This window comes from Shewanella hafniensis, from assembly GCF_019655335.1.
GTDB classification, from domain to species: Bacteria; Pseudomonadota; Gammaproteobacteria; order Enterobacterales; family Shewanellaceae; genus Shewanella; species Shewanella hafniensis.
This window is the reverse complement of sequence record NZ_BPFD01000007.1, coordinates 1-57,671: the sequence shown is the minus strand read 5'-3', so window position 1 is coordinate 57,671 and position 57,671 is coordinate 1. Positions and strand designations below refer to the sequence as shown.

The 57,671-nt window shown below is 46.0% G+C and carries 43 protein-coding genes, 11 tRNA genes and 3 pseudogenes (1 of these 57 running past the window's edge); 16 read left to right on the top strand and 41 right to left on the bottom strand.

The genetic code is table 11. The features are described from left to right. A pseudogene (locus K5Q99_RS03875) lies at positions 1 to 1,190 on the top strand (diguanylate cyclase) (it extends 1,044 nt beyond the left edge of the window). 98 nt (positions 1,191 to 1,288) lie between these two features. Here K5Q99_RS03875 and K5Q99_RS03870 read toward each other — a convergent pair. Continuing rightward, positions 1,289 to 2,764: an alpha/beta hydrolase gene (locus tag K5Q99_RS03870; protein ID WP_220776102.1), complete on the bottom strand. Its 1,476-nt coding sequence runs from the start codon at positions 2,762 to 2,764 to the stop codon at positions 1,289 to 1,291. 185 nt (positions 2,765 to 2,949) lie between these two features. Between K5Q99_RS03870 and K5Q99_RS03865 the strand changes: the two genes are divergently transcribed. After that, positions 2,950 to 3,432: a DUF6942 family protein gene (locus K5Q99_RS03865; protein ID WP_220776118.1), complete on the top strand. Its 483-nt coding sequence runs from the start codon at positions 2,950 to 2,952 to the stop codon at positions 3,430 to 3,432. 261 nt (positions 3,433 to 3,693) lie between these two features. Here K5Q99_RS03865 and nadE read toward each other — a convergent pair whose 3' ends face one another. The 10 genes from nadE to dapA form a co-directional block, all read right to left on the bottom strand. Then, entirely contained in the window at positions 3,694 to 4,524 is an 831-nt protein-coding gene (nadE, locus tag K5Q99_RS03860; RefSeq protein ID WP_220776101.1) for an NAD(+) synthase, read from the bottom strand. A gap of 201 nt (positions 4,525 to 4,725) precedes the next feature. Beyond that, entirely contained in the window at positions 4,726 to 6,030 is a 1,305-nt protein-coding gene (locus tag K5Q99_RS03855) for an inosine/guanosine kinase (RefSeq protein ID WP_028759658.1), read from the bottom strand. Between the two features lie 477 nt (positions 6,031 to 6,507). Next, on the bottom strand, positions 6,508 to 7,527 hold the full coding sequence (gene hemH, locus K5Q99_RS03850) for a ferrochelatase (protein WP_220776100.1): 1,020 nt from the start codon (positions 7,525 to 7,527) through the stop codon (positions 6,508 to 6,510). 111 nt (positions 7,528 to 7,638) lie between these two features. Then, positions 7,639 to 8,283, bottom strand: coding sequence for an adenylate kinase (adk, locus tag K5Q99_RS03845; protein WP_006082054.1), 645 nt, complete (start codon positions 8,281 to 8,283; stop codon positions 7,639 to 7,641). A gap of 140 nt (positions 8,284 to 8,423) precedes the next feature. Then, the gene (locus K5Q99_RS03840; RefSeq protein WP_220776099.1) at positions 8,424 to 9,287 is read right to left on the bottom strand and encodes a co-chaperone YbbN; all 864 of its coding nucleotides are present in this window, start codon (positions 9,285 to 9,287) and stop codon (positions 8,424 to 8,426) included. Positions 9,288 to 9,589: 302 nt separating this feature from the next. After that, complete coding sequence (gene htpG, locus K5Q99_RS03835; RefSeq protein WP_220776098.1) at positions 9,590 to 11,503, bottom strand: molecular chaperone HtpG; 1,914 nt, start codon at positions 11,501 to 11,503, stop codon at positions 9,590 to 9,592. Positions 11,504 to 11,684: 181 nt separating this feature from the next. Then, on the bottom strand, positions 11,685 to 14,780 hold the full coding sequence (locus K5Q99_RS03830) for an efflux RND transporter permease subunit (protein ID WP_220776097.1): 3,096 nt from the start codon (positions 14,778 to 14,780) through the stop codon (positions 11,685 to 11,687). Beyond that, the gene (locus K5Q99_RS03825; protein WP_220776096.1) at positions 14,777 to 15,859 is read right to left on the bottom strand and encodes an efflux RND transporter periplasmic adaptor subunit; all 1,083 of its coding nucleotides are present in this window, start codon (positions 15,857 to 15,859) and stop codon (positions 14,777 to 14,779) included. Before K5Q99_RS03825 ends, K5Q99_RS03830 begins: the two co-directional genes overlap by 4 nt. A gap of 386 nt (positions 15,860 to 16,245) precedes the next feature. After that, complete coding sequence (bamC, locus tag K5Q99_RS03820) at positions 16,246 to 17,343, bottom strand: NlpB/DapX family lipoprotein (RefSeq protein ID WP_220590492.1); 1,098 nt, start codon at positions 17,341 to 17,343, stop codon at positions 16,246 to 16,248. A 3-nt stretch (positions 17,344 to 17,346) separates the two neighbouring features. Beyond that, the gene (dapA, locus tag K5Q99_RS03815) at positions 17,347 to 18,231 is read right to left on the bottom strand and encodes a 4-hydroxy-tetrahydrodipicolinate synthase (RefSeq protein WP_107947968.1); all 885 of its coding nucleotides are present in this window, start codon (positions 18,229 to 18,231) and stop codon (positions 17,347 to 17,349) included. Positions 18,232 to 18,403: 172 nt separating this feature from the next. Here dapA and K5Q99_RS03810 point away from each other — a divergent pair, with 172 nt between their 5' ends. Together K5Q99_RS03810 and bcp are read left to right on the top strand one after the other, a co-directional pair. Beyond that, complete coding sequence (locus K5Q99_RS03810; protein ID WP_012089477.1) at positions 18,404 to 18,955, top strand: glycine cleavage system transcriptional repressor; 552 nt, start codon at positions 18,404 to 18,406, stop codon at positions 18,953 to 18,955. A 3-nt stretch (positions 18,956 to 18,958) separates the two neighbouring features. Further along, positions 18,959 to 19,426, top strand: a complete 468-nt coding sequence (gene bcp, locus K5Q99_RS03805) for a thioredoxin-dependent thiol peroxidase (protein WP_012197276.1) — start codon at positions 18,959 to 18,961, stop codon at positions 19,424 to 19,426. A gap of 244 nt (positions 19,427 to 19,670) precedes the next feature. Here the strand turns inward: bcp and K5Q99_RS03800 are convergent, their stop codons facing one another. Then, positions 19,671 to 20,288: a LysE/ArgO family amino acid transporter gene (locus K5Q99_RS03800; RefSeq protein ID WP_106650801.1), complete on the bottom strand. Its 618-nt coding sequence runs from the start codon at positions 20,286 to 20,288 to the stop codon at positions 19,671 to 19,673. A gap of 125 nt (positions 20,289 to 20,413) precedes the next feature. Between K5Q99_RS03800 and K5Q99_RS03795 the strand changes: the two genes are divergently transcribed. Beyond that, positions 20,414 to 21,349: a LysR family transcriptional regulator ArgP gene (locus K5Q99_RS03795; RefSeq protein ID WP_220776095.1), complete on the top strand. Its 936-nt coding sequence runs from the start codon at positions 20,414 to 20,416 to the stop codon at positions 21,347 to 21,349. Positions 21,350 to 21,578: 229 nt separating this feature from the next. On the opposite strand, the gene htpX is transcribed toward K5Q99_RS03795, so the two are convergent. Next, a complete protein-coding gene (gene htpX, locus K5Q99_RS03790; protein ID WP_006082065.1) occupies positions 21,579 to 22,442 on the bottom strand; it encodes a protease HtpX in 864 nt (287 codons plus the stop codon). 285 nt (positions 22,443 to 22,727) lie between these two features. On the opposite strand from htpX, the gene pepE reads away from it, so the two are divergent. After that, on the top strand, positions 22,728 to 23,447 hold the full coding sequence (pepE, locus tag K5Q99_RS03785) for a dipeptidase PepE (RefSeq protein ID WP_220776094.1): 720 nt from the start codon (positions 22,728 to 22,730) through the stop codon (positions 23,445 to 23,447). A 425-nt stretch (positions 23,448 to 23,872) separates the two neighbouring features. Continuing rightward, positions 23,873 to 25,456 (top strand): glucan biosynthesis protein G, encoded by a 1,584-nt coding sequence (locus K5Q99_RS03780; protein WP_246604381.1) that lies wholly within the window; start codon positions 23,873 to 23,875, stop codon positions 25,454 to 25,456. Positions 25,457 to 25,678: 222 nt separating this feature from the next. On the opposite strand, the gene K5Q99_RS22700 is transcribed toward K5Q99_RS03780, so the two are convergent. The 11 genes from K5Q99_RS22700 to K5Q99_RS03730 form a co-directional block, all read right to left on the bottom strand. Then, a complete protein-coding gene (locus K5Q99_RS22700) occupies positions 25,679 to 25,801 on the bottom strand; it encodes a hypothetical protein (protein WP_281422422.1) in 123 nt (40 codons plus the stop codon). A gap of 548 nt (positions 25,802 to 26,349) precedes the next feature. Further along, a tRNA-Leu gene (locus tag K5Q99_RS03775) sits at positions 26,350 to 26,436 on the bottom strand. Between the two features lie 49 nt (positions 26,437 to 26,485). After that, positions 26,486 to 26,559: transfer RNA gene (locus K5Q99_RS03770), tRNA-Cys, on the bottom strand. 44 nt (positions 26,560 to 26,603) lie between these two features. Further along, a tRNA-Gly gene (locus K5Q99_RS03765) sits at positions 26,604 to 26,679 on the bottom strand. A gap of 220 nt (positions 26,680 to 26,899) precedes the next feature. Further along, the gene (pgsA, locus tag K5Q99_RS03760; RefSeq protein ID WP_006082068.1) at positions 26,900 to 27,448 is read right to left on the bottom strand and encodes a CDP-diacylglycerol--glycerol-3-phosphate 3-phosphatidyltransferase; all 549 of its coding nucleotides are present in this window, start codon (positions 27,446 to 27,448) and stop codon (positions 26,900 to 26,902) included. A gap of 47 nt (positions 27,449 to 27,495) precedes the next feature. Then, positions 27,496 to 29,325 carry an excinuclease ABC subunit UvrC gene (gene uvrC, locus K5Q99_RS03755; protein WP_220776092.1) on the bottom strand — a complete coding sequence of 610 codons (1,830 nt, stop codon included), beginning with the start codon at positions 29,323 to 29,325 and terminating at the stop codon, positions 27,496 to 27,498. A 103-nt stretch (positions 29,326 to 29,428) separates the two neighbouring features. Beyond that, positions 29,429 to 30,073 carry a UvrY/SirA/GacA family response regulator transcription factor gene (uvrY, locus tag K5Q99_RS03750; protein WP_006082070.1) on the bottom strand — a complete coding sequence of 215 codons (645 nt, stop codon included), beginning with the start codon at positions 30,071 to 30,073 and terminating at the stop codon, positions 29,429 to 29,431. A gap of 387 nt (positions 30,074 to 30,460) precedes the next feature. Continuing rightward, positions 30,461 to 30,551: transfer RNA gene (locus K5Q99_RS03745), tRNA-Ser, on the bottom strand. A gap of 391 nt (positions 30,552 to 30,942) precedes the next feature. Then, positions 30,943 to 31,033 (bottom strand) — tRNA-Ser (locus K5Q99_RS03740). A 190-nt stretch (positions 31,034 to 31,223) separates the two neighbouring features. Next, positions 31,224 to 33,221 carry a methyl-accepting chemotaxis protein gene (locus tag K5Q99_RS03735; protein WP_220776091.1) on the bottom strand — a complete coding sequence of 666 codons (1,998 nt, stop codon included), beginning with the start codon at positions 33,219 to 33,221 and terminating at the stop codon, positions 31,224 to 31,226. A 646-nt stretch (positions 33,222 to 33,867) separates the two neighbouring features. Continuing rightward, positions 33,868 to 33,958, bottom strand: a tRNA-Ser gene (locus K5Q99_RS03730). Between the two features lie 221 nt (positions 33,959 to 34,179). On the opposite strand from K5Q99_RS03730, the gene K5Q99_RS03725 reads away from it, so the two are divergent. Beyond that, a complete protein-coding gene (locus K5Q99_RS03725) occupies positions 34,180 to 35,913 on the top strand; it encodes an AAA family ATPase (RefSeq protein WP_220776090.1) in 1,734 nt (577 codons plus the stop codon). 74 nt (positions 35,914 to 35,987) lie between these two features. Next, complete coding sequence (gene fabA / locus K5Q99_RS03720) at positions 35,988 to 36,503, top strand: bifunctional 3-hydroxydecanoyl-ACP dehydratase/trans-2-decenoyl-ACP isomerase (RefSeq protein WP_028759638.1); 516 nt, start codon at positions 35,988 to 35,990, stop codon at positions 36,501 to 36,503. A 118-nt stretch (positions 36,504 to 36,621) separates the two neighbouring features. Here the strand turns inward: fabA and rmf are convergent, their stop codons facing one another. The 5 genes from rmf to rlmKL all read right to left on the bottom strand — a co-directional run bounded on the left by rmf (position 36,622) and on the right by rlmKL (position 43,160). Continuing rightward, positions 36,622 to 36,798 carry a ribosome modulation factor gene (gene rmf / locus K5Q99_RS03715; protein ID WP_006082074.1) on the bottom strand — a complete coding sequence of 59 codons (177 nt, stop codon included), beginning with the start codon at positions 36,796 to 36,798 and terminating at the stop codon, positions 36,622 to 36,624. Between the two features lie 188 nt (positions 36,799 to 36,986). Next, on the bottom strand, positions 36,987 to 38,828 hold the full coding sequence (locus K5Q99_RS03710; RefSeq protein ID WP_220776089.1) for a DUF3466 family protein: 1,842 nt from the start codon (positions 38,826 to 38,828) through the stop codon (positions 36,987 to 36,989). Between the two features lie 28 nt (positions 38,829 to 38,856). Continuing rightward, positions 38,857 to 40,782: an ABC transporter ATP-binding protein gene (locus tag K5Q99_RS03705; protein WP_220776088.1), complete on the bottom strand. Its 1,926-nt coding sequence runs from the start codon at positions 40,780 to 40,782 to the stop codon at positions 38,857 to 38,859. Position 40,783: 1 nt separating this feature from the next. Continuing rightward, positions 40,784 to 41,038, bottom strand: coding sequence for a glutaredoxin family protein (locus tag K5Q99_RS03700; RefSeq protein ID WP_220776087.1), 255 nt, complete (start codon positions 41,036 to 41,038; stop codon positions 40,784 to 40,786). Beyond that, positions 41,031 to 43,160, bottom strand: a complete 2,130-nt coding sequence (gene rlmKL, locus K5Q99_RS03695) for a bifunctional 23S rRNA (guanine(2069)-N(7))-methyltransferase RlmK/23S rRNA (guanine(2445)-N(2))-methyltransferase RlmL (protein ID WP_220776086.1) — start codon at positions 43,158 to 43,160, stop codon at positions 41,031 to 41,033. The genes K5Q99_RS03700 and rlmKL overlap by 8 nt, the downstream gene beginning before the upstream one ends. Before the next feature lie 257 nt (positions 43,161 to 43,417). On the opposite strand from rlmKL, the gene K5Q99_RS03690 reads away from it, so the two are divergent. From K5Q99_RS03690 to K5Q99_RS03670, 5 genes are all read left to right on the top strand, one after another. Then, a tRNA-Met gene (locus K5Q99_RS03690) sits at positions 43,418 to 43,494 on the top strand. Between the two features lie 41 nt (positions 43,495 to 43,535). Beyond that, a tRNA-Met gene (locus tag K5Q99_RS03685) sits at positions 43,536 to 43,612 on the top strand. Between the two features lie 144 nt (positions 43,613 to 43,756). Continuing rightward, a tRNA-Met gene (locus tag K5Q99_RS03680) sits at positions 43,757 to 43,833 on the top strand. Positions 43,834 to 43,989: 156 nt separating this feature from the next. Next, a tRNA-Met gene (locus K5Q99_RS03675) sits at positions 43,990 to 44,066 on the top strand. Between the two features lie 151 nt (positions 44,067 to 44,217). Continuing rightward, positions 44,218 to 44,294 (top strand) — tRNA-Met (locus K5Q99_RS03670). Between the two features lie 204 nt (positions 44,295 to 44,498). Here the strand turns inward: K5Q99_RS03670 and K5Q99_RS03665 are convergent. The 10 genes from K5Q99_RS03665 to K5Q99_RS03620 all read right to left on the bottom strand — a co-directional run bounded on the left by K5Q99_RS03665 (position 44,499) and on the right by K5Q99_RS03620 (position 54,285). Next, positions 44,499 to 44,912: a hypothetical protein gene (locus tag K5Q99_RS03665; protein WP_220776085.1), complete on the bottom strand. Its 414-nt coding sequence runs from the start codon at positions 44,910 to 44,912 to the stop codon at positions 44,499 to 44,501. 205 nt (positions 44,913 to 45,117) lie between these two features. Continuing rightward, positions 45,118 to 45,609, bottom strand: a complete 492-nt coding sequence (locus K5Q99_RS03660; protein WP_220776084.1) for a GNAT family N-acetyltransferase — start codon at positions 45,607 to 45,609, stop codon at positions 45,118 to 45,120. Between the two features lie 455 nt (positions 45,610 to 46,064). Then, the gene (recR, locus tag K5Q99_RS03655) at positions 46,065 to 46,664 is read right to left on the bottom strand and encodes a recombination mediator RecR (RefSeq protein WP_220776083.1); all 600 of its coding nucleotides are present in this window, start codon (positions 46,662 to 46,664) and stop codon (positions 46,065 to 46,067) included. Between the two features lie 12 nt (positions 46,665 to 46,676). Continuing rightward, positions 46,677 to 47,006, bottom strand: a complete 330-nt coding sequence (locus tag K5Q99_RS03650) for a YbaB/EbfC family nucleoid-associated protein (RefSeq protein ID WP_028759630.1) — start codon at positions 47,004 to 47,006, stop codon at positions 46,677 to 46,679. Positions 47,007 to 47,236: 230 nt separating this feature from the next. Next, on the bottom strand, positions 47,237 to 50,473 hold the full coding sequence (gene dnaX / locus K5Q99_RS03645; RefSeq protein ID WP_373317004.1) for a DNA polymerase III subunit gamma/tau: 3,237 nt from the start codon (positions 50,471 to 50,473) through the stop codon (positions 47,237 to 47,239). A 118-nt stretch (positions 50,474 to 50,591) separates the two neighbouring features. Continuing rightward, positions 50,592 to 51,143: an adenine phosphoribosyltransferase gene (gene apt / locus K5Q99_RS03640; protein ID WP_086010671.1), complete on the bottom strand. Its 552-nt coding sequence runs from the start codon at positions 51,141 to 51,143 to the stop codon at positions 50,592 to 50,594. A 264-nt stretch (positions 51,144 to 51,407) separates the two neighbouring features. After that, positions 51,408 to 51,776, bottom strand: a complete 369-nt coding sequence (locus tag K5Q99_RS03635; RefSeq protein ID WP_220776081.1) for a YbaN family protein — start codon at positions 51,774 to 51,776, stop codon at positions 51,408 to 51,410. Positions 51,777 to 52,130: 354 nt separating this feature from the next. Next, a complete protein-coding gene (locus tag K5Q99_RS03630) occupies positions 52,131 to 52,877 on the bottom strand; it encodes an HvfC family RiPP maturation protein (RefSeq protein ID WP_220776080.1) in 747 nt (248 codons plus the stop codon). Then, the gene (locus tag K5Q99_RS03625) at positions 52,877 to 53,743 is read right to left on the bottom strand and encodes an HvfB family MNIO-type RiPP peptide maturase (protein ID WP_220776079.1); all 867 of its coding nucleotides are present in this window, start codon (positions 53,741 to 53,743) and stop codon (positions 52,877 to 52,879) included. The genes K5Q99_RS03630 and K5Q99_RS03625 overlap by 1 nt, the downstream gene beginning before the upstream one ends. A 116-nt stretch (positions 53,744 to 53,859) precedes the next feature. Beyond that, the gene (locus K5Q99_RS03620; protein WP_220776078.1) at positions 53,860 to 54,285 is read right to left on the bottom strand and encodes an HvfA family oxazolone/thioamide-modified RiPP metallophore; all 426 of its coding nucleotides are present in this window, start codon (positions 54,283 to 54,285) and stop codon (positions 53,860 to 53,862) included. 268 nt (positions 54,286 to 54,553) lie between these two features. Here K5Q99_RS03620 and K5Q99_RS03615 point away from each other — a divergent pair, with 268 nt between their 5' ends. Both K5Q99_RS03615 and K5Q99_RS03610 read left to right on the top strand, forming a co-directional pair. Then, positions 54,554 to 55,501, top strand: coding sequence for a tRNA-dihydrouridine synthase (locus K5Q99_RS03615; RefSeq protein WP_106650821.1), 948 nt, complete (start codon positions 54,554 to 54,556; stop codon positions 55,499 to 55,501). 251 nt (positions 55,502 to 55,752) lie between these two features. Continuing rightward, complete coding sequence (locus K5Q99_RS03610) at positions 55,753 to 56,112, top strand: TraR/DksA C4-type zinc finger protein (RefSeq protein WP_106650822.1); 360 nt, start codon at positions 55,753 to 55,755, stop codon at positions 56,110 to 56,112. Between the two features lie 102 nt (positions 56,113 to 56,214). Here the strand turns inward: K5Q99_RS03610 and K5Q99_RS03605 are convergent. Together K5Q99_RS03605 and K5Q99_RS03600 are read right to left on the bottom strand one after the other, a co-directional pair. Further along, positions 56,215 to 57,522: pseudogene (locus K5Q99_RS03605) on the bottom strand (TonB-dependent receptor domain-containing protein); the annotation flags it as partial. A gap of 23 nt (positions 57,523 to 57,545) precedes the next feature. Beyond that, positions 57,546 to 57,671 (bottom strand): annotated as a pseudogene (locus K5Q99_RS03600) (ISAs1-like element ISSba1 family transposase); the annotation flags it as partial.

Genomic DNA, 57,671 nt, shown 5'->3' with positions numbered 1-57,671 from the left:
GTGCCCCCATTTTTAGTCCAAATGCTCCCAATCAAGCCAGAGGGATAGTCGAAGGCAGCTTAGATTTACGCTATTTTTCCAGCATAGATAAACAAAACCTGCACCATGAGCAGCAATCTATTTTACTGACCGATGAGAACAATAATCTGATTTATGCCTCAGAAGGATTAGGACTCGCACCGTTCACCCCCTTGTCATTCAGCAAAGGCAGCGAGATATATCGCGCCCGGCTTCAACTGATGAACCTGCATAATCTAGATTCAAATACCCCTGAGTACATCTATGCCCAGCATAAGTTAAGCAATGGTTGGCAACTCTATGTTTTAGAACCTTTTGTGCCGCTTTTAAAACTGGCTGAACGCCAATATGTCAACACGGTAATTTTGCTGTTTTGCTCCTTAGTCGGCGCCTTTTTTATTACTAAAGCCATCAGTAAGTTACTGACCGAACCTCTGTCGCTTTTAGCGCAGCATTTCGGTCCCGCTAAGCAAGAAAAAGTCAGTGACGAGAAGTTTGAACATGATCTACTCGATAAAAGTACCCCTAAAGAGATCTATAGCTTGTATGAAAGTTTAGCCTCAAACCAACAAGCCTTACTCGAACACCAACAAGAACTTGAACAAAAAGTACAGCAGCGCACCCAAGATTTAGAGGCCGCTAATGTGAAATTAAAGGATTTAGCCGAGCGCGATCCGCTGACGAATCTCTATAATCGCCGCTATACCGAACACCAATTCCCGCTCATCCAACAGATGTGCGAACGGGGTCAAGATGCCATGACACTTGCCATAATGGACTTAGACCACTTCAAACAAATCAATGATACTTATGGTCATTTGGGCGGCGACGAGTGTTTAAAAGTGGTTGCTAAACTCTTAACGTTACTCTTCAAACGGGATATTGATTTAATCTCGCGCTATGGCGGCGAAGAGTTTCTACTGATTTTGCCTATGTGTAATGCCCTGAAAGTCGAAGCACATCTTAATGAATTTAAACAGCAACTCGCTGATACTATGATAATCAATCCGCAAGATAATCGAAGCTTCAATGTCACGGCGAGTATTGGCGCTGTGATTGCCAATGCCACCTATAGCGACTCTTTAGAGCACTGGCTTAAGCAAGCCGACAATAACTTGTATCTTGCAAAGGAACAGGGGCGTGATCGGGTTGTTTGCAGCCTGATTGTTTAACTGGCGCTTGTTTAGGAGAAAGCTGTCGAAGAGGCAGTCGTTCAAAGGTAAAGAAGGTTTAGGCCAGATTAGCTGAGCGGTTAATCAAGCACAAAATCCTAGTGCATATGCGCGAGTCGATACTCATCCATGCGCTCGAGTAGATATGGGAAAAAGGGATTCCATTTCTGGCGCAACATTTCCGATGCCGACACGCTATATAAACCGCGCTCCCCCCGCGAAGCTGAGGCACCAATTTGTATCCGATGTAAATCAGGCTGAATAACAGCGCCATAGAGGCCATCATCCACACCAAAGGGGAGCGCAACATGGGACAAGGAATACACGCCAGCGGGCCAATACAAATCTAATGCGCGCACTTCCTTACCTTCTGTGACCACGTTACCTAGCGCATCTAAACCAAAGCTGCGCGCTTGAACTTGCGTGGTTTCATTACTGATATTTTCCACCACAGTGCCACGATAATGCTGCGCAGGGCTATTGATGCTCGACAGCAAGCCTGCTAACGGATCATTGGACACCATTTTGGTATTCACATCGAGTCGGTTCATATCGAACAGCACGAGCTCATGGCCTTTTTCTGGTAACGTTTGATACAGATTATTCACCACCGCCGAAGTTGAAACGGTTGCATCCACGACCGACTGAAAAGTAAGTATCGATGGAACTTGCGCCCTTTGCGGCAAAGTTAATTCAGCCAATAAACCTTGATTGCGTAGAGCTAACTGATATACCACATCCCCCGCATTGACCGCAAAAGAGGTGTATTTAAAGGGATCGTACTCCACTTGAATGCTGTTCCATTGCAGCTTATCCAGCTCCAGTAATCGGCCAATCCAACTCTGCCAGCGTGCGGCCGCTGCCGATGGCGTTAACCCTATCGCAGGCGAGATAAAAATCATCCCAGCATAATCTGGGGTTTTATCTTGACTGATACGCTCTAACTCATGGTTTAGTGCTATGGCGGCACCGGTCGAAAAACCCACAACAAATAGCGGTTTACCTTTCAGTGTTTGCCGCATATGCGCTGTGGCTAGATTTACCGCGGCGACAAGATCTTGCCAATACACCTCTGTTAAGCCACTCGGAATGGTGCCATGCCCTGGCAATCTTAAGCCCAGAACATGGGCTTTACCTTTAAAATGCGCTGCCACATTGGATAAGGCATAGGGCGAGTCTGACATGCCGTGGAGCAGCAATATCCCAAACTCGGCATCGGCTTTGGGCCATTCATAACTGCGATTCCAATTTTGGGGCCAATGGGCAGGATCGGATAAGCTATTTCTGACATAGCGGTTCACGGGAGAAAATTCATTGGCAGGAATTTTTTGGACGACTTTGCGCTCAACTTCGGCGAATAAGCGCTCTTCTAGCGCTAAGTACTCATTAAAACTAGCGAGTTTAGTATTGTAATGGAACTCATTATCTAGCTCGACCGTATGCCATAGCGACAATTCAGGTCGCGCATTAAGGAAGTAAATCCCTGTCGCGAGTAACGCCACCGCAATACCAATACTCGCATACGCTGCGGCTAAGAATAGGTGTTTTGTCGAACCTATGATAATGGCCTTCATGGCGATTCCTAGAAAAAAATAAGATAAAATGAGCAAGCCAATTATACGGTTAGATAAAAACATCCTTCAAATTTTTTACCGTGATAACATCCTCCGCCATAAGCCGCGCCATTTTATTAACTGCATAAGCCCTAATTGGGTTAGGAACGAAAGTGTCTTATTCCAACGAAACTTATACGATCTCGATGATTATCGGTAATCCAGACGCTACATTTGCCTACTATCTTCCTACCGCGCCGCTGATACCTGACGGCTGGCATTACACTCAACCAGACGCAGTCGGGGCACTCATTACTCTAAATGGCAATCATTGGCGTAAGATCTTCACTATTATGGCAAAAATCAGCGCGGTTGGAGAAGATTGGCGCAGCTATCGTGACCAAATGTTACTCAAGCAAAATGAACTGCTCTGCATAGGCGGCACTGAATTGATGGCAAACGCGAAGATCCATCTTGTCGCGGGGCAAGTGGCTGCAAAGTGTTTAGGATTCACCATCTCTGCAAACGATATCCATGCAAAGCATTTAACCGCCCAAAATAAATCCATAACCGCGATGACGCTTCCATCTTCCCAAGGGCAGCATTTTTTGCTCACGCCCTATTTGGATTATCGCCAGTACCCAAACCAGCTGATCGCCCTGACACGGCAACACTTAGTCGTGCCATAATCCCTACAACAAGATGCCGTGGCTAAATGTTGCGACCAGATGCCACTGTCACAGGTCTCAGCAATATTCCTCTGCAACATCCCCCAGTGAGTTGCCCCTGCAGGATAGCCAGCTTCAATGAATAATCGCAGCCAGTCTCCTCGTTGCAGCGACGCCAACAGCTGTAAAGGCTGCCACGAGCTCAGCAACTAGGTAAAAAGACATAAAAAAAGCACTCGCGAATTGAGTTCAAACGAGTGCTTATTCGAGGACGATTCAGCGTTAGTCGTAGATGGTTGGGATAGGCTGACGTTTATGCTGCGTTGCCTTATAAATACCAATCAATTTGTCTTCAACTGCCTTGCCAACGTCTTTACCCTCAAGGAAATCATCGATTTGCGCATAGGTTAGCCCAAGTGCCACTTCATCTTCGAGTAGCGGTTTATTGTCTTCTAGATCAGCAGTCGGCGCTTTATGCACTAAAGACTCTGGCGCACCAAGATACGCGGCAAGTTGACGAACTTGGCGCTTATTAAGACCAAATAACGGCGCTAAATCGCAGGCACCATCGCCCCACTTGGTATAAAAACCTGTGATATTTTCGGCGCTGTGATCTGTCCCAACCACAAGCCCGCCCACGAGTCCGGCGAGTTCGTATTGCGCTACCATGCGCATACGGGCTTTAACGTTACCCTTCACAAAATCCACTTTGGCTACATCGGGTAAAGGCAATCCGGCTTCGGCTAACGCAGCAACGGTAGCGCTGTGCACACCATCAACCCCTTGATGCACATTCACTGTGACCAATTTAGAAGGTTGAATAAACTGACAGGCTAATTGCGCCTCATGCTCATCTTTTTGGATCTGATAGGGTAAGCGCACCGCGATAAACTGGTAACCGCCTTGGCTATTTTCGTGGTTTAGACTGTCCACCGCCAACTGACACAAACGCCCAGCAGTAGAAGAATCCACCCCACCGCTGATCCCTAATACCAATGCCTTGCTGCGCGCTTCTTTTAGTTTAGTTTTAATAAACGCGACCCGACGTTGCACTTCGAACTCAGGCTCTATGGCCGTGAGTACTTTCATTTCTCTTAAGATTTGCGCTTTCACCGAAAATTCCACCTTAAATTATCGCTGTATTTGGACTACCTGAACCCAACTAACGTTAACATTTATTCGCAACTGCCTGTAGTTAAAATTAATGCTTAGTTAATTGATTATTGATAAACGCTATAAAAATAAGGGCAACAACGGTTTGCCGTTATTGCCCTAGCGTAAATCAGTCAGCTTAATACCAATACAGCTACCGACTTATCTTTCCCAGTAGGATTCTTCTAAGCTATCTTCGCGCTCAGGTAAACCACGGGATAAACGCGGACTATGCTGGGCTAAGACTTCATAGGCGACGCGGTTAGCGTACTTACACACTTGCGAAAACGAGGAATAACACAGGCCATCGCGCTTATGTTTACTCGAACCCGGTACGTTCGTCTTATGAAAAGTATTAGCCGCCAGATCGTGCAATAACGCCGATAAGGCGCCATCGCCAGCGCCATTAGTGTTACCGATTTTTTCTGGGCCGCCCATGTAAGGTGAAATGTGGGCAAACACTTTGATTGGTGTTTCACAGTCACTTTTAAGCTTTGGACGGGAGAATTCGTAGCGGTTAAATTCAGGGATAGCACCCGGCAACAAGGTGTGCGTCGTTTCGCGTTTTTCAGAATCTTCGGTATAACCCGCAGTATAAAGCCCGATAGGCCCCGCCGTGGTTAATACCATGTCGCACCATTCCAAGGCTTTTTCACTGGCAAGCAGAGGATCCCGTGAACCCGTTAAGGCTTCACCTTCGTCTTCATTCATCGCCAAAATGGTGACATGTTCTTTGATGAAGTTTTGCCACCATTGTGGATCTTCTTCAATCAAGAAACGCGTGCCTAAGGTTAATACCACGGGAACTTCGGCGGCTTTTGCATATTCGATAGCGCACATGGCCGCATCGGTAATACGGTCGCCATCGCTGGCGCGCATTAAGTATGCAGTCAACACTAAGGCTGAACTGCCCTGCACTACGTCTTTATCGATAAATTCAGGCGTGAGTTTATCCATCGCCCCTTTGCTAATCGCAAATGTCCGCTCGCCACACTCAGAAATCAGGGTAAAACAGCGACCGATAGGGCCATCTACAGGTTGTAGAAAGTTAAGGTCGACTTTAGAAGAGGTATTACATAAATAGCGGTAGGCGTAACTGCCTACTTCGATATTCTGGCTCATTACCCCAAACAGCACTGAACGGTCATCGGCCAGAATAGAATAATTGTGCACTGTGTTACCAATAGTGCCACCAGCAAATTCATCGCTAATCAAACCATGAATTTTTAACTCAGTGTAGAGTCTGTGGGCCTGTTCATCATTGATCAGGGTAGAATTGCCTTTGGGCAAGCCATAACGGCTCAGCAATTCGTCTTCCACTTTCGCTTCGATATCCACTAAGGTTTGATCAATACCGCTGATATAGGTCGCAAACGGCTGAGGCTGTTGAGTCAGCTGTTCAAGCAGCGGATCTCGGGTTTTAACCGGAAAATAATGTTTTGATTTACGCTGACCGGGAAACTTCATAGTGGCTCTCTTTTCCTGGCATCCATGCTAATTGGCGTCTGCCGAGGCGGTCAAGCCAAGCAGCATCCTAAAAATATTGAGTCTAGGCTAGCGAGACAAAAAAACCACCCCTTAGCCGGAAGGGCGCAGATTCTATCACAAAATCAGTTCGAAGCCAGTGCTCCAATACCCAAACAACCTGAAGATGTAGGATTCAGCGGGAATTTAACGGAATGGTTCAGACAAGGCCATTTATTGCTCCTGCATAAATGGCATTCACGCCATCCATGGCGATTGCGGCTATTTGCAGACCTAGTGGGCTAAGTTAAAAATAGTCAACACAGTATAAAGTGCGTTACCCCGTGTTTAACATCAGCCGCCGGGACGGAGCGCCTAGGGCACTTCACTTCCGTGTTGCATCAATTCAAAAGGTGGCCGACATTCTGTCATTGATGCGCCTTGAATTGAAGCACCCTAGGCGCTCTGAAACTCGACTCTTCAGGTGGCTTGGGTATGGGCCCAAGATACCGCTTGTTCTTGGATTAATTGCCGTAATAATTCAATGTGTAACTCATCGTCGTTCAAACAAGGGATAAACCGATAGTCGCTGCCACCCGCATGTAAAAAGGTTTCCTTAGCGCCGATGGAGATTTCTTCTAAGGTTTCGAGGCAATCGGTCGCAAAAGCTGGGCAAATCACATCGACACTTTTGATCCCTTGCGCAGGTAACTCGGCCAATAGTTTATCGGCGTAGGGCGTGAGCCATTCTTCGCGGCCAAAGCGCGATTGGAAGCACACTTGCCACTGCGACTCGCTCAGCTCAAGTTTTTGCGCCAACAGTTTAGCCGTGACAAAACACTGCTCGCGGTAAGGATCGCCCTCTTTCACATAACGCAATGGAATACCATGAAATGACAAGAGCAACTTGTCGGCCTGCCCATGGGTTTTCCAGTGGCGCGTCACACTGTGTGCCAGCGCAGCAATATAAGCGCTATGGTCAAAATAGTCTTTATTAAAGCGAACCTGCGGTATGTCACGCACGGTTTTAAGATAGCTGGCAACGGCATCGAACACGCTGGCCACAGTCGAGCAGGAATATTGGGGATACAAAGGCAGCACAATAATGCGCTCTGCTCCTTGGGCTTTCAGGCGTTCAAATCCCGCATCGATGGAGGGATTGCCGTAACTCATGCCCAGTTCAACCGGGATGGTCTGGTTAAACGTGGCGCTTAAGTCCACCGCCAACTTTTGTGCTTGGCGTACACTTATCACCATCAAGGGCGAGCCTTCTGGCGTCCACACGCTTTGGTAGAGTTTGGCGACTTTAGTCGGACGGGTGTTGAGGATAATGCCGTTCAGCAGCGGTTGCCAAATCCACGGTGATAAATCGACGACACGGGGATCACTTAAAAACTGCCTTAAAAATCGTTTTACGGCCTTAGGGCTAGGTTCATCAGGCGTGCCGAGGTTAACCAATAACACACCAAAAGCAGGGGAAGGATTCAACGTTAGGCTCATGGTTAATGAAGTTCACTTGGAGGCTAACATTCAGATGCCCATAAAAAAAGCCTGCATCGGCAGGCTTTTTTCTAATATGAGAACTCGTTCTCGTAAATTAAGCTTTTTCGGTTATTTCAACACGCTGGCAAGCTGCTCACTCACGGCCGCAACCGATTGAGTACCGTCAAACTTGTTGTATTGAGTTTGGCCTGCAGCAGCCACTTTACCGTAGTATTCAACCAGCGGCTTAGTTTGCTCGTGGTAAATCGCGAGGCGTTTACGCACTGTGCTTTCTTCGTCATCTGGACGAATAGCTAAATCTTCGCCAGTTACGTCGTCTTTACCTTCCACTTTAGGTGGATTGAAAACCACATGGTAAACGCGGCCAGAACCTGGGTGAACACGGCGACCGCTCATGCGCTTAACGATTTCTTCGTCTGGCACGTCGATTTCAATCACGTGATCAATGCTAATACCGTTTGCCGCCATCGCATCCGCTTGTGGAATAGTACGTGGGAAACCGTCTAACAAGAAACCTTTAACACAGTCTTCCTGTGCGATACGCTCTTTAACCAGACCGATGATCAGATCATCAGAAACCAGTTGACCAGCATCCATCACTTTCTTCGCTTCCAAACCCAGTGGAGTACCGGCTTTTACCGCGGCACGTAACATATCACCAGTGGAAATTTGTGGGATACCATACTGTTCCATAATGAACTGGGCCTGGGTACCTTTACCGGCACCTGGGGCGCCCAATAGGATAATGCGCATCTCAAGAGTCCTCTTTTCGCATTGATATTCTTCTTAGGGCGGCGATCTTCGCACATCTGGCCGCCATTGAGAAGGCTTTTAGCTTCGACTTTAGCCTCAGAAACCGCAAATAAACTGCCGTTCCTTAGGCATTTTCATCATTAATAGAGCAAGGTATAGAGTTTACGGCGGTATTGATTAGCTATGGGATTACCTTGGCCAAGTGCCGTTAATACTTCCATAAATACTTGTTTTACTGTGCCATTTTCAGCACCTAAATCTTTACTGAGCACACCGAATAACAGATCTAATGCTTCATCATCGCGGTGGGCGGCATGCAATGCCTTACTCAGTTCGAGTAATAACACTAAATCTATTGGATTTTGCTCAAACTTTTGCTGCAAATCGCGAATTTCAGGGGTATCCGCCGCATCAAGGGCAAGTGCGAGCTTGGCTTTTAAACTCTGGTAGTAACCGTCTTGGTCGGCAAGCCCGACTTTCTCAAGCATGGCTTGCGCTAACACTAATTCGCCCTGCATAAGATACACATCGGCGAGCACTAAACTCACCTCACCCGCTTGATTTGAGCCTGCATGCGCGTCTTTAAGCAACACGGCAGCAGTGGCAAGATCCTCTGCGCTCACTTGACTAAGTGCGAGTAATGCTTTGGCCTGTGCCAACTGTAACTGCCACATTGGCGGTAAATGTTTATCCAGCATGGCTGTGACTTGCGCCGCATCTTGCAGGCCAGCAAAACCATCGACAGGCTGACCTTTATCCAATACTAACGTGGTCGGTAGACTTTGAATGCGAAAGTAATTGGCAATTTCTAATTCTGCTTCACAGTCAACTTTAGCGAGCACGAATCGACCCGCATTTTGCTCGGCAATTTGCTCTAAGGTGTGCAGCATAGCCACACTTTGTTCCTGCGGCTGTGCCCAAAATGCTAACACCACGATCTGCTGCATCGAGGCGTCAACGACTTGCTGAATATTGTCTTTAGTCAGGCTGAGGATATTGTCCATAGTATTCCCTTAACGTTTAAGGCCTCAAACATAGGAGGCCTTATGCTTTTAAAACTAAGTGTTAGCACTCAGTTTCAACGCGCTATTTTAAAATCGTTGTCTTAACAGCTTGTATACCCAAGCAACCTGAAGAGTCGAGTTTCAGAGCGCCTAGGGTGCTTCAATTCAAGGCGCATCAATGTCAGAATGTCGACCACCTTTTGAATTGATGCAACACGGAAGTGGAGTGCTCTAGGCACAAACCACTCTTCCTGCACTAGAAACAATATCGGGGCCGTTCAAAGAAAGGCCCCGATAGTCATTTACTTCATGTTAGCCAGTAACATTTGGTTCATCAGCTTGATAAAGGCCGATGGATCCGCAAGGCTACCTTTTTCAGACAATTGCGCCTGTTGCAGCAGCAGATTCGACCAATCCGCGAAGGCTGCTTCATCTTGAAGATCATTTAAACGCGACACTAATGGGTGCGCTGGGTTGATCTCAAATGTCGGCTTCACTTCTGGCACTGGTTGACCGGCAGCTTGCATCAGCTTGATCATCTGAGTCGACATTTCGCCTTCACCCGCCACGACACAGGCTGGGGTGTCGGTTAAGCGTGACGTGACTTTCACATCCGCAACAGTCGAGCCTAATGCCGCTTTAATGCGTTCAACTAAAGCTACCGATTCTTGCTCAAGCTTTTCTTGCGCTTCTTTTTCAGCTGCATCTTCCAGCTCGCCAAGTTCTAAATCACCGCGGGTCACTGAGTGCAGTTGTTTCTCTTTGTACTCAGTTAAGTGGTTGATTAGCCACTCGTCGATACGCTCTGACATCAGTAAGACTTCGATGTCTTTCTTACGTAACAACTCTAAATGTGGGCTGTTAGCGGCGGCTTCATGGCTGTCGGCAACAATGTAATAAATCTTAGTTTGGCCTTCTTTCATGCGGCTGATGTAGTCATCGAGTGACACAGTCGGCGCAGCACTGCCCGTGTGGGTCGAGGCAAAACGCAATAAGCCAGCAATACGCTCACGGTTGGCGAAATCTTCCGCAGGCCCTTCTTTCAGCACTTGACCAAATTCAGCCCAGAACTGTTGATATTTTTCCGCATCGTCTTTCGCCAGTTTTTCCAGCATGCCAAGCACACGTTTGGTGATACCAGTACGCATCGCTTTGGTCACGTGGTTATCCTGCAGAATTTCGCGGGATACGTTCAGCGGCAGATCGTTTGAGTCAATTAAGCCCTGCACGAAGCGCAGATAAGATGGCATAAATTGCTCGGCGTCATCCATGATGAACACACGTTGCACAAACAGTTTTAGGCCGTGTTTACGGTCGCGATTCCACATATCCCAAGGCGCTTTTGCAGGAATATACAATAGGTTAGTGTATTCTTGCTTACCTTCTACCCGATTATGACTCCACAGTAGTGCATCGGTATAATCGTGGGAAATGTGTTTGTAAAACTCTTGATACTCTTCGTCACTGATGTCAGCTTTATTGCGCATCCACAAAGCCGTGGCTTTGTTCATGACTTTCCATTGGCCTTCGGTCGCAGGAATTTTTTCGCCATCAGGACCATCACGCTCTGGCGAGCCTTCTTGCCACATTTCAACTGGCACAGAGATATGATCTGAGTATTTAGTGATGATCGAACGCAGGCGCCAATCATCGGCAAATTCTTTTTCTTCATCACGCAGGTGCAGCGTAATTTCAGTACCACGGCTCGCCTTAGTAATGGTATCAACGGTGAAGTTACCCTCGCCTTCTGATTCCCACAATACGGCTTCATCGGCCTTATGACCGGCAGCACGGGTGCGAACGGTGACTTTTTTCGCCACGATAAAAGCCGAATAGAAACCGACACCGAACTGACCGATTAGCTGGGAATCCTTTGAGGATTCGCCCGATAGATTCTTAAAGAAATCAGCGGTGCCCGACTTAGCGATTGTGCCTAAATGCTCAATTACGCCGTCACGGGTCATACCCACGCCGTTGTCTTCGATGGTCACAGTGCCTTTTTCTTTATCGGCACTGATACGGACTCGCAGTTCACCGTCGCCTTCATAGAGTGCGTCATTGGTCAACGCCAGATAACGCAGCTTGTCCGCCGCATCCGCAGCGTTGGAGACCAGTTCACGCAAGAAAATTTCTTTGTTGGAATACAAAGAATGGATCATCAAATGCAACAGCTGTTTGACTTCTGTTTGAAAACCATGAGTTTCTTGTTGTGACATGAAATTTTCCTTTATTTGTTACGCAATTTGGTAAAAGTAACGCTTAGTGTTTACTAAATGGGGCTCCAAATTTGCTTTTCAAGGGCAAGGGCTAAAACGAGGTTCGAATGGCTAAAAATAAGGCGCTTGATGAATACCAAGCGCCTTATATGTGTGCTTTGAACATCAGCCGATGTAGGCGTTAGTCTTGGGCTAGTTCTTTTTCTAACTGTTGGGCTATGGCTTCGGGCGATCCACTGTTACGGGCAAAGAGTCCATAAGCGGCTGGGATCACGAAAATAGTGAATAGGGTTGCCAGTAAAATCCCCGACAACACAACCACACCAATCACAAAACGGGTTTCAGCGCCCGCGCCTGCGGCCATGACCAAAGGTACGGCGCCAGCGGCGGTGGTGATGCCAGTCATCAGAATAGGTCGTAGACGCTGCGCCGAGGCTTGGATAATCGCCTTATCAAAATCAACGCCTTTATCCCGCAATTGGTTCGCAAACTCAACAATCAAGATACCGTTTTTGGCCGCCAACCCGACCAGCATAATAATGCCTATCTGACTGTAAATATTAAGACTCTGCCCCGTGAGCCACAAACCAATTAAGGCGCCCACGGTCGCCAGCGGCACAGTCAGCATGATGACCATAGGGTGAATGTAACTCTCGAACTGCGCCGCCAGCACGAGGAATACAATTCCCAGCGCGAGCAAGAACACGAAGTACATAGAGCTACCCGACTCTTGATAATCGAGGGATTGGCCCTTATAGCTAATTACCGCCTCTGCTGGCAAATAAGCACGCGCCAATTGATTCATATAATCAAGGGCTTCACCTAGGCTATAACCATCTTCTAAACTGGCTTCTATGGTGATAGCGCGCATGCGGTTGTAACGGTTAAGCGAACTGGCGTCGGCAAACTCTTCCACCGTCACTAAGTTCGACAGCGGGATAAGTTCTTGAGTCCGCTCGGAACGTACATAGATGTTTTGCAGATCTGCTGCGGTATTTTGATTACCGCGCTCGCCTTCAACGATCACATCGTATTCTTCACCGTCACGCATAAAGGTCGTGACTAAGCGTGAGCCCAACATGGATTCCAACGTACGACCAATATTTGAAATCGACACCCCAAGGCTCGCCGCTCTGTCTCTGTCGATGACGACGCGAAGCTGCGGCTTAGTCTCTTTATAGTCGTGATCTAAACCGAGTAATTTAGGATTCTGTGCCGCCTTTTGCATCATAATATCGCGCCAGCGGGCCAGCTCTTCGTAGCTTGGGCCGCCAATCACAAACTGCACGGGTTTACCGACGCCACGGCCAAAAGCTTGGCGCATTACAGGAAACGCTTGCACCCCAGCGAGATCGGCAAGCCGTTTGTTAATGTCTGCAATCACTTCTTTAACGGGGCGACGTTTGCCCCAATCTTCCAGCACGACGATGGCCATACCATTAGAGAAATCCGCAGCGCGGCCAAAACCACGGGGGGCACGAATGAGCAGACGTTTGATATCACCCGTGTCAACCAATGGCATCAAGCGGTTTTCCACTTCATTCATGTAGGATTCTATGTATTCGTAACTCGCGCCTTGCGGTCCGTTAACCATCAAGAATAACGAGCCTCGGTCTTCCTGCGGCGCAAATTCCTGCGGCACTTTTTGAGCTAAATAGGCACTTGAGCCCAAGGCTATCAACACCAAAATCGACATCAATAACGGGTGGGCCATGGCAGACTTTAACGATAATTGATAACGTTTTGACACTTTGGTCATGATGCCGTCAACCTTACGCACCAACCAAGAATCCTGCGAGCTAGGCTTGAGCAACTTAGAACACATCATAGGTGTGAGCGTTAAAGCCACTAGGCTAGAGAACAGCACGGCCGCACTCATGGTCACAGCAAACTCTTTGAATAGTTTACCTAAGTCGCCTTCAAGGAAAGTGATTGGCATAAACACGGCGACCAAGACTAAGGTGGTTGCGATGACCGCAAAGGCCACTTCACGTGCACCGAGGAAGGCCGCTTTTAAGGGCGAATCTCCTTCTTCAATACGGCGGTGAATGTTTTCCAGCATCACAATCGCATCGTCCACCACCATGCCGATGGCGAGGATCATCGCCAACAAGGTCAAAAGGTTGATGGTATAACCAAGCGCATACAGCACAATAAAGGTGCCAAGCAAGGACACAGGCACAGTGATCGCGGGGATCAACATGGCGCGCACACTGCCAAGGAACAGATAAATCACGATAATCACTAGGACCATCGCAGTGAACAGGGTTTGGTACACTTCTTTAATCGAGGCTTCGATAAACACTGAGCTATCGTAGCTGCGCTTAATGGACATGCCCGCTGGCAAAGTTGGATTGATTTTGTCGACCAGCGCATTCACCGCACGCGCCACTTCCAAGGTATTGGCGGTTGACTGCTTAGACACGCCTAAACCTATCATCGCCTCTTTGTTGCCACGGAACATAATCCGCTCTTCTTCAGAGCCGATTTCCACCCGCGCGACATCCCCCAGTTTAACTAAGTAACCATCTTCCCCTTGGGTGATCACTAGATTTGCGAAATCTTCGGCGGTGCGATAACCCCGCTCGAGCCTCACCGTAAAATGCCGCTCCTTGGATTCAATCGAACCTGCGGGTAACTCGACGTTCTCGGCTCTAAGCGCTGACTCCACATCGGCAACCGTTAAACTGCGCGATGCCAAGGCTTGTCTGTCGAGCCATATCCGCATCGCATACACTTTGCCGCCGCCAATACGCATCCGCGCCACACCATCGACCACTGAAAAACGGTCGGCTAAATAACGATTAGTGTAATCGGTCAATTCGAGGGTAGTCATTTGATCCGACACCAAATTGAGCCACATGATCACTTCATCGCCGCCATTGGCTTTTTGCACTTCTGGGGGATCAGCTTCCTCGGGTAAATTGTCGAGTAAGCCAGAAATGCGGTCGCGCACATCGTTAGCCGCATCTTCAATATTGCGGCTAATATCAAACTCTAAGGTGACGGATGAGCGGCCATCACTGCTCGATGAACTTACGTGCCGAATGCCTTCGACACCGCTGATCCTGTCCTCAATCAATTGGGTAATGCGGCTTTCCACCACGGCGGCACTGGCGCCACGGTAGTTAGTGTCGATAGACACCACGGGCGGATCGATGTTTGGGTATTCACGCAGGGGTAATTTATCAAAGGAGACAAGCCCGAAGGCGACCAGCAGCAAGCTGATCACTGAGGCAAATACGGGACGTTTTACCGAGAGATCAGTGAGGATCATACACTTGGCTCCGCGCTCGTATCCGCAAGATAACTAAACTTTTCCGCGAACTCAGTTTGCACTTTATCCCCAGGATGGACTTTCAATAAACCACGGATCACCACGTTTTCGCCCAAGGCTAAACCGTCTAAGATCTCAACCCAACCACGGGTACGAATCCCGATAGTGACTTGTTTACGCTCAATCACATTGTCGGCATTAACACTGTAAACATAGTGATCATTTTGGATTGGGATAATGGCAGATTCTGGCAACATCAAGGCTTCGCGGCTACGTTTGATGAGTTTGACCTTCATTAACATCCCCGGTAATAAGCGCAGCTCAGGATTGGGAATTTCGGCGCGGACGATCACAGTGCGCGTCGTTGGGTTTACGCGGCTATCAATCGAAGTCACTACGCCTTTGAAGGTAAAATCAGGGAAGGCCACGGCTTTGGCTTCAACTTTCTTGCCCGGCGCTAAATCTTGAATAAAACGCTCAGGTACTGAAAAATCGAGTTTAATCTTAGAGATATCATCGAGCGTGGTAATTTCAGTGCCGGGCGACACTAAACTGCCGACACTGATTTGACGTAAACCTAAACGGCCATTAAAAGGCGCAAGAATACTGCGATCATTGAGTGATGCTTGCGCCTGTTCAAGCTCTGCGCGGGTGGTATCGATAAGGGTTTGTAATCTGTCGCGTTCTAACTCTGCCACAGTGCGGCTGGTGACTAACGAACTGATACGGTTGAATTCACGTTGATTATCACTGACTTTAACTTGCGCGGCTTTTACCTTAGCAATCTGTTCCGCATTTTGCAGTTGGACTAACAAGTCCCCCTTCTTAACTATGTTACCATCATCAAACTTAATCGCTGTCACTATGTCGGTGACTTTAGGGGTTATAGTCACTGATTCTGCGGCTTTGTTGGTGCCGATGGCTTCCACTTCATCGCGAATAGGTGCCATCGCGGCGGTGGCAATCACCACGTTGGGCATAAGGTTAACTTGCGCTTTGGCAATCTCTTGCGGTTGCATGGCTTGATATCCAAACCATGCCGCAGCCAATAGGGCGATTATTAGAATAATTTTTTTCATCGGGCTTCCAAGGGATGACTCGCATTAATAACGGCTAGTTTACTCACTCACATCATCGCATCAATACGTTTTACTTTTTCTTACAAATTACGCTGATAGCGCAAAAATAGGTGTAATTAAGTGTCTTTGGCGATATCAGTGGCAGAACAACCAGAATGCAGTACGATAACAAGGTTAATTAGTGATTCTTACCATAGATAATAGATTAAACAGAACTTAACACTAAAACCACTCGAAAAATATTGATATAGAGACAATTAAATCCTAAAACATCGTTTGCTTAGATAATCGTCAAAACCTGTTCTAATCTCAACTAAGCCCCGATCCATAAATCGCAGCCAATAAAAAAGGGCGATAATTCGCCCTTTTCGCATCAATCGTTGAAATTAACGCAGCTTGCGTTCTTCTTTCATCAGGTTTGACAGTGACTGATACACATTGGTAACGACTTCATCGCTTAATGGCTGATCTTCAGCATCGCGGAGGAAGATCTTAGTGTCTTCAGGTGTATCACCATCTTCAAGCAGTAAACGGTAGCTGCCTTCTTTGAGCGCTAACTTATCGTCGCCCCACAATGAACTCCAGAAACCCGAGTTATCGTCAAACTTGATAAAGTACAATCCTTTCGCGCTATCCATATCGGCAATTTCGAAGCCCATTTCCGGCAGCACGATACGCAGACGATCCCACACTTGTTTGTAAGGGGCCTTAGCAGACCAGTAGGCTTTGCCTTCTTCTGGCGTGACTAAATCAACATTGATACCTAAAGTTTGCTTCAAACGATTCGCTTGGATCGCTTGGTCACGTTTAACGCTGATGTACGCAATAGCACTGTTCAGCATATCAATCGTGTATCTTTGTTTATCTTCGCCGCTTAATAACACGTTTTGTGCTTTATCGTCGTAAAACTCTTCGTGTTCAACTAAGTGAATAACGATATTCGCTGTACGACCATGTGGGCGCGTTTCCACATCAAAACGATAGCGTTGACGCAGCAGATAAACTTTATCTGAGCCCCACATGTTTGATTCGATCACTTCGCGACTTTCGATCCAATCGGTTTCTATACTGCCTTTTTCGACATCACGACTACGAACGGCAATCCCTTTTTGGGCCAAGAAACCATCTAAATTAGTAAAGATTTCTTGTTTTAAGTCCACCGAATTGTCGATAGATTCGACCACGATTTTAATGTTGTCGCTGCCCTCTTCCACGTGAGTACCTTCAGCCATAGGCAGCACTTGCAATGGCGGGCGGATATCTAAACTTTTACCATAGAGTGAAGCATTGGCTTTAGGGCCTAATGCCGGCACATCGAATTCTTTATTGTAGGGCGGTGTTTTCAATCCAGCAGGGATCTTAAGCAAAGGTGCTTGCTCAGCCTGAACATAGTCTTCAGTACCGTTCGCTTGGCGACGCTCAAGTGGCGAACTACAGGCTGCAACGGCAGCAACTAAGATCAGTGGGGTGACTTTCTTTAACATTAATTATTTAACCTCTATCTGGGCACGAGTCATTGCTTCTATCAACAGACCATGACATTGCTCAGAAAGTTCAGTCAAAGGTAAACGAATATGGCCACATTCAATCAAACCCATGCGATGGGCAGCCCATTTTACTGGGATAGGATTGGCTTCACAAAATAGTGTGCTGTATAAACCGCGCAGTGGTGTGTCTATACTCAGCGCAAGCTCAGCATTACCCGCCAGCGCCGCATCACACATAGCTTTAAACGCTTGTGGCACTATGTTGTTAGCGACTGAAATAACACCATTACCGCCTAAGAGTAAGAACTCTCTGGCAGTGGCATCATCGCCGCTATACAAGAGGAAATCGTCGCCGCACAGTTCGCGCAGACGTTTTACACGTGATAAGTCACCGGTCGCTTCTTTCACGCCAATAATGTTGCTCACGTTGACTAACTCGGCAACGGTTTCTGGCAACATATCGACGGCAGTACGGCCAGGGACATTATAAAGAATTTGTGGAATATCTGTGCTAGCAGCAACCGCTTTATAATGCGCAATCAATCCCTTAGGAGTTGGCTTATTATAATATGGCGTTACGCCAAGCATAGCGGCGACACCCACCTTAGATAAGGACTTGGTGAGCTCAACGGCTTCAGATGTGGCATTGGCACCATTGCCACCAATGACAGGAACGCGGCCCGCTGCAAATTTAACGGTTTGTGAAACGACCGTTACATGCTCAGACATAGGCAGAGTCGCTGACTCGCCGGTTGTACCAACGGCCACAATGGCATCTGTGCCTTGGTCAATATGGAATTCGACTAACCTTTCAAGACTTGCAAAATCTACTGAGCCATCACTGTTCATTGGCGTGATTAAGGCTACGATGCTTCCGTTTATCATCTGACTTTCCCCAAGATTTCAGGATTCGCTATGGTACTGATGCCAACCACTAATGACAAGCATTAACGGGGCTCTCAAATTGAATTAGTTATGGTAGCATTACGTCCCGCACAAAAACTCAGCTTCAACCCTGAGTTTTCGCTCTATGATATCGAAAAAGTGAGGAAAATTCATGACCAATTTCCTGGTCGTAACAGCGATGGGTCTCGACCGTCCTGGACTCGTAAGTAAACTAGCTCGTCTTGCCAGTGACTGTGACTGCGATATCGTCGACAGCCGTATGGCATTATTTGGTAACGAATTTACCCTTATCATGATGTTGTCAGGCTCGTGGGCATCAATAACGAAAATTGAAAGCATGCTCCCCAGTCTCAGCGTTGAGTTAGAACTGCTGACGGTAATGAAACGCACCTCTAAACACACACCACAAAATTACCTTTCTCGCCTTGAAGTTCGCTTCACAGGTAAAGACCAGCGTGGCACGATTAAACGCATTACCCAGTTCCTTGCCGACAGGTCATTAGATCTGGCTGCGGTACGCTCTTTCTCAGAAGAATTGCCTGACAGTGAACAAACCCAAAACGTGTCGCTGACCATTAATATTCCTGAAAAAGTTGAACTAGAAAAGCTCGAACAGAGTATCTATCAACTCGCCCAAGATATGACCTTAGATTGCACTATTCGTCGTATGGAAGGCACAGCCATTTTAGAGGACAGAGGATAATAGATGAACACCTTAACGGCTGGGGCAAAAGCGCCTCAATTTACCCTACAAGATCAACATGGCAACTCAGTTTCACTGGCGGACAGCCTCAAGCAAGGTCCTGTTTTAGTGTATTTTTACCCTAAAGCAGCGACGCCGGGTTGTACAGTGCAAGCCTGCGGTCTACGTGACAGCAAAGCGGCGCTCGATAGCCATAATGTGACAGTATTTGGCATTAGCCCAGATCCTGTGGCTAAACTGGCAAAATTTGCTGAGAAACAAGCACTCAACTTCACTTTACTGAGCGATGAAGACCACAGTGTCGCCGACGCGTTTGGGGTCTGGGGTGAAAAGAAATTCATGGGAAAAACCTATGATGGCATCCACAGATTAAGCTTCCTTATCAATACCGACGGCACCATCGCCCACGTATTCGATAAGTTTAAAACCAAAGATCACCATGAAGTCGTGCTCGCGCAAATCGCAGGTTAATGACAGATATGGCGACGAATACAAGGCTTCAAGCTGCTGATTTAATCGGCACAAAAGTGTAAATGTCGTGGGTTGATGTCAAAAGGCTGAATAAATAATCGGCAATCGATAACGAAAAGGTCCTGAAATCAGGACCTTTTTCATGAAAAATTTTCACTTTCATATCACAAGATACGATCTTACCGAGCAAAAAAACCGCAAAAGCATTCAGCTAGCCCGTATTCTATGGCATCACAACGTCGGTTTATCCTGCCACATAGGGCCAAATAATCGCGGCGGCAATACTCCACATGGTTAACCAAATAAAACGGTCAAGATAACGCCATGCCGCTGGGCGAGTAAAAATGGGCGCCAGCAAACGCGCACCAAAACTTAAGCCAAAAAACCAAATAAACGATGCCAGTACAGCACCCGCGCCAAACCAAGGCCGATGTAAATCATCAAATTGAGTGCTAATACTGCCGAGCAGCACCACAGTGTCGAGGTACAAATGCGGATTAAGCAGACTGATCCCAAGCGTGGTCAACACGGCCTTTTTGAAGGTATCGGCACTATCAGCCTGCTCCATCTCAATGCCTTTGGCCACAAACGATGCCTTGAGCGCATTCGCGCCATACCAGAGTAGAAACGCGGCGCCACCGAAACTCGCCACATGCTTAATGGTCGGGAAAGATTCAATGATGTGCCCCAGCCCCGCCACACCCGCAGTGATCATCAGCGCATCAATGATAGAGCAGAGCAAGGCAATCGGTAACGGGTACGAGCGCTTGATGCCTTGCTTAAGCACAAAGGCATTTTGCGCGCCTACAGCAATAATCAAACTGCCACCAATTCCCATACCTTGTATAAATGCCGCTTGCATAACCACCTCTCATGTTCGAAGAAGGCGCTAGCATAGTCAAAACAACAAAATTAATATAACTAATGTTTTTTATGTATCATAAGTAAAATTAATAATCATCAAACACACATCGATTAAGGATGACTATGCTGGAATACGCCAATCTCAAAGCCCTTGCTGTTGTGGTCTCAGAAGGCGGATTCGATCGCGCCGCCAAAGTGCTGCACATCACCCAGTCAGCAGTATCGCAACGTATTCGGCAACTTGAGGAAAAAGTTGGTCAGTCATTACTTATTCGCTCCAATCCTGTGGTCGCGACACCCACAGGCAAACGCCTACTGCGCCACTATTCGCAGGTGCAATTACTTGAGAGTGAATTAAGAGCCGAGATGGACGCCGACGATCCCAACCATCCGACCACAGTGCGTATTGCTGTGAATGCCGATAGCTTAGCCACGTGGTTTTTACCCGCGCTGGCTGGCATGTTCAGTCGCCACGCTTGGTTATTGGAATTAATTGTCGATGATGAGTCTTACACCCATCATCTATTGAAAAATGGTGAAGCAGTCGGCTGTGTCACCACAACCGAAGTGCCGATGGCGGGTTGCAGCAGTGAGTTTTTAGGGACGATGGAATATTTGTGTGTGGCCACGCCCGAATTTGCCGCGCGCTATTTTGGTGAGCCGAGCGACACTCAGTCACTTAGCAACACTCAGCCATTTAACGGCATTAGCCAAGCCCAGTTAGCGAAGGCGCCAGCAGTGGTGTTCTCCACCAAAGATAAGCTGCACGAGAAGTTTCTCGCCCAATATTTCAATATGACGCCAGGGCAATGGTGGCAACATACTATCCCCTCTTCAGAAAGTTTTTTAGAAGCGATTAACTTAAGCTTAGGTTATGGACTCGTCGGTCATCTGCAAGCGAAGCCATTAATCGATCAAGGGATACTGATTGAGCTCACGCCAGAGCGTCGCATGCGCGTGCCACTCTTTTGGCAGCATTGGAATATTAAGGCGAAGCAAACGACACTGGTCTATCGCGCCCTTGCTGCAACCGCGCAACACAATTTACTGCAGGTATGATTTGTTGCATCAAGACAGAACAAACAATACGCATGAATCTACAGCGATTTACCCGCGATGGTGTTTAACGCGGTGTGATGATTCTCATAGCGGCACCTTTTGCTTCATCAAATGTGAGTTAAATGGTAGGCATAAAAAATCGGGCTCAAACCAAAGTTTGAGCCCGATTTTGAGAGTCATAGATCTAATCTCAAGTGAGGCTTAAAACTTAAACCTAACTCTCTCTTTATTAGCTTGCTCTTAACGCTGCAATACGTTTTTCTAATGGAGGATGACTCATCATCATTTCCGCCATTGAACGTTTGCCGTTAATACCAAAGGCAGACATTTGTGCAGGCATTGCCGTGCTTTCTGGACCTTGGCGTAAACGCTCAAGCGCAGCAATCATCTTGCCTTTACCCGCTAAACGGGCCGCGCCTTCATCGGCTTTGTACTCACGAATACGGGAGAAGTAAGCGACGATGATTGAAGCCAAGATACCGAATAGCATATCAAGCACGAACACCACGGCCATGTAAGCGAACATACCTAAACCTTCGCCTTCTTCATCATTGCTCGACACGAAATTGTTGATAATGCCGGCAACCACACGGGCTGCGAAGATCACGAACGTGTTAACCACACCTTGAATAAGTGTCAAGGTCACCATGTCACCGTTAGCTACGTGGCTCACTTCGTGGGCTAATACGCCTTCAATTTCATCTTGGCTCATGCCATATAACAGACCCGTACTCACAGCCACCAATGAATTGTCTTTACTTGGACCTGTTGCAAACGCGTTCATGTCGGGTGATTGGTAAATCGCCACTTCTGGCATTTTAATCCCCGCTTGCTTAGCTTGACGGGCAACCGTCTCTACTAACCAACGCTCAGTGCTATCACGTGGGGTGGTGATCACTTCACAACCCATGGTCTTTTTCGCCATCCATTTTGAAATGGCTAAGCTGATAAAGGCCCCACCGAATCCAAAAATGGCAGCGAACACCAGCAGTCCACCCATAGTCGACGTGTTAACGCCTAGAATAGACATCACAATTGAGGCTACTAGCAACACAGCTAGGTTAGTCGCAATCAATAAAAATATACGCTTCATTTCAGCTCCTTTAGGGCAAGAATGTGCCATTTAACTTTGCTCAAAGACATAATATGTCCAAATCATCGAAATTCAAGTGGTAAAAGAAAAGAGTTTTTAAAATAGGTTATTTTTCTCGTATATAGACACTGCCTTTCATGGCCGAGAGTCTAGGGACAGTATATTAATCGAAACTTAAATCTAGCGGCTATCAGTGCTACAGCGCAATTCTGCTTTATTTCTCTATGTTTATCGGGATTAATCTTTGTTAACATGCCTGCACATTCCGAGATTTCAGGATATAAAATGACAATCAATGCCCTACTACTGAGCAGCTCTCGTGTCGGTGATACACCTTACCTTGCCCACGCGATCCCTTTTATTAAACCGCTTACCGCCAAGGCGCAGAAATGGATTTTTATCCCCTATGCTGGCGTCAGCATGAGTTATGACACTTATTTAGCGTCTGTAGTGACAGGGTTAAGTGAGCTTGAACTCGATATCAGTAGCATTCACCAGCATCCCGATCCACAACAAGCGATTAAAGATGCCGACGGTATTTTAATCGGTGGCGGCAACACTTTTCATTTATTGCACCAACTATATCGTTATGATCTGGTTAAGCTAATTGGTGATCAAGTCGCCCAAGGTAAACCTTATATCGGCTGGAGCGCGGGGTCTAACGTATCAGGGTTAAGCATTCGCACCACGAACGATATGCCCATCATCGAGCCGCCATCGTTCAAGGCATTAAACTTAGTACCGTTCCAGCTCAATCCGCATTATTCCAATTACCAAGCACCGGGCCACAATGGTGAAACCCGTGCCCAGCGGTTATTAGAGTTTACAAAAGTCGACCCATTAACCCCTGTGGTCGGCATAGTCGAAGGCTCAGCCCTGTGGCGTCAGGGAGACAAACTCTCACTCTTAGGTAACCAACCTGCGTATTTGTTCTGCGGAGAACAGCAAGAAATACCTATCCCTGTGGGCAGCGATCTCTCAAACTTACTCAAACCATCGCTCTGAAAGGCATGTTCAGAGTCACTTTTTTGAGGCTCACAAAATAATGTGAGCCTCAACCACTAATATTGTTTTCTTTAAGTCATCGTTTGAACTAAATCGGTTGTTATCAAATTAACCTTCATTACTGAATTCACTAAGCAACCAAGAGTTTAATAGAGGGCACATTCATTCGATTGAGTTATCAACAGAGTAATGTGGCATACAACGGCTAAATAGCATCCGTCATAATTTATGTTACAAATATCAAGCTTCGCAGGTAAAATTACTGCTCGCCACAGCTATTCGAATCCAACAACTTCGGGCTTTGTCGCAGACAAATTATTAATAATTAGGGATTAAATAGTTCAAACATCTTTAGCTAGACTGAAACATATTGCATATCTGCCTATGGATCAGCGTCATTTTAGTAAGGAGTTTCCATTTTGCGAATGAATCATATGATGAATTACCCTACCGGTTATCCGGCATTACTCAAAAAACTACCTTTTTTCATCTTGACCGCCATCGTCTACGTCGTCGGCATCAATAACGTCAATGCCGCACAGACAACCGCAGCACCTGCGCCTGTCCCAGAAAAAAAATCTAAAAATTTTACCCACGATACTGTAGTCGAACTCGCGCAACAACTGTCGCAAAAGCCATTTAAAGAAGCCAAGAAAGCGCCTAAAGAGCTGATCGATCTTGATTTTGCCACCTATGGCAAAATCAATTATCAAGAAAATGCCGCGATTTGGGGCGGTACACCCACTAAATTTTCGGTACAGCTTTTTGCTCCGGGTTTTCTCTATAAAAACCTTGTCGATATCGACGTGGTAGAAAACAGCAAAGCGATACCGATAGAGCTCACAGAGGCCTCGTTCGATGTGCCCAGTGACGCCATTGAAAAACTCATCACCCAATTAGGTCAATATGCTGGCGTGCGTTTGCATTACCCCATCAATGACGATGAAATGAAAGATGAATTCATCATGTTCCAAGGCGCGAGCTATTTTCGCGTACTGTCTAAAGGCCAAACCTATGGCCTGTCGAATCGCGGTTTAGCGATAGATGTCGCCCAGCCTAAAGGCGAAGAATATCCATTGTTTAAGCGCTTTTGGGTTGAACGACCATCCAAATACCAAACGGCGATTGTGGTGCATGCCCTGCTCGACAGCCAAAGTGTCACGGGGGCCTATCGTTTTGGTATTTACCCTGGCGCACCATCACGTGTCGAAGTGGATGTAACCCTGTTCCCACGCAAAGATATTCAACATGTTGGCCTTGCACCACTGACCTCTATGTTCCTATTTGGTGGATTAGATAACTCGGATAAACCCGATTACCGCCCAGAAGTACACAACTCCGACGGTCTGCAAATCGATCGCGGTAATGGCGAGCGTCTATGGCGCCCCCTAAATAACCCCAACAAACTGCAAGTCAGCGCCTTTGCCGATGAAGATATTAAAGGTTTTGGTCTGATCCAGCGCCACCGTAAGTTCGAAGACTATCAAGATCTGAGTGCAAACTATCAACTTCGCCCTTCAGCGTGGATTGAGCCACTCAATGATTGGGGCAAGGGTCAGCTGGTGTTGATTGAAATCCCATCGAGTGCAGAAACCAACGACAACATAGTTGCCTATTGGGAGCCGCAAGGCGGCCTGAAAAAAGATCAACCCTATAAATATTCCTATCGTATGACAGCGTCAAACGACAGCCCTTCGATCGCGTCAAAAGCGCGGGTAGTCCGCAGTTCGAAGGGACAAGTGCTCAGCAAGGGTAAAGAGTTACTCGTCGACTTTAGTAATATCAAGCCACAAGATATTGATAAAATTAGTATCGACGCCAGTATCAGCAAAGGCAAAATCCTGTCTACTCGGATTGTTGCGCGCCCTGACATCAATGGCGCACGGGTATTTGTCAGCTTCGAACCAGAAAGCACCAATGTAGCGGAACTGAGATTACAGCTTAAGAAAGACGATAAACCCCTCGCAGCGACTTGGTTATACCGCTGGAATAGCGACGATTGGCAATAGGTTTTTGTTTATTAGAACCATTACCGAACGAGCATCAACTAACCCTATCGCGTTAATAAAAAGCTAGAGTTAATTAAAGCGTCAGTATTTACTGGCGCTTTTTTATACCTAGCGTTTATCGAGAGATTTTATTGATAAGTTTTTCATTCCTAGATTTATCTAAGCATAAATAAGTTAAACCAAAGCAAAAAACTCACGACCTGTTATTTCGCCGAAATAATATCACGGCTTTTGCTCTGAGTTCACTGCACAAAGAGTTAAATCCACATAGCTACTGGCTTGCTTCAAAATGATGCTATCAACTTCAAACACACCGCCGTTACGTGATGCAATGGTTTTCAGCACTCCGCCCCATGACTAACCCGCAGCAAGAAGCCCTGCTAACTAAGGCAAGCGAGATTAGTTCAACACATTGAGATAATCTCTTATATCGGAAACGGCGCACTCAGCGTGTCAGTCAAGTTTGGCCTTAAACCTCTCGCGAACAATACTGACTGAATGTGGAAATCCAGATGCAAAAAAAAAACCAACTTTCGTTGAGGCTTTATGCTATTCATACAGAATAATGGTACCCGAGGCCAGACTTAAGCTTTTATCGGCAGCGGCACGCCAAGCGTGTTAGTCAAGTTTGGCCTTAAATCTCTCGCGGACAACACTGACTAAATGTGGAAATTCAGATGCATAAAGCCCCAACTTTCGTTGAGGCTTTATGCTATTCAAACAGAATAATGGTACCCGAGGCCAGACTTAAGCTTTTATCGGCAGCGGCACGCCAAGCGTGTTAGTCAAGTTTGGCCTTAAATCTCTCGCGGACAACACTGACTAAATGTGGAAATCCAGATGCAAAAAAGCCCCAACTTTCGTTGAGGCTTTATGCTATTCATACAGAATAATGGTACCCGAGGCCAGACTTGAACTGGCACGCTGTTACCAGCGAGGGATTTTAAATCCCTTGTGTCTACCGATTCCACCACTCGGGCAAACTCTGAATATTAACAACGGGAATCGTGTCATTAATACATTAATCTATGGAGGCGCGACCCGGAGTCGAACCGAGATCGACGGATTTGCAATCCGCAGCATAGCCATTCTGCCATCGCGCCATAGTTGCTAACTCTGATTAACCAAAATTAGACTTCAAGAATATTGGAGCGACATATCGGGTTCGAACCGATGACCTATACCTTGGCAAGGTATCGCTCTACCAACTGAGCTAATGTCGCATTGTGTTTTGCTATTGACTCAAATCAACAAGGTATCGTATTTCACCTTACTAATAGAGCGAATATCACATTTCAATATTCAGTAGCGTTAAGATTTTGTTTTCACATCGTCTCTTGTCTACGGGGTGGCATTCTACCGATTTACCACCCAGTGTCAACCGCTGTTTTATCGATAACTTACTGCTTGCACACTAAATAATCTCTTTGATTTTTTATTGCACTATTCAGCAGTCAGATCTTTCCAAGCGGCTAAAATGTAACTCATCATTGACCAAAACGTTAATACTGCGGCGATATATAGCAGCACAAAAGCGGCATTGGTCATTAAAGGATTGTATTGCCAAATAAGGCCAATAATTGCCACCATTTGCGCGGCAGTTTTATATTTACCAATCCAAGACACGGCGACAGTGCCACGTTTACCTATCTCAGCCATCCATTCTCTCAACGCTGAAATGACAATCTCGCGGCCAATCATGAATAGTGCAGGCATAGTCAACCAGATATTGGCATATTGATCGACTAACAGCACTAAGGCTGTGATCACCATCAACTTGTCAGCGACTGGATCGAGGAAAGCGCCAAAACGGGTTAATTGCTTCAATTTACGGGCAGCATAACCATCTAATGCATCCGTTAACGCCGCGAGCCAAAAGGTAAAGGCGGCAACAAAAGGGGTCCAGTCATAGGGTAAATAAAACAGCACCACGAAAATGGGCAGTAAAAAAAGCCTGAAAAGAGTTAATGCTATAGGTAAGTTAAACGGCATGATCAAACCAGTTAGTCAAAAGCAGCGCCAATCTTGCCTTAATTTTATCACCCTCGCAATGCATCATGAATGGTTTGTGCCATTTCTATGCTGATCCCTGGTACTTTGACTAATTCCGCCACACTTGCCCCTTTCACTTCCTGTAAGCCTCCTAAATGCTGTAACAAAGCTTTACGACGTTTAGGACCAATACCAGGAATCGATTCCAGTGTTGAAGTATTGCGGGTTTTCTGGCGACGATTACGGTGGCCAGTGATTGCAAATCGATGGGATTCATCACGAATATGTTGAATAAGGTGCAACGCAGGCGAATCACCTTCGAGGGAAAAGCTGGTTTCGGTATCTCCTAAGATCAAGGTTTCGAGTCCAGGTTTACGGCCCTCACCTTTCGCCACCCCAATGAGCTGCGGCGCTTTATCTAAATGGACAAACTTTTCATCCACTATCTTCTGGGCGATACGCAGCTGCCCGAGTCCACCATCGATAAACAGAATGTCAGGGATTTTACCGCCCGCCTCAATCTTATCGAAACGGCGACTTACCGCTTGCTTCATTGCCGCGTAATCATCGCCCGGTGTAATCCCCTCGATATTATAGCGACGATATTCACCTTTATGCGGCCCTTCCCGATTGAACACCACACAGGAGGCAACCGTGCTTTCCCCCATGGTATGACTGATATCGAAACATTCCATCCGTTGAATAGGCGTACTCAATTCAAGGATTTCTTCGAGTAATACAAAACGCTGCTCGACCGTATTTTTATGGGACAAGCGCGTAACCACGGCATTGGTCGCATTGGTCACGGCTAACCGTAAGAAGCTTGCCCTATCGGCACGTACATTGATCTTAATCGAAAACTTTTTATCTAACGCTTCTGAAATTGCCGCTTCGAGTTCATGTAATTCTTCAAAGTTGTGGCTAATCACCACTTCCTTTGGAATAGTGCGTTGAATATCCGCATTTAAATAAAACTGCAGGATGAAAGAGCGCAGCACTTCGTCCATATCGGTTTGGGCGGGCACGGAAGGATAATAGCTGCGACTGCCAAAGATTTTACCCTCGCGGATAAACAGCAAATGGAAACAGGCGATGCCCGACGCATAATGCACACCGATGACATCCATATCGCCTTTATTATTCGATACTTCCTGTTGTTCGGCGACTTTACGCAGCGCCATGATCTGATCGCGAAATCGTGCAGCTTGCTCATAGGCTTGTCGCTCAGCCGCAAGCTCCATTTTGTTAACCAAGGCGCTGATCACTTGCTGATCTTTGCCCTTTAAAAACAGGCTGGCGAGTTTTACTTGCTCATCATAATCAGCGTTGCTGACTTTTCCCACGCAGGGTGCGCTGCAACGGGAAAGTTGATATTGCAAACAGGGGCGTGAGCGAGACTTGTAGTAAAGGTCGTCACATTGACGAATTGGAAACAGCTTCTGCATTAAATGCAGACTTTCACGTACCGCGCCGCCGTTAGGATAAGGGCCAAAATAGTGGCCTTTTTCCCGCTGCGGACCACGATGATAAGCAAGCCTTGGGTGTTCATGCTGGCTTAACAGTATGTAAGGATAAGATTTGTCATCACGCAATAACACATTGTATTTGGGCATGTATTGCTTGATGTAATCATTTTCAAGCAATAGCGCATCGGTTTCGCTATGGGTCAGCGTCACATCAATATGGTGTATATGCGAGACTAAGGCTTGGGTCTTAACATTGCCTAGATTTTTACGAAAATACGAGCTGAGCCGTTTTTTGAGATCTTTGGCTTTACCCACATAAATGACGTCATTCTTGACGTCATACATGCGATAAACCCCAGCGGAGGACGAAACTGTACGCAAAAAACTTTGAGCGTTAAATTCATTCGACATCATTTACACCCACGATTTTGCAGACTTAACACAGACAACATAGCAGTATTTAACCTACGCGCTTACTCGACTCAAGTCATCGACCAACACAATTCATTTTCCATTAAAAATGGCCAGCATCTAGCATCTTATAGCGAATAGCTAACCGCGTTAGCTCAACATCACCACTGATCCCCAGTTTGGCAAATAAACGATAGCGGTAACTGTTAACGGTTTTAGGGCTTAAGTTCAGCTGCTCAGAAATATCGTTTACCTTCTCGCCATTGGTGATCATCAACATGATCTGTAACTCGCGCTCGGACAAAGACTTAAACGGGTTTTCATCGGCGGGATTAAACTGACTCAGCGCCATCTGTTGGGCAATTTCAGGGGATAAATAACGTTGGCCACGAGAGACCTGACGTATCGCTTGCAGTACTTCCGGTGGCGTAGCCCCTTTAGTCAAATAACCCGAAGCGCCAGCCTGCATAACTTTACTTGGAAACGGATCTTCCGTGTGCACAGTCAACACAATTATTTTAGCATGGGGCTGATAACGTAGAATTTTTCGAGTGGCTTCCAGTCCGCCCATTCCTGGCATATTCATGTCCATTAAGATCACATCGGCTTCATTTTGGCGAGCCCACTGCACCGCAGTCTCACCATCAGGGGCTTCGCCCACCACTTTGATCCCACGTTCATCTTCTAAGATACGGCGGATCCCAGTTCTCACAAGCTCATGATCGTCAACCAAATATATCGAAATCAACTTTATCCACCTTTTACTATTTTCAGCTCGTTCCGTGCGTTAAATAAAGCAACACAGCAAACGGATAACGAGTTCATAAGGCTAATTTAGCCCAACAACCCCATTTCGCAAAGCATAAATTCAACATTGTTAACTAGATGATATTTAAAGAAAGGATTCCAGAATAGCATACCAATAAAAAGCGTTTAAAAACGAAGCAATACACAAAGCGCTATCAGCCTAAATGCTTGTTGGATCGGTAGTACAGCACAAACAAAAAGGCCATCATTACTGATGGCCTTTTTCGTGAATATAGCGTAGGAGCTGCGCTTCGAATCAGGAACCCAAGGGTTCAAACGATATGAATGCAAAATGCCGCTAATTGCTTAGCGGCATTTTAACTAAATATGGCGGAGGAGCAGGGATTTGAACCCTGGGTGGGCTATAAACCCACGCCGGTTTTCAAGACCGGTGCATTAAACCACTCTGCCACCCCTCCGAACGAGCGAGATAATAGCGATCTCTACTGCCACTGTAAACTTAAATTTATACTTAATCGTGTTAATTGGTTATTTCAAATTCAATTTTTGATTAAAAAACGTGTTTCAAAGTAAAAACAGAAAACTTGTGGCTGAGAGTGAGAAACCTTGGTTCAAATTGCACGAACAAAAAAGGCCATCATTACTGATGGCCTGTTTCGTGAATTATAGCGGAGGAGCTGAACTTAGAATGAGGAACCTTGGTTCAAATTGCACAAACAAAAAAGGCCATCGTTACTGATGGCCTTTCTCGTGAATATAGCGGAGGAGCTGAACTTAGAATGAGGAACCTTGGTTCAAATTGCACAAACAAAAAAGGCCATCGTTACTGATGGCCTTTCTCGTAAAATATGGCGGAGGAGCAGGGATTTGAACCCTGGGTGGGCTATAAACCCACGCCGGTTTTCAAGACCGGTGCATTAAACCACTCTGCCACCCCTCCGAACGAGCGAGATAATAGCTATCTCCTACTCTGCTGTAAACTCTTAATTTAAAATAGCAATCCACATGGTCAATCTACATCCAATTTGCTTAAAAAATCGCATAATTCGACTTATGCTTTGAATTTCCGGTCAGTTAAAGCGCCACTAACAAGGCGATCCACTACATAACTTTTTATCAGGATATTAGGCTTAAGCTCGATTAATATTGATTAAACGGTCGGATAGTTTCTGCATTTCAAGGCTTAACGCATCGAGTGCGGTCGCATCGAGTGAGTTATCTTCACTAATGCTATTAATCCTCACCGCCAACTCATTGATCTCCTGAGTCACTTGGCTTTGTTGCTGAGCAGCTAAAGCAATTTGCTGGGCTCGCTGCGAAATATCATCGAAACTTTGTACAGTACTCGATAGAGAACTGGCCGCTCCCTCAGCCTCAGCAACTGCGTGGACAGTGCGGGACTCGCCCGTTTTCATCGCTTGTACCGCAAGCCGAGATGCTGATTGCAAAGCATTAATCATGGTACTGATTTCATTGGCAGAATCTTGAGTTCGCCCTGCAAGAATTCGCACTTCATCGGCAACAACCGCAAAGCCGCGACCCTGTTCCCCCGCCCTTGCCGCTTCTATTGCCGCATTTAACGCTAACAGATTAGTTTGCTCTGAAATCGCCTTGATCACATCCAATACGGCGCCCACTTTCTGGCTATCTTGAGCCAACAGGGATATCACCTTGGTCGCATTGGTGATCTCCCCCGCTAATGCCTCAATCGAAGCATTGCTGGATGCCACTCGGGTTTGCCCTTCCCGCACCACAATTAAAGAGGATTGCGCCGTTGCAGCACAATCGTTAGTGTTATTCGCCACTTCCATCGCGCTTGACGACATTTGTGTTATCGCCGCGGCGAGTTGCGCACTCTCAAGCCGCTGCTGTTCTGCACGTTGGGCTAACCTATGGCTCAGACCACTTAATTGCGTTGCCTCAAACTGAACTTTCTTCGCCTCTTGGGTGATCAAATCTAGCATCGCCCTCAGTGTACCCGCATAGGTATTTACAGCTCGACGCAAAGCACCAATTTCATCATCCCGCTGAATTTGCAGCTCGACATTGGCGCCCAAATTACCGCTCCCAAGGGAAGCAATTTGATCTGTGGTTTCCTCAAGCTGCGCCAACAGTTTTTTACCCGACAACCACGCCAAATAAAGTAAAATGGCGAGCAAGGGTAATAAAAACAACAAAATATCAAAGGTCAGCTCACGGGCAAGCCCTGTGACTCGGGTCTTTGGCGTCACAAGACCAATCACCCATCCGGTATCAGGCATCACAAAAAGGCTTACCTCGCTCGCCTGATTGAGTCTTCCATCCTTATCTAAACTCACGGAAATTACGTTATTAATTGAGGTTTGTTTAAGCGCAGCTTCAACGGGGGCAAGCCAAGGTAACTGCCCGACGAGATCGGTAAAGCGCAGCATAATGTCGGACTTATTCGCTTCAGGAAAATGCAAGATATTGCCCGCTTTATCTAAAGCGAAAGCATAGCCGTCAGTCACATTGCCATGTTCTGTTAGAAATTTTGCTAAATCATCAAGTTTTAAATCTATTGTTGCGACCCCAGCAAATGTCCCCGTCAGACGATATGGCACACTGCATGTCACCATCGCCACTTTCGTCACGGTATCCTGATAGGCTTCAGACCATAGGCACTGGGATACTGAACTCGTGCGTGCCCCTGTATACCAAGGATCATTGTGATAGCCAGGGCCAGATTGCGCATTATAGTCATCGGAATAAGCCAGTAAATTATCGCTACTACGGGCCCAGAAAAAACTGTGACGGATGCTGCCAGCGACAAATTTATCTGGCTCTGGCCAGATCCCACCACCTGCGATAGTGAGATCGCCATTGTTATCAATTAGATTAGGTAAGGAATTAAGATAAAGAGCTTGCTCGTGGGGTAGCACTTCTGCAAGGCGTGCAAGGCTTAAAGTAATACCCTCAATGCTGGCAAGCTTAAGTGCGAGTTGCCTCACGATACTGCTACCGGTTTGCTCAATTAACTCCTGACTCGCCGCCACTACTCTAGGTTGCCCCCTCAGTGACATCACACCAAAAACGGCGAGTCCGGTCAGTAAAAGCAGTACTATGCTGCCCATAGTGAGGCGCTGCGAAATACGTGTTGGTAACCACATAGCTTTCTCTACTTAAAATAAGTCACCCAGATGGGAGAATTGCTCGGCCGTATGACCCAAGATTGTCGAGAATCATACGTCGCACCATCCTAGTGCAAATTTTAAAGGCCATAAAAACCATTAAGTTGGCCACGGATTTGAGTGTAGACCATAAATAGAAAGAGCGGACTAAAATGCCGCTAATCAGCCACAGTAACGCAGCTTTGAATGAAAACATGGGATTCAAATTGCACAAACAAAAAAGGCCACCATTGCTGATAGCCTATCTCGTGAATATGGCGCAGGAGCTGCGCTTAGAATGAGGAACCTTGGTTCAAATTACAAACAAAAAAGGCCATCATTACTGATGGCCTTTCTCGTGAATATGGCAGAGGAGCTGCGCTTCAAATTAGGAACCCAAAGGTTCAAACTGTATAAATACAAAAAGCCGCTAATTGCTTAGCGGCTTTTTGACTAAATATGGCGGAGGAGCTGAACTTAGAATGAGGAACCTTGGTTCAAATTACACAAACAAAAAAGGCCATCATTACTGATGGCCTTTCTCGTGAATATGGCGCAGGAGCTGCACTTCAAATCAGGAACCCAAGGGTTCAAACTTTATGAATGCAAAAAGCCGCTAATTGCTTAGCGGCTTTTTGACTAAATATGGCGGAGGAGCAGGGATTTGAACCCTGGGTGGGCTATAAACCCACGCCGGTTTTCAAGACCGGTGCATTAAACCACTCTGCCACCCCTCCGAACGCCGAAAATAATATAAGTATACCGCTAACTTGTAAACCTCAATTTTTAAATATCGAGTCAAATGCTCAACTTATGTTCACCCCGATGTTTTTTACAACAAATACATTGCCAGTTTCAACGAATAATCGAGTAAACAGACGTAAAAACACCTATACAGTGAGAGACTTGTCGTCTTGGTATGGTAAAATCACTGCAACTTTTCACGGTAAATGCTTATATGAATTCACTCTTGATACCCACGTCTTCACTCGCACCTGAATTTAGCCTGCCAACCCTTCCCGAAACGGCTGACAATCTAAGCGCATTACTCTTAGGACAAGAGCGTGCTGTGGATGCGTTTAAACTCCACCAAGCTATTGTCGATCAGCACTTATATTTAGCCGATTTCCCGAGTATTGACCGCCAGTTAATCATCAAAGCTTGTATCGATAGCCTAGCACCTCTATCCCCTGCGTATTTAGTGCCGACACGTCCGATTAATAAGGCGGTAACATTTCAGTGGCAGTCCGATAAACCACAGGAAAATCAGGTCAGTATTGCCGAAAAAACGACTCGCTATCGCTACCTCAGTGGTAATATTCGCCGTGTAGACCTCATTGGCCGTATGGCACAAACAGGAACAACAAGCCAGTATCAAGCTGGTGCTCTGGCCGAATGTCATTATGTATTTATTTGCGCCGAGTCACTGTGGAAACGTGAAGGTTTATGGGAATTAGTGATGCAAATCCTCACCCATAAAGCGTATCAGATTAGCAATAACTTAAGTCCTATCCCGCTCAATTGTAAAATTGTCCTTATCGGTGCAGGAATGATTTATAGCCAAGTCAGAACTGAGGATTGGCAATTTCAACGTCACTTTACCCTACTAGCAGAACTCGCTAGCGAAATCGACTTGGTTCGTTATACAGAGTCACAGTATGTTGCATGGCTGCAAGCGGTTGCTAAAAGTGTTGACGTCACTCTAGAGCAATCCAGCCTAGCGCCACTCTTTTGCTATAGTGCACGGTTAACCGAACATCAACGCCGCCTTAGTTTAGCTACGCTCGAGTTTGCTCAGCTTATGGTGCAAGCTAAAGCCTATTGTGGTAAACCGAGTATCAATGCGAGCAGTATTGAGCTCGCGTTAGCCCAAGCCAACTATCGTCATAACAGCTCGGAAGAGTATTCAGGTCAAAGCTTCGATGACAACTTCATAAATCTGCCAACTTCGGGTGCTATGGTAGGCCAGATCAATGGCTTAACTGTGATTGATGCTATCGATTATAGCTATGGTGAACCAGCACGGATCACGGCATCAGTTCACTACGGTGATGGTGAAGTGGCCGATATTGAAAGAAAATCTGAACTTGGTGGCAATATACATGCCAAAGGAATGATGATCCTTTCTGCCTGCTTGTACCGTATCTTTGGGCGAGATGCACCATTACACCTAAATGCCAATATCGTTTTCGAGCAATCCTATCAAGAAATTGATGGTGATAGCGCATCACTCGCAGAGTACTGTTGTTTGATGTCAGCGATTGCCGAACAACCCATTATTCAATCACTGGCGATTACCGGCGCATTGGATCAATTTGGTAATGTGCAAGCGATTGGTGGCATCAACGAGAAGATTGAAGGCTTTTTTAATCTGTGTGAGCGCCGCGGACTTACCGGAGAACAAGGCGTTATCATGCCAAAGTCGAACGTACTACAGCTAAATCTTAATCCCAAAGTGATTACAGCTGTAGGCAAAGGACTGTTTCATATCTATGCCATTGAGCATATGGATCAGGCTGTAGAGCTATTAATGCAAATGCCCGCGGGTGTTGCCGATGAAGATAATGATTTCCCTCATGATTCATTATACGGCCTCGTACAGGAACGATTAGATAAGCTCGCAGGAAATGGAGAGGAGGAAATCGGTCTAATCACAAGATTGCTCGCAAAATTGGGATTTTTTCGCCGCTAATTAGCTGATCGGAGTTGTTTAGCTTACACGTGTTCGCTAATCTTGGCGGCTCTTATTGCTGGAGTAGTAAAACAATGAATAAAGCAAACAGTTTCAATAAAGAAGAACTCATCGCCTGTGGCCATGGGAAATTATTTGGTCCAAACTCACCTCGTCTACCTGTCGATAACATGCTGATGATAGATAGAATCGTCACTATCAATGATAATGGCGGCGAGTTTGGCAAAGGTGAAATTGTCGCTGAACTCGATATTAATCCAGACTTATGGTTTTTCGACTGCCACTTCATTACCGATCCTGTGATGCCAGGCTGTTTAGGCCTAGATGCCATGTGGCAGCTCGTTGGCTTCTATTTAGGCTGGGAAGGCGCTGAAGGTAAAGGGCGTGCACTAGGTGTCGGTGAAGTGAAGTTTACTGGCCAAGTATTACCTGGCGCGAAGAAAGTCACTTACAAGCTCAATATCAAGCGTACTATTCACCGTAAACTGGTAATGGGCATTGCCGATGCAATTCTTGAAGTGGATGGCCGTCAGATCTACAGTGCAACCGATCTTAAAGTCGGTGTCTTTAGCGATACCTCTACATTCTAATCCGCCTTACTCCAAAACACTGAAGATATAAGTACTGCAGATATAAAAATGCCCTCATCTGAGGGCAATATGCTGCATTACTTATTCTGGGCTATTTAATTAGTGAGGTAAAACTCAATTATTTATTAAATAGCCCATTAACTCGGCCATCCACACCTTCACGCCAACCACCTAACCACTGCGATCGCGAATCAAGATTTGCATATGGACAGAGCTCCTTAGAGCGTCCACCAACCCCAGCTTGGAATCCTTTTGAAAAAGCTCTGTCTAAACGATCTCGTTTTTGTCTTTTCATGCAAGCGTCCTCTGTTCTACATAAAATAGAAGCAAAAGCTTCACACATAGGAATAGTGCTTTTTGACGCCAAGATCAATCAAAAAATCGTCCATTTTATCGACTATTTATTAAACTATTGAGATCATGATTAAAAAAAAATCGAGGCATTTTGCCTCGATTTTTTAAGTCTGAATTGAAGCTTAAAACTTAACGAATTCGACGACGGAACCACACTAATGGCAAGGCAAATAACCAAGCTAGGGTTGCTGCACCTTGACGTTCATAATTGCCAGTATCAGTGCTGTCATCTACAGTACAAGCTTCACCGCTAGATGCCGGTTTTAACACGACCATACGCGGAACATAAGCAGTTACTGGATCACCATTTCCATTGAGTTCAAATAGTGCTTCACCATTTTCGCCAATTACTATGTTGCCATCTTTATCAAATTGATAAGAAGGTTTACGGATAAACGCCGTCCCTACAATAGTGCCTTCTTCGTTAATACTCGTCCCTTCGACCACAATAATATCGGCATTGTACGTGAAGGTTTTACCCGAACCGTCACGCACTTCGACTTGATGACGTGCCCAGCTACCATCGCTGGCTTTTTCATAGCCTTTAGATTCGCAGGTCAACAACTTATTAAGATTGCTAAACTCACCAGTTGATTTCTCATACAGGAAACCGGCTTTAGGACGGGGTTTTTCTTTATCGTATGTTGTCTCAATATAACCTACAACTTGGCCTTTATTGTTGATACTCTTCGGTTTACTCGAAAGATCCGTTGTAGAAGCGGCGAAATCATTCGGGGTTACTATTGTTGCATCAGCTTGATTCGTATCAAAATAGAAAAACTTGTCGCGCAAATAACCTTGGATGTAACTGCGGTAGCTTCCTACAACAATACCATTATCATTTACAGCATAAGCAATTGAATTCTCTATTGAATCTCCCATAGGGATCCAATGGTATTGGTATTTACCTTCAGTATCTTTAGCCCAATAAGCGGCATCTTGACGGAAATTTTTAGTATCACCGTCACGATAAACATGTGAGCGACCCACTACGACGCCATTATCATTCAAACCCAGTGCTTGAGCGGTAAAGGTATTATCAGTCGCAGGAGTCAGCCCCAGAGGTAACTCAGTCCCAGTAGCAACACCATTATCGATTTGCCATACATAAGCACGGGTCTGATACTGAATATTGCGCGTACCCGTTGCATTTGGGTATTGTTCACGTTGCACGCAAACATCCAACGGCAAAGTACTAGCTGTCTTTATACATTCATTAACACGATCACTACCGAATTTACTGATAGCAGTACTGGCGTAGCCAGCCACTAAGTTATTGTTATTAATGGCTGTAGCTGAAGACCATCCCCCTAACTTAACCTCTTTTATGGCGTTAGTGCTATCAGGATTGACAAATGTATGATACGGCGGTGGTAAATCAATTTCAGCGTCACCATTTTTAACCACACCGCGCATCTCATAGTCGCGGTAATACCAGTAGTCATCGTCTTTATCAGTGGTTGCTTCGTTCGGGATTTTCTTTTCACTCGCAGTCATTGCACCGACTTTAATACCCGCATCATTAATACCGTAATAAAAGGTATCAACTGAATTAATCACCTGGGTATTGCTTGGATCTGTCGTGCCATTAATGCTGTCAAAAGTGGGTAACCAAGGGTTAGATGCATCGTTGTGCTTGGCAACAAAAGCAAAGTTATTGGCAATGATGGGTTTATCTATCGAATACGTAATGGTTTCTTCCGGTGCGATACCATCGGCAACATCAATCACACCGCCTTCGACATCTGAACTGCTGAGTTTTTTCTTACCTTTGATGATACCGACTAACTCGTCGTTGGCGTTAACACCTAACGCATAACCATTACGAGTTCCTTTGAAGCTATCAGAAAGTGGCAGATCATAATCATCAAGATTAACAATCTCGTAGACAGGTGCAGCATGGGCACTGTTTAATACACCAAGGACACCTAAGGCAACCAAGGAAAGGGCTTTATCCAACTTTGACTTCATTAATTCTATTCCCATTTTTATTATTGGTTTACTTCAGTGACTCAAGCTCTTCCCAACGCTCGAAGCAAACTTCCAATTGCTTTTCTTTATCAGCCAACTGACTCAATACCTGATTGACTTTATCCTGCGCCTGACTATAAAAGTCTGAATGTCCAATAGTGGTCTGCAATGCGAGAATTTCTGCCTCCAATTGCTCCATCACATTAGGTAGTGACTCTAATTCACGCTGTAGCTTATACGACAGTTTTTTTACCGTTTTCACAGGTTCTGCAGTTTTAACTTCAACGGGTTTAGTTTCAACCGCAGGAGCTTCGACCGCCTTTTGTGAACTAGGTTCCTCAGAATAAAACTTTGCCCCTTGGTTCACGGCATCTTGATAACCACCTACATACTCGCTCCAATGGCCATTACCCGCATACCACCAGCTACTGGTCACAGTATTGTCGATAAATGCCCTATCATGGCTCACTAGCAACAACGTACCTTGGTATTCAGTGAGCAACGACTCTAGCAATTCTAAGGTCTCAATATCAAGATCGTTAGTTGGCTCATCGAGAATGATTAAGTTTGCAGGGCGAATTAATAACTTAGCCAATAACAAACGGTTCTTTTCACCACCCGACAGCGCTTTCACTGGCGTTCTGGCGCGCATAGGCGAGAACAAGAAGTCTTGCAAATAACTTAAAATGTGGCGGTCTTGACCATTGATCGTGATGGTCTTTTTACCTTCACCAACGTTATCTTCAACGGTTTGCTCAGGATCTAACGCTTCACGATATTGGTCGAAATAAGCGATTTCGAGCTTAGTACCGACTTTAATTTCGCCCGATTGCGGTTGCAGCTTCTCGATTAACAGCTTGATCAAGGTTGATTTACCACAACCGTTTGGCCCAATCAGCGCAATACGGTCACCGCGGATAACCGTTGTATTAAAGTTTTTAACCAGATTTTTATCGGGCAGATTGAAGTTAAGATCGGTCACATCAAAGACTAACTTACCAGAACGTTCAGTATCCGATACTGCCATTTTAGCATTGCCTTGACGATTCAGACGTTCACTTCGCTCTTCACGTAGCGCCTTCAGTGCGCGAACTCGACCTTCGTTACGGGTACGTCTGGCTTTAACGCCTTGACGGATCCACACTTCTTCATCGGCGAGACGCTTGTCAAACAAGGCATTTTTCTCGGCTTCGACGCGCAACCATTCTTGCTTACCATCAAGATACATTTGATAGTTGCCCGGCCATGAGGTCACCACACCACGGTCTAAATCGACAATCCGCGTCGCCATACGGGCAATAAAGCCCCTATCGTGGCTGATAAAGACGATAGCGCCTTGATAATCGAGTAAAAACTTTTCAAGCCACTCGATAGTGTCTATGTCTAAATGGTTGGTCGGTTCATCAAGTAACAACAGATCTGGCTCGCTCACCAGTGCTCTGGCTAACGCCACTTTACGCTGCCAACCACCCGATAACTCGCTCAAGGATTTGTCAGGATCGAGACCTAACAACTCGCAGTTTTGTTGGATGCGAGAATCTAACTGCCATCCATTATAGTGGTCTAAGGTTTCTTGCAGACCTTGCATCTCATTTAGCATACGATCCATTTGCTCTGGATCGGCATGGGCCACATCGTGGGACAATTGATGATAACGCTCAAGCGCCTCGCCCACTTCCTTTAATCCCGCAGCAATATACGCGTATACCGTGCCTTGCTCAGCCTTTGGCGGATCTTGTTGCAGACGGCTAACGGTCACATTACCAGCGATGTTGAATTCGCCTTCATCCAACAGTACATCACCAGATAACACTTTTAATAAACTCGACTTGCCGGCACCATTACGGCCAACAATACACACGCGCTCGCCGCGTTGAATAGTAAAATCCGCTTTTTGTAACAACGGAGTGTAACCATAGGCTAAAGAGCCACTATTGATACGAACCAGACTCAAACTAAGCTCCTGTAAACTCTTGTAATTGCGTTGCGTTAAATGGCCAATGTAATTCTCTACCATCCCAAGCTTTAAGCACTGGGATCGATACGCCATAACGCTGCGCGAGGTATTCATCGTCACAAATATCTATGGCCCGATAGCCAATGTCGGCTGCGTCCAGTAAGACCGCGGCCAGTTCACACAGATGACATCCCTCTGTGTGATATAGCAGATAATGCCTGTTATCTAATTCTGCTTGAGTCAACTCAGGCATGGGTGATAAGCCAAGTATTATGAATATGTGGATTACGTTTGTAGTCCATAGGCAAAGTAATGTCATCAATGTTCTTCACATTAATGCTCATCTTCGTCAGCGCCTCTATGTCCATCTTAAACTTACGTTTATTGTTAGAGAACACTAGTTCGCCCGTTGGGCTGAGCAGTTTCACTAAGGATGCCAGTAAGTTCACATGGTCTCTCTGCACATCGAATGAATCTTCCATACGCTTAGAATTTGAGAAGGTCGGCGGATCGATAAAAATCAGATCGTACTGTTCACGGCAATCACGAATCCACTGCATGCAGTCAGATTGAACAAACTCATACTGCTTACCTTGCAGTCCATTGAGTGCAAAGTTGTCCTTCGCCCAAGCAATATAGGTATTTGACATATCCACCGTCGTCACCGATTTAGCCCCACCAAGCGCCGCATGCACAGAAGCAGAACCTGTGTAAGAGAACAGGTTAAGTACCCGGCGTCCCTTAGATTTTTGACCGACTAAACGGCGTGTCAATCTGTGATCGAGGAATAAACCTGTATCCAAATAACCAGTTAAGTTCAGTTTGAACTTAGCGCCATATTCGGTAGTGATAAGCTCTAACTTACGCTCATCCAGCTTTTGATACTGACTCGTGCCCTTTTGACGCTCACGGGTCTTCATGATCATCTTGTTCGGATTGATACCAATGGCCGACGGCAGTGCTAACAATACATCGCTTAAACGACGCTTGGTTACGGCTTCAGGTATAGTTGCTGGCGCCATATATTCTTGAATAATCACGTAATCTAAGTATTTATCTACTGCGACGTTATATTCAGGAATGTCGGCATCATAAATACGATAGCTGTCGATGCCTTCTTTTTTCGCCCATTTCTCTAATAACTTGGCATTTTTCTTAATGCGGTTAGCAAATGCAGGGGCGATATCGGCAATGTCGACGCCGTCTGGCAGCACTGGCGTATCACGACGTGTACTGGTCGCATGCAAGGTATAAATGTTAAAGGCACATTCTAGGGCGCCGTTGAACATCTTCATCTGTTTGTCGGCTTTAAGCTTAAGTGATGATACCAGTTCAATATCACTACACAGCATGGCCACTTTCCAGCCGCCAAACTCTTTCTTAAACTTGTCGCCTAGCTGATAGTAAAGCTGCAATAACTCAGACACATTGCCTAAACGTTCACCATAAGGAGGGTTAGTGATCAAATATCCACTTTCTGCAGGCGGCGTTATCGTCAACGCATCTGCAACTTGAAACTCGATTAACTCGAGTACACCGGCATTTTCGGCGTTACGTTTGGCTAACGCGACTAAGCGCGAATCGATATCTGAGCCGTAGAATTTAATCTCGCAACGTTTCACGCCTAATGAGGCACGCGCTTTTGCTTCTTCAACAATTTCTTGCCACACAGCTTTATCATGACGACGCCAATGTTCAAACCCAAAACGGCTACGCTGTAAGCCTGGGGCAATATCGGCCGCCATTAAAGCCGCTTCAATCAGCACAGTTCCACTACCACAGAAAGGATCGAGCAAGGTCGAAGGCGCTGCTTGCCAGCCACTGCGTACTAACATGTTGGCGGCTAAGTTTTCCTTCAGAGGCGCTTCGCCAGTAGTAGAACGATAGCCACGTTGATGCAATGATGGACCAGAGAAGTTCATCGCAATCGTGATTACGCCATTACGAAAATGGGCATCAACTTTAAAGTCAGCATCGACGCGTGACACATTGGGGCGCTCAACGTCATCGTCCCGGAATCTATCCACAACCGCGTCTTTAATCTTGAGTGCGCCGAACTGGGTATTATTGATAAAACCACCCGTACCATGAAAATCGATACTAAAAGTGCTTTTATTGGAAAAATGCGCCGGCCAATCGACACAATAGGCGGCATTATAAAGTTGCTCTGCCGACTCGCAGCTACCTTTATAGATAACCAACACGATACGGCTGGCTAAACGTGTCCATAAAGTAATCCGATACGCTAAAGCTAAGGGGGCAGTGAAATACACACCAGCAACACTCTCTTTTACTTCAGTCGCACCAAATTCTGTCAGCTCTTGGGCTAAGCTATATTCAAAGCCCTTAGGGGCGGCGGCAAAAAAATTAAGCATGGGATAATCAGTACGCAGTCAAAATCAAAGCGACATTATACCTGCTCGAATACATAAAAGATAAACAGTTATTAGTCGAAACCCCATTTAGTCTCATCCTCGACCTAAGATAATCAACGAAAAATCCCTAACTTATATTTAAATTGTATGAAAGCCCCCCACTCCGCTTTATATTTAAGCGTTCACCACCTTTTTCGATCTTCGTCCTTGCAATGCCAAGGCGCTGCCGTTATAGTCTGCCCCGCTTTGAAGACGGACGCGGGATGGAGCAGCATGGTAGCTCGTCGGGCTCATAACCCGAAGGTCGTAGGTTCAAATCCTGCTCCCGCAACCATTTAAAAGCAAAATAGCAAAGTAATACAGATAGATATCGGACGCGGGATGGAGCAGCATGGTAGCTCGTCGGGCTCATAACCCGAAGGTCGTCGGTTCAAATCCGGCTCCCGCAACCACTTTCTATATGTGTTTATAACGAGAAACAGCTTATCGGGCTCAACTCCTTATAAACAACAGGCGAAGGTAGTCAGTTAAAATACGACTCCAGCAACCAATTCTTAGATGACAGAATTAAATAGTTATTAACAGCAACAATCGGACGCGGGATGGAGCAGCATGGTAGCTCGTCGGGCTCATAACCCGAAGGTCGTCGGTTCAAATCCGGCTCCCGCAACCACTTTATATATGTGCTTATAACGAGAAACAGCTTATCGGGCTCAACTCCTTATAAACAACAGGCGAAGGTAGTCGCTGATTTAACATTAGCAATCTGGCTTCCGCTACCAATTCTTAGATGACAGAATTAAAACAGTTATTAACAGCAATAATCGGACGCGGGATGGAGCAGCATGGTAGCTCGTCGGGCTCATAACCCGAAGGTCGTCGGTTCAAATCCGGCTCCCGCAACCACTTTATATATGCTTATAACGAGAAACTGCTTATCGGGCTCAACTCCTTATAAGCAACAGGCGAAGGTAGTCGCTGATTTAACATTAGCAATCCGGCTTCCGCAACCAATTCTTTGATGACAGAATTAAAACAGTTATTAACAACAATCGGACGCGGGATGGAGCAGCATGGTAGCTCGTCGGGCTCATAACCCGAAGGTCGTCGGTTCAAATCCGGCTCCCGCAACCACTTCTCTTTATTAAAGAGAAAATAACCAGCACAAGCTGGTTTTTTTGTATCTAAAATTCGTAATAACCCTCTGTAAAATCCTAACCAGATCACCATGGTAGCGCTCATCGGATTCAACGACCTATAAACAACCGATGAAAGCCATCAGTTCAAATCATCTTCAACAACAGCGTCCAAAATAAGATTTAAACTGATTAGCTGACATCAATGCGTTTTTTGGATTTCAAATTTCGCCATGAAGGTGTCGGACAATATGACTCCTGCCATAGCACCAAAGGAAACGGTGAAAATCATGATGAAAGGTAGAGGTTTCAAATAAGCGGAAGTGAGAACACCTTGACCGAACCAGTGCAGCAACAGACCAAGGATCATGACGCCAAAAGCGAGCTTATTTGCAGCAAAAAACATCGGAATTTCGAACGCCCACAACGCTTTATTTTCCTTAAATTGAGCGAAACCGAAATAGAGATAAAGCAGTAATGCCACTATAGCGAGAGTGCAAACACTGAGTGCATAGCTTAATTGAGAAGCCCCAGCCAATACTTGATAGCCGATACGTATGGCATAAATACCGACACCCAACCAAAGTATCAGCAGCGGCAATAAAATGAGTCCCATTTTTATCCTTAAAAGTTGAGATAGACATACAATTAGCACCTAAAGCGAGCTCTGAAAATAAGCGCTTAATGCTATTCCAAGGCCTCGGTTCGTAAAGTGACCTCTTGATGTAAGTTCTTAAATTGAGCGCTTAGAGCAAATTCTTAAAGTTAGCACTTAGAGTGAGAGCCTTAAGCAATAGATAAAATACATAGAGATCAGCATGTTATTTTAACCGCGCCATATGATACACACTGACAAACTCACCATTTCTAAAAGCAAAATCCTTCGACTCACCTTCCATTACAAAGCCAAACTTTTTATATAGACCAATGGCGGCATGATTATCGGTATAAACCGTTAATTCAATTCGTTTTATATTCATCCATTTATCGGTAAGCTCAAGCATAGCGTTAATCAAAGCGCTACCAACACCGCGGCCTTGATAGCTATCCTTTACCCCCATTCCAAAGGAGGCTACATGCCTGCGACGGGGTTGCTCGTACACCTCGAAACCCAACTCGCCGACAACTTCACCTTCAATCTCTGCGACATAGCGATGAATATTATTCGATGTTGCAGCAAGGCGTGACTCCCATTTATCGGTCGATGGCCAAGGAAGTTGCAAGGTGCCTGCATAGGCATTCGGGCAGGCATATACGTCTTGAATGGCTGCGGCGTCACGCTTCTCTGCATGCCTAATCGTTATCTTTTCCAATAAATCCCTCCTTGATTTTCTTTCTCATAAAATACCTGTCCGATCCCACGTACATAGAGCTAAGCCTATCGAATTAACTAAAGCACATGCGCGAATATAATAGAAAATCGCAACTCTGCCCGCTTCTTATCTAACCGACTTTACGGATGAAGCTCGCATAAGACAAGTATGAAATTTAAAAACTATTGATAAACCTAGTTTTTATATGGATAGGTATCAATTGATATGAGCATTTAAAACCACGGCGCTATCTCCACAGCCCTACCACACAGCCTCGACAATCCTGCCTCGACATCTAGATGAAACACTAAGCAAATAAAAAACCCGCTCAAGATAAGTTCTTGGCGGGTTTATGGGATATCGCGACACTTAAGTCGAGCCGAACCGTTCAGCATTAAAATTAAGCTAATATAATCAATTACATTACACTAACTAAACTGAGTCACTGTGTTCTATCAAAGCGGTAAACGACCATTAAATGACAAGGCTAACGTCGTGCTATCCACGTATTCAAGCTCTCCACCAACGGGTACGCCGTGGGCGATGCGACTGATCATCACCTTATGGCGTCTGGCCATATCAGCAATAAAATGCGCTGTGGCCTCGCCTTCTACCGTCGGATTGGTCGCTAAAATCATCTCGGCAACATCACCCGAAGCCAAGTGGCGCTCGAGTAACGCTAAACCTAGCTCTTCTGGCCCAACACCATCGAGTGGCGATAAATGACCTAAAAGCACAAAGTAGCGACCAGTGAAATGTCCACCCGCCTCAATGGCTAACACATCGGCTGGCGTTTCCACCACACAAATGGTGGAAGACGTGCCGCGTTTATGGCTAGCACAAATCGGACAGAGGGTTTCTTCAGTGTAGGTTCGGCAAGACTGACAATGACCGACGTCACTCATCGCACTGGACAGCGCACTGGCTAATTTAAGCCCTGCTTTTCTGTCACGCTCGAGTAACTGAAACGCCATACGTTGCGCCGATTTAGGCCCAACCCCAGGTAAACAACGCAGGGACTGAATTAACTCATCTAACAGTGGACTAAATTTCATCGGCTATCTCAATTAAAATGGCATTTTCATGCCTGGAGGTAATTGCATACCACCAGTGACTTCGGCCATTTTAGTTTTTTGATTTTCTTCAATTCGACGGGCAGCATCATTACAAGCTGCAGCAATCAAATCTTCCAGCATTTCTTTGTCGTCTTCCATCAGGCTTGGGTCGATTTCGACTTTACGCACTGTGTGCGCGCCTGTCATGGTGACTTTCACCAAACCTGCACCCGATTCACCCACCATTTCCATACGGGCGATTTCTTCCTGCATTTTGGCCATTTTTTCTTGCATCATCTGGGCCTGTTTCATCAGATTGCCCATACCGCCTTTTCCAAACATAGTCTTTTCTCTTCTATTAGGGTTAGTCGCAAGCATTAACGCGGCTAATCTTACTTAAATAAATGGGATTGGCAATCAATGCCGTTATCTTGTTAATAAACTTATGATCTCGATGCCGAGTTTCTCAGCAGCATTACTATAAATATGCACTTTAAACTCAAATTTAAACCACGGCGTAACAAATTAACGACCAAACTTTGCCCCTAGGACTCGTCGATAATCGATAGTGGTTAACTCGCGGCCTCAGTTAGCTCAGGTAAAGCTTGTATTTGCTGACTGCGTAAATTCAACAACTCAGGTGGGTACACTAAACTGTCGGCATCGAGTTCGGCGCCCATACGTTGGATCAGCCATTGCACATTGTCATCATGGATCAGTGATTGATGCGCCTGTTGCAGCAACTCTTGGTGGAAACGTTTACGTAACTCTAAAGGCGTTTCCCGCTGAGCATCGATTCCTATGACCACTTGTACCCGTCTTGGGTTCCCAAGCACGGCACTTAAGGCTTGCTCAAGCTGCACTATGGCCACATCGGCCGCAAGATGTTTCTGGTTTGGCTTAAGCAACAGCGGCAAAGGATCGCTCTGGGTTTGGCAAACGGAATTCACCGCCAATTGCCGCACTCGTCCGCCGATCTCTAAGCTCGCCATCAACTTGTACCAATGCAAATCTAATGGATGACCACTAATAGGTTGAGTCGAACTGAGCGCAACGTGTGTCTCCTGCGTGTGTTCAGCATTAGCCGTCTGATTCAGTGCATCATTAGCAGTGTTGTTAGCCTCTAAAGATCCTTGGTCACCGCTGGCTGAGTCGACCTTAATTTCTGAGCCTTGAGCCACCATAACATCAGCAACATCAGCAACATCAGCAGCAGCATCAGCATCAGCATCAGCAACATCAGCGATATCATTATTGCCGCACTCAACCTGAGTCGTTTCGATAAGCTCTGCGGTTAACTCTGCTTCTGGCTCAGTCTCCCAAGGCGGACGATCATATGCTGCCGGTTTGACTGGAACAGCAGAAACAGAACTAGCTGATTCTGCGATCGAAGATACAGATTTATGCAAAGTAATTGGCTCAAGATCTAAGTCAAAATCATCATCAAAATCTATCGCTAAATCGGGGTCTAAATCAGCAGCAGGATCAGCAGAAAATGACACATTTGTCTGACTGACATCACTTTTACTGGCCGACTTAGGTAAGGTGGCTACATTCGATTTACTGTTTGGTGTCTTTAACTTTGAGTCCAGTGACGACTTTTTTTCATCACCGTCCTTAACACTTAAGGCGTCGAGATCCGATAACAGTGAATCTCGCGCAGCCAACACAGCCGAGAGAATATCATCATCGGCTAAGGATGCAGAAGCAGGTGTTGGAATTGAAACTGGTGTCAGAGGAGACGCTTGAGCCATAGCTACTGACTGACTATCAACTGAACCTTGCATGCCAACTGCACTTTGAATACCTATGCTTTGAATATCAGCAGAATGTTGAACACTATCAGAGTGTTGCACATTAGCTGAGTGTTGAACATCATCAGGTACCGCATGAGCCTCAAAACTGTGATGAAAGTCATCATTGTAAGAGCCAGAAGAAAATTCAACATAAGCATCTTGATAGGAATCGAGCGGCGCTGACTCTTGGGCATAATCTCCCATCGCTGGATATGAATACGCGGCTTCAGTTCCATAGGAACTATGCCCATCAAGCCCTTTTTGTTCACGCGCGATGTTAGTAAGCGTATTACTAGTATGCGTATTGTTCGCGTGAGTAAGGTTAGCGGGGCTGTTGTTCGCTAAGGAATGATCCGCAGCAGTGTTTGTATCAACAGTCTGTTGAACAGCACTGCTTTTACCTACAATATTGCTATGACTAACTGCGACAACAGCTTCAGTCGCTTGAGAAGACGCCGGCGCAATTATTGCCGTTTGAGTTTTAAGATCGGTCTCAGCATTCACAGTTTTAACATGCACTATCTCAGCATTTAAGCTGTCAGCGTTAAATCCCTGACTCTGGGCCTGACTTAGAATCACCGCCTGTTCGGCAATTAATGCCGCATCCGCTTCGAGCTCAGCATCAAGCGCCTGCTCTACAGCATCAGCTGGCTCAATTGACACTTCAGCCGTAGCCGTAGCAATAGCGTCCGCTTGCGCGGTTTCAACTTGCTGATTAGCGTTAGTTTGCTCAATTAATACTGTTTTTTTTTCAGCAGGCACTTTTTCAGTGATATGCGGTTCAGTGCTATTTGGTTCAGCAGTATGAGTTTTTGCACACTGTTGTTCATTTACATGGGGAGCTTGCACTGCAGCAGTTGCCGCAACGGGCGTTTGGCCTTCGGGTAAACTGATCTCAGCGACCACATCAGGCTGCCAACGCTTTACCGGCTTTTCTGGCACAAATGCAACAGCGCGTAACAGCGCCATCTCAAGCCCCGATTTAGGGTCTGGTGCATGGGGTAAATCTTTGCGGCCCGTTAATAAAATCTGATAATAAAGCTGCACTTGCTCCGGCGTCAGCTGCTCAGCAAAGGCGCGAATTTGCGCGCTATATAAAGATTGCTGCGCGCAAACTGGGGCAAATTGAGTCAAAGTAATTTGATGTAACAGCTCAAGCAAACTGCGCAGCACTTCTTGAGCATCGGCGCCGTACGCCAGCACTTGGGCACAGGTGTGCATTAACACGCCAATATCGGCATCGGTTAAGGCTTTAAGCAAAGCAACCACATGCTGCTCATCAATACTGCCAAGCATAGTTTGTACTTGAGTGAGCATCACATTGCCGCCACCAAAGGCGATCGCTTGATCGGTCAAACTCAAGGCATCACGCATACTGCCGTTGGCGGCTTTGGCAAGAAGCTTTAACGCTTCAGCATCAAAGGGAAGCTGCTCTTGGGTCAAAATATGATTAAGCTGAGTGCCAATTTCGCCTTGGGTCAGACTTTTTAAATTGAACTGCAAACAACGGGATAACACAGTCACGGGCAGTTTCTGTGGGTCGGTTGTCGCCAGAAGAAACTTAACGTGCTCGGGGGGTTCTTCTAAGGTTTTTAGCAGTGCGTTAAAACTGCTGCGCGACAGCATATGCACTTCGTCGATGAGATAAACCTTAAAACGGCCACGGGTCGGACGATACTGCACATTGTCTAACAACTCACGAGTGTCATCGACCTTAGTGCGGGACGCGGCATCGACTTCAATTAAATCGACAAAACGGCCTTGGGCGATTTCCACACAGCTACCGCAAACACCACAGGGAGTGGCTGTCACGCCTTGTTCGCAATTTAAGCCTTTGGCAAAGAGTCGCGCCAAGCTGGTTTTACCGACACCGCGCGTTCCCGTAAACAGGTAAGCATGGTGTAAACGCTGCTGGCTTAACGCATTGGTCAAGGCATGCAAAACATGGCTTTGGCCAACCATTTGATCAAATGTGGCAGGGCGCCATTTTCTGGCTAACACCTGATATGACATGGAACTCCCCAGAGTATGTGATACAAAAGCGGGAGCATGCGCCCCGAGAACTTTGAAAGATAACATGTCATGATTTGACATGCCATCAAACTATCCCAAGGCGCCTTTAGCTGCAGATTTATTCGCCTTCAAACTCACAAAGTTTAACCAACTCAAGTCCTAATGCGGTTAAACGGGCTTCACCACCTAAATCAGGTAATGAGATCACAAAGGCCGCATGTTTAACTTCACCGCCCAGTTGGCGAATGAGTTTAACGGTTGCTTCAATAGTACCGCCAGTGGCGAGTAAATCGTCAACAACGAGCACTTTGTCATTTGGATTAATCGCGTCGGTATGAATTTCTAGGCTATCGTGACCGTATTCCAGCTCATAGCTTTGGCTGATAGTTGCACGCGGCAATTTACCCGGTTTACGCACAGGCACAAAACCCACACCCAATTCTAAAGCCAACGGCGCACCGAATAAGAAACCACGGGCTTCAGTGCCCACAATTTTGGTAAAGCCTTGGCCACGATAATGTTCAACTAACAAGTCGATGGTCGCTTTATAGGCGGCTGCATTCTCAAGCAAACTGGTGACATCTCGAAATAAAATCCCTTCCTTAGGATAATTAGGAATCGTTTTAATGCTTTGCTTTATCAAGGATAAGGTTTCTGTATTCATAGCCATCATATTTACTTAATAAGTTACTTAATCAATTCACCAACCTAGCGTTGGCGGTATAAAACAAAACGTCCACACTGGGTGGACGCATTGTCGAAAGTCGGACAAAGCTTATGCCGCTTTAGTTTTAGTTGCAACAATCACAACGCACAAGTGATGGAAAGGTTATCAATTTGTGCCTCAGATCAAACCCTGTCGACACAGTGTTAAATCACCTCAACCATGACGCGACGAAAACTATCTGTCATGCATTAAATTCACAGTGTCGCTCTATTCCGCTATTTCAGGGATCCCTTTGAGATACCAGAGTAAGACGAGTGCCATCACGAGCAGCAAACCTTTTACCCAAAGGATGGGCACCACAATAATACTGACACTAAAACTGAGTGCGCTAACTATCATGGCTTTGCGTTTCAATCCCTTACGCATTGCTCGCTGCTCTTGCCACTGGGTTAAGGCGTCGGCAAACCATGGGTGAGTCATCAACCAATGGTGTAAACGTTCACTCGAGCGGGCAAAGCAAAAGGCAGCAAGCAAGATAAAAGGCACGGTCGGCAGCAAGGGCAGCACGATACCGAGTAAACCTAAGGCTAACGCGGTTAAACCTAACAATAAAAATAATCCGCGCTTTAATACCATAGATTAACTTACCCTTTATCGGAAAAACAAAAGCCACTCTAAGAGTGGCCAATAGTCTATGCGCTCGAGATTAACGCTCGCTTAAATTAGACCTAAGTGCTTTAACCAAGACAGGCTTGCTGGCAGAGTCGGCAACAGTAAAACTAAAATAAAACCAATAAAATACAAAAAATTAAATGGGTCTTTAAACGGCTGACTACTCATTACAGCTCCTCTAGTATGTGCAAGTATAAGTGCGCAGGAATCTTACAGTGATTGAGATCACAAAACGGCCGACATTGTAGCGGTTTGTCAAATTAATAAAAACCCTCTAAATGTAGGGTTATTGCATTTATTTCGGCAATAATCCCAACCTTAAGACTGACGTCCGCGCACTATCCCTTTGGCCGCTAATTGCTCGAGTAACTGGCTACAACCTTGCGCAATAACTTCTGGCGCCATTTGAGGGTAAGTGATTGTTAACCAATCAACTATCTTTTTAAAACCCGCTTGGCCTTGAGCTTGAAGAAATGCCAGCACCTGCGCACTTAAGGGGTTTAACTGTAAGAAACACACTTCACAATCGGCATCTTGATAGAGACAAAAAAACACTGGCGCATCGAGTTGTTGCTGCGGACGATAATCCTGACGAATGTGCTGCACCTCAAAATGATACTGCGCTACCCTCGCCGTCTGTGACAAACATAACGCCTGCGTTGAAATTTGCACAGGGCTAAGTTGAGACTCATCCTCACTCGCCTGTGCAACCGCAACGGCCAACTCCAGCCATTCATAGTGGGCTAATTCGAGCATAAAAACAGGATCATTTGCCGTGGGCTGATATTCCTGCTGTAAAAAATCTAAAAACTCGCCCGCGATGTCGATAAAAATCGGCGATTGGCAATCGTGCTGGCTAAAAAAGCTCTGCACCAAAGCTAACCAGTCTTCTTCAGAATACAAACTTTTCAGCACGGGAAAGCCGTTCGACACAAATCCCAGCACATTATTAAAAAATAACTCGCGGTAAACCTGCATACGCCGGACATCGGTATCCGCGGGCAATGGCGAAGAGGGATCGCGGATATAATCGATAAAGGATTGCTGCACTTGCTTAAAATCCATTAGGCGCTCCTCTTTACAGCATGAGTGCTATTTTGAATTTGGGAACTGACCGCTGCTTGATAAGCGTGGATTTGATTTAGCTCGAGCAACAATTCAGCGGTTGTCGGCAAATTAAAGTCACGCTCAAGCAAGGTCGGCTTTACCCCATGCAAGGCATAGCAACGTTGCAACAATGCCCACACGGGATCGTTAATTGCAGCGCCATGGGTATCAATGAGCAGATCTTCAGCTTGTTTGTAGTGCCCAGCAATATGCAGATAAGCGATGCGCTCCGTCGGCATGGCCTGTAAAAAGGCATCGGCATCGTATTGATGGTTTATCGAGTTCACATAGATGTTGTTCACATCGAGTAGCAGTTTACAATCGGCTTCTTGCAGCACGGCATTAACGAATTCAAGTTCGCTCATTTGCGCACCTGGAGCGGCATAAAAAGACACATTCTCTAAAATAAGCGGCCGCTCTAGAATATCTTCTACTTGCTTGACCCGCGCCGCCACATGCTTTACCGCTGCGTCGGTAAAAGGGATAGGCATGAGATCATATAAGTGACCTTGCCCTGAGCAATAACTTAAATGTTCGGAATAGACTTGGATTTGGTGTAAATCCATAAAGGTTTTGATATTTTTTACAAACGCGAGATCTAAGGGTTCAGGGCTACCAATGGATAAACTCAAACCGTGGCAGTAGAAAGTATGTTGCTCGGTTAGTTCACGAAATTGGCGACCAAATTTACCACCTAAGGTCATCCAATTCTCAGGCGCCACTTCAAAAAAATCAATAGCATCAGGCACCTGTGTACAAAACTCACTGAGCATTTCTCGCCGTAAGCCCAGCCCTACCTGTGCCGCATTTTTTTGATTATTCATAAAACCTCACGAACGCTAACCTGTAATCGCTTAAGAATAAAACACAAGAGACCAGCGCTGGCTGGCCTCTTTAGGCTCAATTATCCCAATAACTGCAGGGATAAAACAAACCCGCTTTACTTCACTTCTTTTTTAACGGCTTCGACTTTAGCGTCAACTTTCTCTGCGGTTTTCTTCATATCAGCGCCACATTTCGCTTCACCACACTTACCTTCATGGGCCTTATCCGCGGCTTTTTTCATGTCAGCGCCGCATTTCGCTTCGCCACATTTGCCTTCATGGGCCTTATCCGCGGCTTTTTTCATCTCAGCGCCGCATTTCGCTTCGCCACATTTGCCTTCATGGGCTTTATCTGCGGCCGCTTTCTTCATATCCGCGCCGCATTTGGCTTCACCACATTTGCCTTCTGAGCCGACAATTTGATAACCCGCATCCATTGCTTCAAAACCAAACGGGTTAGTTTGGGCATTGACAGCAAAAGCCGAACTCATCACAACTGAACCTAAGGCCACTGCAACTGCTGTTTTTTTAACTGAATTCATAAATAATCCCTTCTTGTTTATTGAGTAATAATGACCAACAACAGTATAAGTAGCTGGCTTATTGCAAAAGACCTGCCCTGTTTCAATTCTATTGCAAAAAATATCACTAAATCACAGAAATGGTCAAAATATCCTGCTAGGACAATCAGTTTAGCGTGGATTTTATTTATGGGAGCGCATAATCATCCGCATTCACTCGGCCACTTTGTAACTTAAGGCCGATAAGGTAGAATGCTCGCCCTTTGCAAATAGATATGGGTTTACTGCAGTGCGTGTGATTTTGGCTCCAATGGAAGGCGTAGTAGACGCTTTAATGCGTGACATTCTATCGACCATCAATCCCTACGATTTGCTCGTCACCGAATTTGTGCGTGTGGTAGACCAACTGCTGCCTGAAAAAGTCTTTCTCAAACTGTGTCCTGAGCTACTCAACAAGGGGAATACTCCTTCGGGTACGCCCGTGCGAGTGCAGTTACTCGGCCAAGAACCCCAATGTATGGGTGAAAATGCCCTGCGGGCAATTGAACTCGGCTCACACGGTGTCGATGCCAACTTTGGCTGTCCGGCAAAAATCGTTAACCGCAGCAAAGGTGGCGCCGTATTACTGCAATATCCTGAGAGCGTGCACGATATTGTCAAAGCCATGCGTCAAGCGGTGCCGAAAGAACATGCCGTAACCGCCAAAATACGTTTAGGCTACGAAGATAAGTCACTGTTCATGGAAAACGCTATCGCTGTGTATGAAGCCGGCGCAACTGAGCTTGCCATCCATGCGCGCAGTAAAGTTGACGGTTACAAACCACCCGCCTACTGGGAATACATCACCGAAGTGCGTAAACGTTTGCCAATCCCGGTGATCGCCAACGGTGAAATTTGGAACCGCGACGATGCTAAGCGTTGCATCGACGTCACGGGCTGCGACAGTATTATGATCGGCCGCGGGGCGATTTCATTGCCCAACTTGGCCGATACCATCAAGACAGGCGCAACCCCTTATACTTGGGCGCAAACCTTAGGGCTGATGCTCAGTTATACCCAAAGAGAGCTTAATGGTCGCAAGAGTGACTATTATCCCGCCCGGATCAAACAGTGGTTTACCTACCTCAATCGTCAATATCCAGAAGCCGATACCTTATTTAGGGAGCTACGCGTGTTTAAAACAACGGAAGAAATCGTCGCGGTATTAGAAGCTGCGCAGCGAAACTTAGCCGACTAACCATAGAGTGTGACCAACCACAAAACGGAAATCTATCTGATAAAGGTAAGAAATCGAGACTCAAACGCGGCAATGTGTGCAATGAAAGGGACTTAGTCATAGCACACATAATGCGATAGGAATGAAGTACTTTTTCGATTTTTAACGGCGAAAATATTTAAAATATGGCAGATACTTGATCTTTATCATAGTCGTTGGTAGTGGAACTATTAGACTGGACGCCTAGAGTCAAATGAAATAGGCGATTTTACGTGAGCACCACCCATATCAGACATGAATTGTCAGAGCTTGAAGCTAATCTAAGGAAAGAACTCGGCGCGCTCCCTCCGTTCCTCGAAGTCATAGGGGAGTATTATGCTAGCCTGAGTCTGACAGAGTTAATTGATACATTGGCGCAAACGCCACTGGCCGATCACCCGCTATTTTGCCAGCTGAATAAACTTGATGCCGCCTTTTGTCAGCTCGACTTAGGCCTCTACGGTCTTTGCTCGGATTGTGAGGCAGAAATCGAAACCGAACGCTTAAACCAAGATCCCACTGAACAACGCTGCGCCTCCTGCGCCGAGCATTATCAACACGAACATCGCCACGAGCTGCGCCTCACACATTGACAGCGCTGATCCGATATCCGATAAGCAACCTGAAAAGCAGGCAAAAATAAGCAAAAAACCTCCGCAAGCGGAGGTTTGAGTTATCCAGGGAGGGCGGACAACCTAAAACTTCTGGTTTATTCTCAGGTAATACGTTCTACCTAACACATCATATAAACCCACATTCACATCGCGATAATCGGCGTAGGTATAATAGTTTGGTGTTTCAGCATCAAACACATTATTCACCCCTACTGTGATAGAGCCGTTATAAGCATGGGTATAACCAAATTGGATATTGTGTTTAAAGTAATTATCGTAATCGACATAACGGTCAGTTTTTTCTAACTCGTTGAAATAACTTGCTGATTGACTACCAATATAGACGACTGTCCATGCGGCAGAGAAATCATCGTATTTCCAACTTGTCGCAAAGTTGCCACGCCAATCGGGTGAGTCCGTCGTTCCTGCGTAGTCGATCATCTCTGATTCGGCATTATCCTGCTTCTTAAAATCAAGCACGTGAGTCAAATCCAGTTTGAAATTGAAATCACCAAAGCCAGTTTCTAAGTTATAAGCCGTTACAAAATCGATACCAGAGGTCTCAACTGTGGCTAAATTACGTATTCCCGCCTCAATATACTCAATCTTGCCATCTGGACCACGGGTCACATAGGGAGACGATCCATTCTTGATTTCATCACGCAGAATATCATCTACATCGATCGACTCGATTTTATTGTCGTAGGTGATTGAGTAATAAGATAACTCCAAGTTCCATGCATCAGTGACATTCCAAACGCCACCAAAGGTTAACGAGTTACCCTCTTCAGCCTCTAAGTTTGGGTTACCACCAAACCAAGTTTTATGCTGATTATTAGTCGCGCAATATATGGCATCCACGTTACCGGGTTCATTACACCATAGGGAATCCACCGCCTTCTCAAAACTCAAGGATTGAGATGAGAACATTTCACTCATATTTGGCGCACGGAACGAATCACCGTAACTGGCACGCAGTAACAAGCTATCCACTGGGCGCCAGCTCAAACCAAATTTAGGCACCACGGCATCGAAGGTCGATGAGTTGACCACTTCACCTTGAGGCCCAGTCAGAGAGCCTTCCTGCTCATAGCGCTCGTAACGAACCGCGGCAGAGAACTCAACATTAGCAGGTAAACCCACTTGAAACTCGAGATACGCAGCACTACGGTCACGCGTGGCATCGACATCATCACCACCCGAGCCACCGGAAATAATCCCCGCCGCTGATTCTGGATCACTGGTTTGCTTAAACTTGATCATTTCATATTCAAGACCACCGACCATAGCGACCGAAAAATCACCGTTATCGACAAGTAGCGTCGACGCCAAACCATCTAATTGAGTGCTTTCAAACTTACCTTGATACACCCCAGTATGGGCCAGGGCGGGATTAAGCTTTGTTAAATCTCTTAACCAAAGAATATCTCGCTTCTAAAATCGCCATTCCATGCTGCTTTTCTTATCTTGGTTGGTTTGCTGGCTTTTAGCGGATGTTGCTCTAAAAGGTTCAGCACAATACGCCGAAATAGTGCCAT

Bases quoted from the DNA above. Each gene is read 5' to 3' on its own strand.
- htpG (WP_220776098.1), bottom strand. From the start codon at position 11,503: ATGTCACAACAAGAAACTCATGGTTTTCAAACAGAAGTCAAACAGCTG.
- K5Q99_RS03620 (WP_220776078.1), bottom strand. From the start codon at position 54,285: ATGAATTCAGTTAAAAAAACAGCAGTTGCAGTGGCCTTAGGTTCAGTT.
- K5Q99_RS03800 (WP_106650801.1), bottom strand. From the start codon at position 20,288: ATGCAAGCGGCATTTATACAAGGTATGGGAATTGGTGGCAGTTTGATT.
- uvrC (WP_220776092.1), bottom strand. From the start codon at position 29,325: ATGTCGAATGAATTTAACGCTCAAAGTTTTTTGCGTACAGTTTCGTCC.
- K5Q99_RS03630 (WP_220776080.1), bottom strand. From the start codon at position 52,877: ATGGATTTTAAGCAAGTGCAGCAATCCTTTATCGATTATATCCGCGAT.
- rlmKL (WP_220776086.1), bottom strand. From the start codon at position 43,160: ATGCTTAATTTTTTTGCCGCCGCCCCTAAGGGCTTTGAATATAGCTTA.
- rmf (WP_006082074.1), bottom strand. From the start codon at position 36,798: ATGAAAAGACAAAAACGAGATCGTTTAGACAGAGCTTTTTCAAAAGGA.
- K5Q99_RS03635 (WP_220776081.1), bottom strand. From the start codon at position 51,776: ATGGTATTAAAGCGCGGATTATTTTTATTGTTAGGTTTAACCGCGTTA.
- K5Q99_RS03735 (WP_220776091.1), bottom strand. From the start codon at position 33,221: ATGTGGTTACCAACACGTATTTCGCAGCGCCTCACTATGGGCAGCATA.
- hemH (WP_220776100.1), bottom strand. From the start codon at position 7,527: ATGAGCCTAACGTTGAATCCTTCCCCTGCTTTTGGTGTGTTATTGGTT.
- K5Q99_RS03825 (WP_220776096.1), bottom strand. From the start codon at position 15,859: ATGAAAAAAATTATTCTAATAATCGCCCTATTGGCTGCGGCATGGTTT.
- K5Q99_RS03840 (WP_220776099.1), bottom strand. From the start codon at position 9,287: ATGGACAATATCCTCAGCCTGACTAAAGACAATATTCAGCAAGTCGTT.
- K5Q99_RS03855 (WP_028759658.1), bottom strand. From the start codon at position 6,030: ATGAAGTTTCCCGGTCAGCGTAAATCAAAACATTATTTTCCGGTTAAA.
- K5Q99_RS03665 (WP_220776085.1), bottom strand. From the start codon at position 44,912: ATGGGACTCATTTTATTGCCGCTGCTGATACTTTGGTTGGGTGTCGGT.
- dapA (WP_107947968.1), bottom strand. From the start codon at position 18,231: ATGATAAACGGAAGCATCGTAGCCTTAATCACGCCAATGAACAGTGAT.
- K5Q99_RS03795 (WP_220776095.1), top strand. From the start codon at position 20,414: ATGCTGGAATACGCCAATCTCAAAGCCCTTGCTGTTGTGGTCTCAGAA.
- htpX (WP_006082065.1), bottom strand. From the start codon at position 22,442: ATGAAGCGTATATTTTTATTGATTGCGACTAACCTAGCTGTGTTGCTA.
- K5Q99_RS03830 (WP_220776097.1), bottom strand. From the start codon at position 14,780: ATGATCCTCACTGATCTCTCGGTAAAACGTCCCGTATTTGCCTCAGTG.
- K5Q99_RS03810 (WP_012089477.1), top strand. From the start codon at position 18,404: ATGACCAATTTCCTGGTCGTAACAGCGATGGGTCTCGACCGTCCTGGA.
- fabA (WP_028759638.1), top strand. From the start codon at position 35,988: ATGAATAAAGCAAACAGTTTCAATAAAGAAGAACTCATCGCCTGTGGC.
- K5Q99_RS03625 (WP_220776079.1), bottom strand. From the start codon at position 53,743: ATGAATAATCAAAAAAATGCGGCACAGGTAGGGCTGGGCTTACGGCGA.
- K5Q99_RS03650 (WP_028759630.1), bottom strand. From the start codon at position 47,006: ATGTTTGGAAAAGGCGGTATGGGCAATCTGATGAAACAGGCCCAGATG.
- K5Q99_RS03700 (WP_220776087.1), bottom strand. From the start codon at position 41,038: ATGCCTGAGTTGACTCAAGCAGAATTAGATAACAGGCATTATCTGCTA.
- K5Q99_RS03725 (WP_220776090.1), top strand. From the start codon at position 34,180: ATGAATTCACTCTTGATACCCACGTCTTCACTCGCACCTGAATTTAGC.
- recR (WP_220776083.1), bottom strand. From the start codon at position 46,664: ATGAAATTTAGTCCACTGTTAGATGAGTTAATTCAGTCCCTGCGTTGT.
- K5Q99_RS03780 (WP_246604381.1), top strand. From the start codon at position 23,873: ATGAATCATATGATGAATTACCCTACCGGTTATCCGGCATTACTCAAA.
- apt (WP_086010671.1), bottom strand. From the start codon at position 51,143: ATGGCTATGAATACAGAAACCTTATCCTTGATAAAGCAAAGCATTAAA.
- dnaX (WP_373317004.1), bottom strand. From the start codon at position 50,473: ATGTCATATCAGGTGTTAGCCAGAAAATGGCGCCCTGCCACATTTGAT.
- adk (WP_006082054.1), bottom strand. From the start codon at position 8,283: ATGCGCATTATCCTATTGGGCGCCCCAGGTGCCGGTAAAGGTACCCAG.
- K5Q99_RS03865 (WP_220776118.1), top strand. From the start codon at position 2,950: ATGATTATCGGTAATCCAGACGCTACATTTGCCTACTATCTTCCTACC.
- bamC (WP_220590492.1), bottom strand. From the start codon at position 17,343: ATGTTAAAGAAAGTCACCCCACTGATCTTAGTTGCTGCCGTTGCAGCC.
- K5Q99_RS03870 (WP_220776102.1), bottom strand. From the start codon at position 2,764: ATGAAGGCCATTATCATAGGTTCGACAAAACACCTATTCTTAGCCGCA.
- pepE (WP_220776094.1), top strand. From the start codon at position 22,728: ATGACAATCAATGCCCTACTACTGAGCAGCTCTCGTGTCGGTGATACA.
- pgsA (WP_006082068.1), bottom strand. From the start codon at position 27,448: ATGCCGTTTAACTTACCTATAGCATTAACTCTTTTCAGGCTTTTTTTA.
- K5Q99_RS03710 (WP_220776089.1), bottom strand. From the start codon at position 38,828: ATGAAGTCAAAGTTGGATAAAGCCCTTTCCTTGGTTGCCTTAGGTGTC.
- bcp (WP_012197276.1), top strand. From the start codon at position 18,959: ATGAACACCTTAACGGCTGGGGCAAAAGCGCCTCAATTTACCCTACAA.